This is a genomic window from Luteimonas huabeiensis HB2 (assembly GCF_000559025.1).
In the GTDB taxonomy this organism is placed as follows: domain Bacteria; phylum Pseudomonadota; class Gammaproteobacteria; order Xanthomonadales; family Xanthomonadaceae; genus Luteimonas; species Luteimonas huabeiensis.
Genome location: NZ_JAAN01000030.1, coordinates 55,658 through 113,328, shown reverse-complemented (window position 1 = coordinate 113,328; position 57,671 = coordinate 55,658). Strand labels below are relative to the sequence as shown.

Below are 57,671 nucleotides of genomic sequence, written 5' to 3'. Positions count from 1 at the left end.
CCACCGTCAGCGCCTTGCCGGCGGTCAGGTGCAGGTGGTCGTCGACGATCTGCGGCAGCAGGCGCTCCAGCGCGATCGGCTGCCCGGCCTGGGCCAGTCGGGAAGGATCCTTGGCCAGCGCCAGCAGCAGCGCGATCAGCTGTTCCATGTCGCGCGCGGTGCGCTGGATGCGCCGCAACTGGTGTTCGGTGGCCGCGGGAATGCCCGGGGCTTGCAGCGCCAGCTCGGCCGCGCCCTCCAGCACCGCGACCGGCGTGCGCAGCTCGTGGCTGGCGGTGCGCACGAAGGTGCGCTCGCGCTCGACGAAACGCTCGTTGCGTTGCAGGTAGTCGTTCAGCGCGCCGGCGATGACGATCAGCTCGGAGCTGGCGCGCGCGCCGGGCACGATCCGCTGGCCGCTGCGGTCGGGCGCCAGCGCCTGGATCGCCGCCGCCATGTCGGCCAGCGGCCGCAGCGCGCGGCCGAGGCCGAACGCCATCGCCAGGCCGGTCAGGGTCACCAGCAGCACCGCGGAGCCGAGGATGAACAGCGCGAGCCGGTCCTCTTCCCGTTCCATTTCGGTGATGTCCAGCGCCATGGCGTGGCGCACGCCGTCCACGTGCCGCAGCAGCGCCAGCACTTCGCGGCCGTCGGCCAGGGTCAGGTCGTCGTGGATGCCGTCCGGCAGGCGCTCGAACGCGGCCGGCAACGGCGAGGCGCCGCCGTCGACGTACAGGCGCAGGCTCTGCGAGTCGGCCCAGCGGTAGCCGGGATCGGACGCCCGGCGCTCCAGGTGGCGATCGAATTCGTTCTGGATCAGCGTGTCCCACAGCAGCCGTTCCGCGTACTCGTTGATCAGCAGGCCGTGCAGGGAAATGCCGGCGGCCAGCAGCAGCGCGTAGCCGGCCAGCCAGTAGAGGACGCGGGTGCGCAGGCTGGGGCGCGGCTTCAAGGCGCGTCCGCCGGGTCGCGGGGCGCGGCGAGCCGGTAGCCCACCCGCGGCAGGGTGCGCAGCAGCTTGACCTCGAACGGCGCGTCGACGCTGCGCCGGAGCTCGTAGATGTGGGAACGCAGCATGTCGCCATCGGGCGGGTCGTCGCCCCACAGGACGTGCTCCAGTTGCCGCCGGGTCACCGCCGCGGGGCTGGCCTGCATCAACGCCTGCAGCAGGCGGCGTCCGGCCGGGTAGAGGTGCAGCGTCCGCCCGCCGCGGGTCGCCTCCAGCGTGTCCAGGTCCAGCCGCAGGTCGTGGACCTGCAGGCTGCGCGGCTTGCGCCGGCCGCGGCTGCGCGCCAGCAGCGCCTCCAGGCGCACTTCCAGCTCGGGCAGGGCGAACGGCTTGGTCAGGTAGTCGTCGGCGCCGGCGCGGAAGCCCGAGATCTTGTCGGGCAACTCGTCGCGCGCGGTGAGCATGATCACCGGGGTGTCGATGTCGTGCTCGCGCAGCCGCTGCAGCAGGGCCGGTCCGTCCAGGCGCGGCAGCATCCAGTCGAGGACGATCGCGTCGTAGCTCTGGGTCGCGGCCAGGTGCAGGCCGACGATGCCGTCCGGCGCGGCGTCCATCTCGTGGCCGCGCGGCTCGAAGTACTCGAACAGGTTGCCGACCAGGTTGCGGTTGTCCTCCACCACCAGCAGCCGCATCGCCTCGCCTCCGGTCCACGGGCTTCGCTGCGCGCATGATACGGCGCCGCGGCGCGGGCGCTCCGACATTCTTCCGACGTCGCTCGGATCGGTTCCCGACATCGCCGCACGCACCCTCGGCGCGCCGCCGCTGGGTGCGGCGCCGGAGTGCGGATGCGGGTGGTGCGAGGAATTTCCGGGGCGCTGGCGCGCCTGCGGCCGGTGATCGGGATGTGCGCGCTGGGGCTGCTGGCGCTCGGCGCCTCGCGGCTGGGCCTGGCCCTGTGGCGGCGCGCGGAGGTGGCGGAGGTCGATGGCTGGATCCCGGTCTTGCTCCAGGGCCTGCGGGTGGACGCGGCGAGCCTGTGCCTGCTGTACGCGCCGGCCGCGGCGCTGCTGCTGCTGCTGCCCGCGCGCGTGTACGCACTGCGCTGGACGAAGGCGGCGGCGTCGATCTGGCTGGCCGCGGCGGCCTGCCTGCTGATCTGGCTGGAGCTGGCGACGCCCGGCTTCATGCAGGAGTACGGGCTGCGCCCGAACCGGCTCTTCGTCGAGTACCTGGTCTACCCCCGGGAGGTGCTGGCCACGCTGGCGAAGGGGTGGCCGCTGCAGTGCGCGCTGGTGCTGCTGTCCGGCGCGGCGGCCGCCTGGTTCGCCTGGCGCCTGGCGCTGCGCGGGTGGTCGCCGCGGCGGCCGCACGAGGGCGGGCCGCTGCTGCGCGCGGTGCTGGCGCTCGCGGTGCTGGCGCTGGGGACGCTGGGCGTGCGTTCGACGCTGGGGCACCGGCCGATGAACCCGGCGATGGTGGCCTTCAGCGCCAATCCCACCGTCAACGCGCTGCCGCTCAATTCCTTCTATGCGCTGGCCCACGCGATGCGCGACTGGCTGCGCCACGAGGACAGCGCCCACGACCTGTACGGGGCGATGCCCGACGACGCAGTGGTCGCGGCGATGCGCCGCGACAGCGGGTTGCCGGCGGCCGCCTTCGTCGATCCGGCGATCCCGACCCTGGCCCGGCGCGCGCCGGTCTGGCGCGGGCGGCCGCGCAACCTGGTGATCGTGCTGGAGGAGAGCCTGGGCGCGCAGTTCATCGGCAGCCTCGGCGGTCTGCCGCTGTCGCCGCACTACGACCGCCTGAGCGCGCAGGGCTGGGCGTTCACCCGGCTCTACGCGACCGGCACCCGTTCGGTCCGCGGCATCGAGGCGGTGGTGGCCGGTTTCTCGCCGACGCCGGCGCAGGCGGTGGTCAAGCGGCCGCGCGCGCAGCAGGGCTTCTTCACCCTGGCCGAGCTGCTCCGGCGGCGCGGCTACGACACCGCGTTCTACTACGGCGGCGAAAGCCATTTCGACAACATGCGCGGCTTCCTCCTCGGCAACGGTTTCGGCCGCGTCGTCGAGCAGCGCGACTACGCCGATCCGGCCTTCGTCGGCGCCTGGGGCGTGTCCGACGAGGACCTGTTCGCGCGCGCAGACGCGGAGTTCCGCCGCCTGCACGCGGCCGGCAGGCCGTTCTTCGGGTTGGTGTTCACCTCCAGCAACCACGATCCGTTCGAGTTCCCGGACGGCCGGATCGCGCTGTACGAGCAGCCGAAGCAGACGCGCCGCAACGCCGCCAAGTACGCCGACCACGCGCTGGGCGGCTTCTTCGCGCGGGCGATGGCGGCCGACTACTGGCGCGATACCGTGTTCCTGGTGGTCGCCGACCACGATTCGCGGGTCTTCGGGCGCGACCTGGTCCCGGTGGGCAACTTCCACATCCCGGGCCTGATCCTGGGCGGCGGCATCGCGCCGCGCCGCGACGAACGCATCGCCAGCCAGATCGATCTGGCCCCGACGCTGCTGTCGCTGATCGGCATCGGCGATCCGACGCCGATGCCCGGGCGCGACCTCGCCGACCCGGCGCTGTCGCTGCCCGGGCGCGCGATCATGCAGTACGACCGCAACTTCGCCTATCTGCAGGGCGACGACGTGGTGGTGCTGCAGCCCGAGCGCCCCGCCGGCCAGTACCGCTACGACCGCGCGCGCGGCCGGCTGCTGCCCGTGCCGCTGTCGCCGGCGCTGGCGCGCGAGGCGCACGCGCAGGCGCTGTGGGGCTCGCTGGCCTACGCGCGCGGCTGGTACCGGCTGCCGCCGGAGTGAGCGCCGCCGCCGGCCTCAGCGCGCCCAGTCCAGCGTGCCGTCCACCACGAACGCGACCTGGCCGCCGGACCAGATCTCGCCCTCGTCGTCGATCTCGAGCTGCAGGCGCGCGTCGTAGCCGACCTCGCGGCCCTGGCTGACGGTGTAGCGGCGCTTGCCGCCGGGCAGGGCATCGCGCGAGGCGAGCCAGGCGGCGAGGGTGGCGTTGGCGGCGCCGGAGGCGGCGTCCTCGAAGCGCGCCGGCGCGCCGACCCAGGCCCGCACCACCAGGTCGTAGGGCTGGCCGGCATCGGCGCGGGCGAAGGCGCACAGCCCCATGCTGGCGGTGGCCTCGGCGAGCACGCCGATCGCGTCCCAGTCGGGCCGCGCCTGGCGCAGCGTGGCCTCGTCGGCCAGTTCGGCCAGCCACCAGCGGCGGCCGCCGTCGACCAGCGCGGGCGGCAGCGCGCCGGGCAGCAGGCCGTCGAGCGCGTGGCGCAGGCGCGGGTCGCCGCGCGCGGCGGTTTCCACCACGCGCGCGCGCGGCGTGCGCACGGCGACGGTGCGCGCGCGGCCCTCGCCGCGCACCTGCAGCGGCAACCGGCCGGCCAGGCCGTCCTGCAGCAGGCGGCCGTCGGCATCCGGCGCGATGCGCCCGGCGGCCAGCAGCGCCTGCGCGGTGCCCACGCTCGGATGGCCCGCGAACGGCACCTCGCGGCGCGGGCTGAACATGCGGATGCGGTAGTCGGCGCCATCGCCGCCGGCGAACACGAAGGTGGTTTCGGGCAGGCGCGTCCAGCGCGCGATGGCCTGCATCGTCGCCTCGTCGAGGCCTTCGGCATCGAGCACCACCGCGAGGGGATTGCCGGCGCCGGGGCGGTCGGCGAAGACGTCGAGCTGGACGAAGCGGCGTGCGGTCATGGCGGCGCGGGGGCGAGGGGGGCGCGCAGCTTACCAACCGCGCGGCCCGCGATCGCCGCGGCCGGCAGCGCCCGCCGGCACGGGCGCGTGCTGCGCATGCGCGACAGGCCCTAGAATGTCGGGCTTCCCGCGCCGCGTCCGCGGCGGCTTCAGGCGCCCGTCTTCCGATGCCATCGACCTCTGCTTCTCCCTGGATCGTGCTGAAGTTCGGCGGCACGAGCGTTTCCCAGCGCCCGCGCTGGGACACCATCGGCCGGCTGGCCCGCGAGCGGCGCGAGGCCGAGGACGCGCGCGTGCTGGTGGTGGTGTCGGCGCTGGCCGGCGTCACCAATGCCCTGCAGGCCATCGCCGAGGGCGCCGACGATCCGGTCGGGCGCATGGAGGCGCTGGTCGAGCGCCATCGCGCCTTCGCGCAGGAGCTGGGCCTGGACCCGGACGCGGCGCTCGCCGAGCGCTCGGCGGCGCTGCGCGCGCTGGCCGTCGACCCGCGCGCGGCCGCGTGCGCCTACGACTGGCAGGCCGAGGTGCTGGGGCAGGGCGAGCTGCTGTCCTCCACGCTCGGCGCGGCCTACCTGCGCAGCCAGGGCCTGGACTTCGGCTGGACCGACGCGCGCGACTGGCTCGACGCGATCGAGCTGCCGAACCAGAGCGCGTGGGCGCGGCGGCTGTCGGTCAACTGCCGGCGCGAGGCCGACGACGCCTGGCGCGCGCGCTTCGAGGCGCACAGCGCGGCGCCGATGTTGCTGACCCAGGGCTTCATCGCCCGCCACGGCGACGGCGGCACCGCCATCCTCGGCCGCGGCGGCTCGGACACCTCCGCCGCGCTGTTCGGCGCGCTGCTGCGCGCGCGGCGGGTGGAGATCTGGACCGACGTGCCGGGCATGTTCAGCGCCAACCCGCGCGAGGTGCCCGATGCGCGGCTGCTCACCCGGCTCGACTACGCCGAGGCGCAGGAGATCGCCACCACCGGCGCCAAGGTGCTGCACCCGCGCGCGCTCGGCCCCTGCCGCACCGCCGGCGTGCCGCTGGCGATCCTCGACACCGGGCGGCCGGAGCTGCCGGGCACGCGGATCGAGGCCAGCGTGGCGCCGGTGCCCGGGGTCAAGGCGATCAGCCGCCGCAACGGCATCGTGCTGGTGTCGATGGAGACGGTGGGCATGTGGCAGCAGGTCGGCTTCCTGGCCGACATCTTCGACCGCTTCCGCGACCACGGGCTGTCGGTGGACCTGATCGGCTCCTCGGAGACCAACGTTACCGTCTCGCTCGATCCCAGCGACAACCTGGTCAGCACCGACGTGCTGGCGCGCCTGTCGGAGGACCTGTCGCGCTTCTGCCGGGTCAAGGTGATCGCGCCCTGCGCGGCGATCACCCTGGTCGGGCGCGGCATGCGCTCGCTGCTGCACAAGCTTTCCGACGTCTGGGCCACCTTCGGCCGCGAGCGCGTGCACCTGATCTCGCAGTCCTCCAACGACCTCAACCTGACCTTCGTCATCGACGAGGCCGACGCCGACGGCCTGCTGCCGGAGCTGCATGCCGAGCTGATCGCCAGCGGCGCGATGCCGGTGCGCGAGCCGGAGGTGTTCGGCCCGCGCTGGCGCGAGATCGCCGGCGGCCTGCGGCGGCGCCCGGCGCCGTGGTGGCGGGCGCGCCGCGAGGCGCTGCTGGCGCTGGCCGCGCAGGGCACGCCGCGCTACGTCTACGACCTGGCCACGGTGCGCGCGCGCGCCCGCGCGCTGGCGGCGGTGACGCCGGTGGATCGCCGCTACTACGCGATCAAGGCCAACCCGCACCCCGAGATCCTGCGCCTGCTGGTGGCCGAAGGCTTCGGCCTGGAATGCGTGTCGCTGGGCGAGCTGGAGCACGTCTTCTCGGTGCTGCCCGACCTCGCGCCCGAGCGCGTGCTGTTCACCCCCAGCTTCGCGCCGGTCGCCGAGTACGCCGCGGCGCTGGCGCGCGGGGTGGTGGTGACCCTGGACAACGTGGAGGCCCTGCAGCGCTGGCCGGAGACCTTCCGCGGCCGCGCGCTGTGGCTGCGCGTGGACCTGGGCCGCGGCGAGGGCCACCACGAGAAGGTGCGCACCGGCGGCCTGGCTTCCAAGTTCGGGCTGGCGGTGGACCGCATCGACGCCTTCCTGGACGCGGCGCGCCCGCTGGGCGTGCGGGTGACCGGCCTGCACGCGCACCTGGGCAGCGGCGTGGACACGCCCGAGCACTGGCGCTCGGTCTGCGACGAGCTGGGCGGCATCGCCGAGCGCATCGGCAGCATCGTCACCATCGACATCGGCGGCGGCCTGCCGATCCCCTACCGCGACGAGGACGAGCCGTTCGACCTCGACGCCTGGAGCGCGGGGCTGGCGGAAGTGAAGGCGGCCTATCCGGGCTACCGGCTGGCGATCGAGCCCGGCCGCTACCTGGTGGCCGAGGCCGGCGTGCTGCTGCTGGCCGCGACCCAGGTGGTGGAGAAGAGCGGCGTGCGCCGCGTCGGCGCCGACGCCGGCATGAACGCGCTGCTGCGCCCGGCGCTCTACGACGCCTGGCACGACATCCACAACCTCTCGCGCGACGGCGCCGACGCCGCCGCGACGTTCGACGTGGTCGGCCCGATCTGCGAATCCGGCGACGTGCTCGGCCGGCAGCGGCGGCTGCCCGCCGACACCGCCCCGGGCGACGTGCTGCTGGTCGCCGACGCCGGCGCCTACGGCTTCGCCATGGCCAATACCTACAACCTGCGCGCGCTGCCCGCAGAGGACGTGCTGGATGCCGCCGAGGCTTGAGTTCGCGCTGTCGGCCGGCGTCCTGGCCGCCGCCCTGGCCGCGTTCGCCATAGGGCCGACGGTCGCCGGCGACTTCGCCTGGCCGATCGTGCCGGCCGCCGGACTGGCCGCCGCTGCGGCCGCGGCCTGGACCAGCGGCTGGCGCCTGGTCGAGTGCCGCGCACGCGCGGGCTGGCGCTGCTTCGGCCTGGCGTTCTTCACCGTGCTGATCGCGCAGGTGTGCTTCATCGTCCTGGTCGCCGCCTTCTTTCTGCTGATGGAGCCGGGCTGGGACGTGCTGCGCGCCATCGAGTCGGCGGCTCTGTTCGGCCTGCTCGCGCTCGCGATGGGCGGTGTGCCCGCGCTGCTGTTGACCGTGCCGCTGGCGCTGCGCCACCTGCGCCGGCGCGATCGGGCGGCGGCGGCATGAGTCCGCGCCCGCCCGCGGCCGCCCGCCTGGCGCACGATGCGCCGCGCGGACGGTCCCCGGCCCATCCTCTCCGTGGCCGGCCCGCTGCGCCGCGCCCCCCGATCCGACTGGAGCCCCGTGCGCATGTTTGACCGCGATGCCATCGCCGCCTTCCGCTTCGTCGATTGCGGCTTCGACCCCGCCACCGGCGTGGCCCGGCTGGTCTACGCCTTCGACGACGGCCCGGAACTGGTGGAGACGGTGACCGTGCCCGGGGCCCCGTTCGCGCTGGACGCGGCGCGCGAAGCCGCCGCGGTGCAGGCGCTGCGCCTGCTGCACCTGATCGCCGGGGTCAGCTACTACAAGGCCGCGGTGCCGGAGGAGATCCGCATCGAGGGCTATGCCATCGACGGCGACACCGCCGCGCTGCTGGAGGACGTCTACCTCCACGGCCTGGGCGAGTTCGCCTACCGCAACGGCCTCGACCTGCACGGGCGCATCCGCTTCCCGGCGCATGACCTGCCCCTCCTCCCGCGTGCGGGAGAGGGCTGGGGTGAGGGCGAGCCGGCGGCTGGCGCTTCGCCCTCATCCGCCCTTCGGGCACCTGGAGTCGCGCCGTCCCTGGCGCTCCCCCTGCGGACGGCTTCGCCGTCCGAATCGGCAGTCCCGGCCGATTCGTCTCCCGCAGGCGGGAGAAGGGAATCCGAGGCGGCCGCCGCTGGCGACCGGGCATATCTGGGCCTGCGCGAACACGCGCTGGTGGCGATCGGCGGCGGCAAGGACTCGCTGGTCTCGATCGAGGCGCTGCGCACCGCCGGCGTGGCGCAGACGGTGGCCTGGGTCGGCGGTTCGCAACTCATCCGCGCCTGCGCCGAGCGCACCGGCCTGCCCACGCTCAACATCCAGCGCCAGCTCGCGCCGGAACTGTTCGAGTACAACCGCCAGGGCGCCTGGAACGGCCACATCCCGGTGACCGCGATCAATTCGGCGATCCTGGCCTTCGCCGCGGTGCTGCTGGGCATGGACCAGGTGGTGTTCTCCAACGAGCGCTCGGCCAGCTACGGCAGCCTGATCGAGGGCACCGGCGAGGTGAACCACCAGTGGTCCAAGGGCTGGGCCTTCGAGCGCGCCTTCGGCGAGCACCTGCAGCGCCGCGTCGCCGCGGACCTGCGCTACTACTCGCTGCTGCGGCCGCTGTCGGAGCTGGCGGTGGCGCGGCAGTTCGCCAGGAGCGACCGCTACGACGCCCACTTCTCCAGCTGCAACCGCAACTTCCACCTGCTCGGCGAGCGCCCGGCCAACCGCTGGTGCGGGGTCTGCCCGAAGTGCCATTTCGTGTTCCTGGCGCTGGCGCCGTTCATGCCCAAGCCGCGGCTGGTGACGATCTTCGGCCGCAACCTGCTCGACGACCCGGCGCAGGTGCCCGGCTACGACGCGCTGCTGGAGTACCGCGACCACAAGCCGTTCGAATGCGTTGGCGAGGGCCGCGAATCGCGCGCGGCGATGGCGGCGCTGGCCGCGCGGCCGGAGTGGCGCGAGGACGCGGTGGTGCAGCGCTTCGCCCGCGAGATCGCCCCGCAGCTCGATGCCGGCGAGCTGGCGCTGGAACCGCTGCTGGTGCCCGATGCGGCGCACCGGGTGCCGCCGGCGCTGTGGGAACGGCTGCGTGCGCATTTCGCAGCTTGACGGCCGCGCGGTCGGGCTCTGGGGCTGGGGCCGCGAGGGCCGCGCGGCGTGGCGGGCGATCCGCGCGCGGCTGCCCTCGCTGCCGCTGACCCTGTTCTGCTCGGAAGGCGAGGCCGCCGACGCCGCGGCGCTGGGCGATGCGCTGCTGCGCCCGCGCACCGGCGCCGACGCCGAGGCGCTCGCGGCGCTGGACGTGGTGGTGAAGTCGCCCGGGATCAGCCCGTACCGGCCCGAGGCGCTCGCCGCCGCGGCCCACGGCACGGTGTTCGTCGGCGGCACCGCGCAGTGGTTCGCCGAGCGCCCGGACGCGCGCACGCTGTGCGTGACCGGCACCAAGGGCAAGAGCACCACCACCGCGCTGCTGGCGCACCTGCTGCGCGCGGCCGGCGTGCGCACCGCGCTGGCGGGCAACATCGGCCTGCCGCTGCTGGAACTGCTGGACGCCGAGGCCGAAGCCTGGGCGATCGAGCTGTCGAGCTACCAGACCGGCGACGTCGCCGCCTCCGGTACGCGGCCCGGGATCGCGGTGGTCACCAACGTGTTCCCCGAGCATCTGGACTGGCACGGCAGCGAGGCCCGCTACGTCGCCGACAAGCTGGCCCTGCTGACCGCCGGGCGGCCGCGCATCGCGGTGCTGAACGCCGAGGACCCGCGACTGGCCGCGCTGGACCTGCCCGACAGCGAGGTCCGCTGGTACGGCCGCGGCGACGGCTGGCACCTGCGCGGCGACGCGCTGTACCGGGGCGACGAGGCGGTGCTCGACACCGCCGGCCTGCCGCTGCCCGGCCGGCACAACCGCGGCAACCTGTGCGCGGCGCTGACCGCGCTGGATGCCTTCGGCCTGGACGCCGCCGCGCTGGCGCCGCACGCGCGCGGGTTCCTGCCGCTGCCGCACCGCCTGCAGGCGCTGGGCGAGCGCGACGGCCTGCGCTGGGTCAACGATTCCATCAGCACCACCCCGCATGCCGGCATCGCCGCGCTGCAGCTCTATCCCGGCCCGCGCACCGCGATCCTGGTCGGCGGCCACGATCGCGGCCTGGACTGGGGCGTTTTCGCCGACTACGTGCGGCGGCACCCGCCGGGCGTGGTGGCGACCATGGGCCAGAACGGCCCGCGCATCTTCGAGGCGCTGCGCGAGGCCGCGGCCGAGGGCGGCTTCGCGCTGCGCCAGGCCGCCGACCTCGAGGCCGCCGTGGCCGCGGCGCGCGCGGCGCTGGGCCCGGGCGGCGGGGTGCTGCTGCTCTCGCCGGGCGCGCCCAGCTTCGGCCCTTACCGCGACTATGCCGAGCGCGGTCGCCACTTCGCCCGCCTGGGCGGCTTCGACCCCGACGCCATCGCCGCGATCCCGGGCCTCGGCATCGCCTGAGCGGCGGGCGGCGCTCGACACGCCCGGCGGGGCGCTGCGCCGAATCCGATGCCTCTCGACCGCTGGGCGGTGCCCTGCGCGGCGCCGGCGACAGCGGGCGCGTGGCCCTGGCGCCGCTCAGCGCGCCGAGCGCCGGTCGCGCGCGGCGCGGATCGCGCCCTCGATGGCCGCGCGGGCCTGCGGGCTGTTGCGCCAGCAGGTCGACCCGAGCAGCGCCGCGGCCTGCCGCACGATGTCGTCGGCATCGGCGCGGGCCAATGCCGCGAGACGGTCGAAACCGAGCTGCTCCAGGCGCGCGACCACCGTCGGGCCGACGCCGCGGACCGCCAGCAGGCGCGCGCGCTCGTCGGCGGGGAAGGCCATCAGTGGCTGCGTTCGACCGCGTAGCGCGCCAGCCCGCGCAGCGCGTCCAGGGCCGGGTTGGCGGGCAGGCCGTCGAGCGCGCGCTGCGCCGCCTCGGCATGCGCGCGCGCGCGCTCGCGGCTGTATTCCAGGCCGCCGGTGGCGCGGATCGCGGCCAGCACCTCGGGCATGGCGGCGGCGTCGCCGCGCTCGACGATGCCGCGCAGGCGCTCGCGGGTGGCCGCGTCGGCGTGGCGGATGGCGTGGATCAGCGGCAGCGTGGCCTTGCCCTCGGCGAGGTCGTCGCCGAGGTTCTTGCCCAGGTCCGCCGCGTCGGCGGCGTAGTCCAGCACGTCGTCGGCGATCTGGAAGGCGTAGCCCAGCTCCATGCCGAAGTCGTACAGCCGCTGCTGGACCTCGGCATCGGCGCCGGCGGCCAGCGCGCCCAGGCGGGTGCCGGCGGCGAACAGCACCGCGGTCTTGCGCTCGATCACGCGCAGGTAGGCGGCCTCGTCGGTGTCGGGGTTGTGCACGTGCAGCAGTTGCAGCACCTCGCCCTCGGCGATGCGGTTGGTGGTGTCGGCCAGCAGCCGCATCACCTCCATCGAGTCCAGCTCGACCATCAACTGGAAGCTGCGCGAGTAGAGGAAATCGCCCACCAGCACGCTGGCGGCGTTGCCCCAGATCGCGTTGGCGGTGCTGCGCCCGCGGCGCAGGTCGGACTCGTCCACCACGTCGTCGTGCAGCAGGGTGGAGGTGTGGATGAACTCGACGATCGCCGCGAGCTGATGGTGTACCGGGCCGCCGGCCCCGCAGGCGCGGCCGGCCAGCACCACCAGCATCGGCCGCAGGCGCTTGCCGCCGGCGGAGACGATGTGCTCGGCCACCTGGTTGATCAGCACGACCTCGGAGGCCAGGCGGCGGCGGATCAGCGCATCGACCGCGGCCATGTCCTCGGCGGCCAGGGCCTGGATCGCGGCGAGGTCGGTGGGGGGCATGCGGTCGGCGTCGGCCATCGGGAACGCTTGTGTGAGGATCGGAGATTATAGGCGCCGGCCGGCGAGGCCCGATATCGCGACGCGGGCTTTTCCCACGCCCCGGCGGGCGCCGGCGGCGGCCGGGGCGAGGGGGCTTGCCGGTATACTGCCCGCCCACAGGCAGCAGCTTCATTCAGCGAGGACGGTCCCATGGCCCGCGGCATCAACAAGGTGATCCTGGTCGGCAATCTCGGCAACGATCCCGAAACCAAGTACACCCAGAGCGGCATGGCGGTGACCAAGATCAGCCTCGCCACCACCAGCGTGCGCAAGGATCGCGACGGCAACACCCAGGAACGCACCGAGTGGCACCGGGTGACCTTCTTCGGCAAGCTCGGCGAGATCGCCGGCGAGTACCTGCGCAAGGGCTCGCAGGTCTACGTCGAGGGCTCGATCCGCTACGACAAGTACACCGGCCAGGACGGCCAGGAACGCTACTTCACCGACATTATCGCCGACGAGATGCAAATGCTCGGCGGCCGCGGCGATGGCGGTGGCGGCGGTGGCGGCTACGAGCGCGGCGAGCGGTCCTCGCGCCCGCCGCGGCAGGAATCGGCCGCGCCGCGCCGGCAGGCGCCCGCGCAGCCGCCGCAGCCGGCGATGGACGATTTCTCGGACGACGACATCCCGTTCTGAGACGGCCGCCCCCGGGCGGCGCGCCGCGCGCGGGGCGTTGCCTCGTCGCCGGGACGGCGCCGCCGCCCGAGCGGCCGTGGCTTGCGGCCGGGGGCGCGGAGTGAGATAGATACCGCCCTTTCCCAGCGGAAGCAGGCAGCATGAGGCAGCACAAGACTTCGAACCGCATCGCCCTGGGCGCCGCCATCGCCCTGCTGGCGGGCGGCGCCTTCGCGCAGCAGCCGGCGCCGCAGGCGCAGCCCGCGCCGGCGCAGGCGCCCGCGCAGCAGCAGATCACTCCCGAGCAGCGCGAGCAACTGGCCCGCCAGGACGCCGAGATCACCCGCGCCGCGCAGCAGGTGCTGCAGCTGATCGACAGCAACCGCGCCGGCGAGGTGTGGGACATGGCGAGCGAACGGGTCAAGCGCCTGATCCCGCGCGACGCCTTCGTGCAGGAGATCGACCGCGACCGCAACCGCCTGGGCGCGCCCGGCGAACGCGGGGCAGCGGTGGTCACGCGCTCGCAGTTCGAGGCCGGCGGCCAGGTCCCCGAGGGGCTCTACCTCAACGTGGCGTTTCCGACCCGCTTCGCCAACAGCGCCGAGCCGGTGCGCGAGCTGGTCTCGTTCCGGCTGGACGAAGACCGCGTCTGGCGGGTCTCGGGCTACAGCCTGCGCTGAGCCTGGCCGTTGGCCGGATGCACGGGGCGCCTGCGGGCGCCCCGTCGCGTTCCGGCGCGTTCGCCACGATGCGCCGGCGCAGGCTTCCGGTCGCCGCCGGGCGCGTCCCGTGCGCTGTTTCGCTGCCGTCCGGGGGCCCGGTCTCGTCCAGCGCGGCCGGCACATCCAGGGCGGCGGATCAATCCCGCCGGCGCGGTTCGATCAGGTCGCGCGCCTCGCCCGTGGCGAGGTTCTCCGCGTGCAGTTGCGCCGGCGCCGCGCGGCGGCGCGACAGCAGCGGGTGCGCCAGCACCGCGGCCATGATGATCGCCACGCCGGCGTAGAAGGCGGGGGTCAGTTCGCGCTGCTCGCCCAGCAGCAGGATCGCCAGGGCGATCGCGTACACCGGTTCCAGGTTGACCGCCAGCTGCGCCGAGAACGCGCTCATGTGCCGCAGCGCCGCCAGCGACAGCGCGAACGGCAGCAGCGTGCAGCCGAAGGCCAGCAACAGCAGGTAGCCGGCGTCGCGCGCGCCGGGCAGGGCGAAGCCGCCGGCCAGCGACGGGACCAGCACGGCGACCAGCGGCCACAGCAGGGTCAGCGCGCCGGCGCCGGCGCCCAGTTCGATGGCGGTCACCGTCAGCGGGTCGGCGCGCTCGACCAGACGCTTGTTGAGCGCGCCGAACAGGGCCACGAACAGCGCCGACAGCGCGCCGACCGCGATCCCGATGCGCATCTGCGCCGGCACCCCGCCCACCACCAGCGCCACGCCCGGCAGCACCGCCACGCCGAGCGCCAGTTCGCGCCAGGAGATGCGGCGGCGAGACAGCCGCGGCTCGATCAGGGCCACGAACACCGTGGCCAGCGCCATGCAGGTGGCCGCGACCGAGGCGTTGGCCAGCTTGACCGCGCCGTAGAAGGTCAGCCAGTGCAGCGCGACCAGCACGCCGATGCCGGCGTACGCGCCCAGCAGCCGGGGCGGCAGCGCGCGCAGGCCGCGCCGGATCCGCGGCAGCAGCAGGAGGGTGGCGGCCACCAGCAGCATCCGCCACCACACCAGCGGCAGCGCCGGCAGGGCGATCAGCTTGCCGAGGATCGCGGTGAAGCCCCACAGCAGCACGCAGGCGTGGATCTGCCAATGGGCCTTGGCGGTGGGGGTCATGTCGGGGGCACGGCGCGGGGGCGCGCATTATCCACGAGGCGGCGGTCGCCGGCGTGTCGGTAGTGCGACCGTCCCTCGCGGCCATCGCCGCGCGCAGGCGCACGCGGTGCGACGGGGCCACCGGCGAGCGGATGCCGGCGGTCGCCGCGAGCGCTACGCCGCCGGCTGCGGCGGCCGGGCGGCGGACTCCGATGCCCCGGCGCGGCCGTGGGCGCGCGCCAGCGCGCCGCCGGTGGCCGTCCAGCCCAGCGCGAGGGCGGCGCCGACCAGCATCGCCAGGGTCGGCTGCTGGGCGATCGCGTCGATGCCGGCCTTGACCCAGCCGCTGACCGCGTCGGCGCCGCGGTAGACCACGGTGTCGTTGAAGTTCTTGGCCTTGTACTTGGCCGCCGGGGCGACCACCGAATACAGCATCTCGCGGCCGGGCCGCACGAAGGCGTACTCGCCGGCGCGGCGCACCACCATCACCACCGCCAGCACGGCGAAGGTCGGGGCGAAGGCCAGCCACAGGAAGCCCGCGGCGGCGACCAGCGGCACCAGCACCAGCAGCACGCCCACGCCGAGGCGGCCGGCGACGCGGCCGGTGACGAAGAGCTGGGTCAGGATCGCCAGCGTCTGCACGACGGTATCGATGATGCCGAACACCCGGGTCTGGTCGGCGCGGTCGGGATAGGCCGCCTCCACCAGCCGCGCCTGCTCGAAGTAGAGGAAGGTGCTGACGCTGGCCAGCAGCAGCACGAACAGCGCGATCCCCAGCAGGTAAGGCGAGCGCAGCACCTCGGTGGCGCCGGCGAAGGGATGGCCGCCGAGCGGCTGCCTGCGTTGCCGCGCCTCGTCCGGCGCCAGCGGGTGGCGCTCGCGCCAGCGCTGGATGGTCCAGGCCATCGCCGCCGATCCCAGCAGCAGCGCGGCCGAGAGCAGGACCAGCCCGGCATGGCCGATCGGCCCGACCAGGAAGATGCCCGCCAGCGGCCCGACCAGGCCGCCCAGGCTCGCGCCGGCGGCCATCAGCGCGAACAGGCGCTTGCCTTGCGCGGCGGAGAACACGTCGACCAGCACGCTCCACGCCACCGAGATCGCGATCAGGTTGAATACCGACAGCCAGATATAGAACGTGCGCGCGATCCACACGTCGTCCGGCCGCAGCAGGAAGCAGGCGCCGAAGACCAGCAGGTTGCCGGCGAAGAAGCCGTAGACCCAGTACAGGATCCGCCGCCGCTGCACGCGGCCGGCGATCCAGCCGAACAGCGGCATCGCCGCCAGCGTGGCGAGGAAGGTGCCGGTGAACAGCCACTGCAGGTTGTCCACGCCGCCGGCGATGCCCATCGTCTCGCGCACCGGCCGCAGCATGAAGTAGCCGGCGAACAGCAGGAAGAACATCGCGAAGCCGGCGGCGACCGCGCCGGCCTCCTCGCGCTCGACGTCGAAGGCGGCGGCGATGCGGTCGAGCGGGCTGCGGGCCATCGGCGCTCTCCGCTCAGGCGAACAGGGCGATCAGTTCGTCCTGCTGCGCCCGGCTCAGCAACTCGCCGGTGCCGGCCTTGAGGTTGTCGGCCTGGCGGTCGGGCTTGCCGGTGGCCGGGATCACCGCGGTCACCGCCGGGTGGCTGATCGCGAACTTCAGGAACATCTGCGCCCAGGACCCGATGCCCAGTTCCGCCGCCCAGCCCGGCAGCGCCTTGTCGCGCGCCTGCGCGAACAGCTTGCCGTCGTCGAAGGCGCGGTTGATCAGCACCGCCACGCCCAGGTCCTGCGCCGCCGGCAGCAGCGAGCGCGCCGCCTGCGGGGCGTTGACCGAATAGTTGACCTGGATGAAGTCCGGCTTCTCCGCGCGCATCAGCCGCTCCAGTTCGGCATGCCCGCTCTCGACGTAGTGGGTCAGGCCGATGTACTTCGTCGCGCCCTGTTCCTTCAGCTCGCGCGCGTAGGGCAGCGCGATCCGCCAGGCGCGCAGGTTGTGGACCTGCAGCAGCTCCACGCGCTCGGTGCGCAGGCGGCGCTGGCTTTCGGCCCACTGCGCTTCCATCGCCGCGCGATCGTCGGCGGCGATCTTGGTGGCCAGGAAGCAGCGCTCGCGCCAGCCGCCTTCGTCCAGCAGCGCGCCGAGCACCTCGTCGGCGTTGGAATAGTTGGGCGAGGTGTCGAACAGGCTGCCGCCGCCCTCGAAGAACACGCGGATGGTCTCCTTGAGGGTCTGGTATTCGGCCGAGCCCAGCGCGGTCTCGTAGCTGCCGGAGGTGCCGGCGCCGATCACCGGGATCCGCTCGCCGGTGGCGGGGATGGCGCGGGCGATCAGGGGGCCGGCGGCGGGCGCCGCCGGCGCGGGAGCGGGGCCTGCCGGCGCGGGCCCCGGGACGGCGGTCTCCTGGCTGCAGGCGGCCAGCGGGGCCAGCGCGAGGCCGGCGGCGGCGAGGGAGGCGGTCGCGAGGAAGTCGCGGCGCGTACGCATAGGAGCTGCTCCGGATCGGGATCGACGGCCGATGATAGGCCGGCCGCGGCGACGATTGCTTCCTCGCCGGCGCGATCGCGCTGCGTACGGGCGCGGGCGGCCGGGAAGAGGGCGAGGCCGCGTGGCGGCCAGGCGCGGGCGGAGCAGCGCGCGCCGGGACCCTGGCGGGTCCAGGGCGTCGAACGAGCGCCGGCGGGACGGGCGTCCTGCCGGCGGGGACGGGTTCCGAAACAGGGCCCCGGGGGGCTCCCCGGGGCCGGTGCCGCGGGTCAGCGGGCCTTGGGCGCGATCCGGCGGATGTGGTCGCCGGCCGGGTCGTCCGCGCCGCGCGACTTGTTCACCGCGAACACGTGGCCGCGGCCGTCGGCGGTCACGTGGTTGGGGAACGTGCCGCCGTCCAGGTTGGCCACGATCCGCCCGTCGCCGTCGACCGCGGTGATCGTGCCGGCGCCGCGGCTGGGCACGAAGGCCAGCCCGGAGACCGGGTCGAAGGCGACGTTGAGCGCGCCGGCGCCGACGTAGACGTCGTGCAGCACGTCGCCGCTGTCGGCATCGACGATCAGCAGGTTGTCGCTGCCCTGGGAGGCCACGTACAGGCGCTTGCCGCGCGGGTCGTAGGCGATGCCGGAGGCGCCGGCGGCGTTGGGCAGGGCGAACACGCGCTCGACCCGGCCGGAGGCGCCGTCGATGATCGCGGCCTCGCCGGTGGACATGCTGACGGTGTAGACCTTGCCGGTGGCCGGATCCAGGTCGAGGCTCATCGGCCCGAACTTTTCGCCGCGCACGGTGGACTCGATCGTCACCGGCTCCAGCACCTCGAGGGTGCGGGCGTCGAACACGGTCAGGGTGTTCTCGCCGGTCGCCGAGGCGTAGACGCGCCCGTCGCGGGTGTCGACCAGCACGTCGCGCGCGTGCGGCACCGTGCCCGGCTCGAACTGGCGCACCAGCGACAGGTCGGACTGGCGGTAGACCGCGGCGGTGTTGTCGCGGGTGTTGGTGACCCAGACGTTGCCGTTGACGTCGTCCACGCCCACGCCGTAGACGGCGAACACGCGGCCGTCGTCGTGGCCCGGCACCTGGGCCGGGGTCACGCGGGCGACGATCTCCAGCGTCTCCGGGTCGACCTTCAGCAGCTCGGAGCGGGTGACCGGCGGGCGGCCGACCGCGGCGGTGACGAACAGCGCGTCGCTCGCGGCGCTGTAGGCGGACTGGTACAGGCCCTGGACCAGCTTGTGGCTGGCCACGTCGAAGCGGTCCTGGCCCGACAGCGGCACCTCCTTGGAGATCTTCAGGTCGAACACGGCGGCGGCATCCGGGTTGGCGACGCGCACGACGACCGGGTGACGGCCGGCGACCGCATCGGCGGGGATCCGCAGCTTGGCGGAGAAACGCCCGTCCGCGTCGGCCACGTAGGGCTCGGCGTTGAGCGCGGTCTCGCCGCGCAGCAGGGTGATCGCCTGGCCGGGCTTGAAGCCGGTGCCGCCGATCTCGATCTCGCTGCCCGGCAGCACCACCGGGGTGGCGGCGCGCACGCTGCCCTTGAAATCGGTGTCGGCGGGGCCGAACACCTGCGCGCCGGCGAAGCCGGCGGCCAGCGACAGGGCCAGGCCGAGCGCGCCGATGCGCAGCCGGGTGGGGATGGAACGCGACCTCTTCATTGCGGACTCCTTGCGAAGTGAACACCGGAGCCGGAATGGCCCGGAAGGGAATGCCGGCGAAGGCGTGGCCGCCGCCGGGAAAGCGTGGGGGCCGCGCGCGGCGCATCGGCGATGCGGGCGCCGCGGATGGGCGGCACCGATGCCGGCGCCGGGTGCCGTCGCGGCAGGCTCATCGCGCCGGGCCCAGGTCGCCGGCGGGGCTGGGCGTGCCGCTGCGATCGGCGACGCCGGCGATCGCGTGCAGCGCCCACATCAGCGAGGCGCGGAACATCGGGCCGTGGGTCAGGCCGGGGAACTCGCGGTACTCGACCTCGACGCCCTCGACCCGCGACAGCCGTTCGGCCAGCCGCTCGGCGGAATCCGGCGGCGCCGCCTCGATCCGGCGCAGGTGCACCCGCACCCGCGGGTCGGACAGGTCGCGGTGATCGACGCTGCGCGCGCGCTCGCCGCCGCCCAGGCTCAGCAGCACGCGCACGCGGCGCCCGGCATTGTGGGCCGCGAAGCGCCGCTCGGGCGCGTCCAGCAGCGCGCCGTCGCCCCACCACAGGGACGGGCTGCCCGCGGCGTAGGCGGCGAACGCGCCGGGGCGCGTGTACAGCGTGTGCAGCGCGAACAGGCCGGCCAGCGAGTGGCCCCACAGCGCCTGCCGCGCCGGATCGATGGCCACGCGCTCGCGCAGCTCGGGGCGGATCTGGCGTTCGATCGTCTCCAGCAGCGCGTCGGCGCCGCCGCCGCCCACGAGGGTGGTGCCGTCGCGCATCGGCCGCTCGCCCTCGACCGGCGTGTAGTCGCGGGTGCGCGCGGCCGAGTCGATGCGCAGGTCGTTGTCGTAGCCGACGAACACCAGCACGTGCGGCTCCGGCTGCGCGGCCAGCTCGGCCAGCAGCGCGTCGTCGAACTCGATCAGCGCGGCGTTGCCGTCGAGCATCCAGAACGCCGGGAAGCCGCCCGGCGGCGGCGCCGATTTCGGCACCGCGAGCTGGACCCGCCAGGTGCGGCTGCGATCGGCGCTGGACACGGTGAAGCGCTCGAACGCGTAGTGCGCCGAGGCGCGATCGGCCACGGTCTCGCCGATGGTCTGCTGCGGGTTGCGCTGCTGCGCGGCCGCCGGCATGGGCACGGCCAGGCAGCCGGCGGTCAGCAGTCCCGTGGCCACGGCCACGGCGACGGCCCGGGGGGCGAGGGGCTGGGTCATTGCGGTTTCGCGGACATGCAGGTCAGAAACCGATATTGACACCAACGAACCAGGCGCGTCCCGGCTCGTTGTAGGTGTAGGCGCCGGCGCCCTGGATCTCGTTGGGGGTGCCGATGTTCACGCCGGAGGCGTTGCCGCGGCGGAAGATCCGCTTGTCGAGCAGGTTGTCGACGCCGGTCACCACGTTGACCGTGTCGGTGATGCGGTAGCGCAGGCTCAGGCCCAGCAGCGCGTAGGCCGGCATGCGGTCGGCGGCGCTGCCGGTCGCCGGCAGGCCCTGGTAGTCGAACTTCTGCGGCTTCTGCTCGCCGTAGAAGGTGCCCTTGGCCAGCACCGAGAGGCGCTCGCTCGCCTGCCAGTCGAGCAGGGTGTTGATGGTGTAGCGCGGGATCGTGGACAGGTACTCGCCCGTGGTCTTGTTCTCGGACTCGAGCATGTAGGTGAAGTTGGTGCTCCAGGCGATGCCGTCGGCCAGCGGCAGCCTGAGGTTGCCCTCGATGCCCTCGACCACCGCCTTCGGCACGTTTTCCCAGCGGAAGACGTCGACGACGGCGCCGTTGACCGGATTGGTCACCGTTGCGACGACGGCGTGCCCGGCCTCGACCTTGTCGCGGTAGTCGTTGCGGAACCAGGTCAGGGTCGCCTGCACGTCGCGGCGGGCGTATTCGATGCCCAGCTCCTGGTTGACGCTGGTTTCGGCGTCCAGGTCCGGGTTGCCGACCAGGAAGCACGGGCCGCCGCCGCCCCAGCAGCCGATGCCGGCGCTGAACAGCGCGTAGCCCGCGTTGCCCTGATACAGGTTGGGCGCCTTGTAGGCGCGCGCGATGCCGGCCTTGAGCGTCCAGTCCGGGGCGAGCTGGAACGAGGCGTTGAGGGCCGGGCTCCAGTTGTTGCCGTAGCGGTCGTGGTGGTCGAAGCGCAGGCCGGGGGTCAGCGTCCAGCGCTCGCCCAGGTAGATGTTGTCCTCGGCGAAGGCCGACAGGATGCGCGCCTTCGCGGTGCCTTCCCAGGCCACGGGCGGCGGCGGGACGTTGGGCTGCGGGTTGCGATCCTTGAGCGCGGAGGCGTTGTCCTCGATGCGGCTGTCCACGCCTTCGACCCCGAACGTCAGCACGTGGTCGGCACGGTCGCCGGCGACGGTGCGGCTGACCTCGCCGTGCACGGTCAGGTTGCGCAGGTCGATGTCGCCGAATCCGCCGTCGACGATGAAGATGCCCTCGGTGCCGCCGGCCAGGCCCTCCAGCAGGCGGACGTTGCGGGTGCGCTCCAGCGCCACGTAGCTCAGCGACGTGGTGTCGTCGCCGTAGCGGCCGCGATGGGCGATGTCGTAGGTCTGGCGGTAGAGGCGGTTGGTCTCGGTGCCGATCCGTTCCAGCACCTCGGGATTGCGGTTGGTGTTCTGGGTGTCGCCGGCGTAGATGTTGCCCTGGCGCGAGAAGCCGGCGCCCAGGTCGATGCGGTGGTCGGGGGTGAGTTCCCAGTACAGCGTGCCGTCGAGGTTGCGGTTGCGCACGCCTTCGCGGCCGGCCGGGAAGGTGCCGGCGTTGGTGCCGCTGCGGCGCGAGGCGTGGTCCTTGTTGATGTCGAAGTCGTCGGAATCGGCCTTGGACAGGTTGGCGGCGAGGCGGAACGACAGCCGCTCGCCCAGCGGCCCGCTCATCTGCACGCCGGCGCGCTGGCTGCCGCCGTCGACGCGGTGCTGCGGCACCTGTCCGTAGAGGTTCAGCGAGCCGCTGAAGGTCTCGGTCGGCAGCCGGGTGACGATGTTGACCACGCCGCCGGCGGCGCCGTTGCCGTAGCGCGCCGCCGCCGGGCCGCGCAGCACCTCGATGCGCTCGATCTGCTCGGCCGGCACCCAGTTGGTGTCGCCGCGGCTGTCGCGCTCGCCGCGCCAGCCGTAGCGCACCGAGTTGCGGCTGGACACCGGCTTGCCGTCGATCAGGATCAGGGTGTTCTCGGGCCCCATGCCGCGGATGTCGATCTGGCGGTTGTTGCCGCGCTGGCCGCTGGTCGAGTTGCCGGTCAGGTTGACGCCCGGCAGCGTGCGCAGCAGTTCGGAGATGTCGTTGCGCGGCGGCTGCCGCTCGATGTCCTCGGCGAGCACCACCGAGGATCCCAGCGCCTGGCGGGCGATCTGTTCGGCGGTGACGCGGACGGCGTCGAACTCGACCGGATCCTGCCCGTCCTCGCCGGCGGTCTGCGCCGCGGCCGGCCATGCGAGCGTCAGCGCGACGGCGGTGGACAGGATGCAAACGCGGGGGCGGGAACGGGGCATGGGGATGTCCAGGCGTGTGCCGGGCGCGTCCGGCAACGGCTCGGACGGGCGCAGGAAGCGGGAGGGGCGGGGCCGGGCGGCCCGCCGAATGATAGGTTTGCTGCGAATGGTTATCAATAACTTCCGGGCCGGCTGGTCGGACGGGCGGGTGCGCCGCCGCGTCCGGCCCGGGCGGCGTCAGTAGCGCGCGGTCAGGCCCACGAAATAGGTGCGCGCGCCGCCGTCGTAGTTGTTGCCTTCCTCCAGGGTCGACTCGTCGGTCAGGTTGCGCACGCCGGCGCGCAGGGTCAGGTGGCGGTTGACGTCGAAGCCGGTCGCCAGGTCCCAGGTGGTGTAGGCCTTGGCGAAGGTCGGCCCGGAACGGCTGCCGGCCTCCGTGGCGACCAGTTGCTCGCCGATGTGCTGCGCGCTCAGGTTCAGCGACCAGGCGTCGCTGACGCGCCAGTCCAGCGAGGCGTTGGCGGTGATCTTCGGCACCACCAGCAGGTTGGCGCCGGTGCTGCGGTTCTTCGATTCCAGCATCCGGGTGGCATTGACCGTCCAGGTCAGGCGCTCGTGCAGCGGCACGACCAGGCTGGCCTCGATGCCGCGGGTGCGCGCTTGCTCGATGTTCTGCGCCACCGTCCACCAGTAGCCGTTGACGAAGCTGGAATCGAAGCCGGGCAGGTCGCGCAGCGGCGCCTGCTCGATCTTGTCGTCGAAATCGGTGTGGAAGTAGGTGGCGGCCACCGACCAGCCGTTGCGGTCGAAGCCGGCACCGATCTCGTAGTTGGTGCTGGTCTCCGGCTCCAGGTCCGGATTGCCGGCCATGTAGCAGCCGGTCGAGCCGTCGGCGTTCACCGACCGGTTGGTCCAGCCTTCCACGACCAGGCTGCTGCAACCGTTGCCGCGCGACTGGGTGGCGGCGCCGGCGGTGCCCTGCTTGAGGTTGGGCGCGCGGAAGCCGCGCGACACGCCGCCGCGCACGGTCCAGTCGGCGCTCGGGTGCCAGACGCCGTAGACGCGCGGGCTCAGGTTGTCGTCGTAGTTCTCGGTGTTGTCCCAGCGCAGGCCCAGGGTCAGGGTGAAGGCGTCGTGCAGCGAGAGGTGATCCTCGGCGAACAGCGCCCAGGCATCGGCCTCGTTCTCCGGGGCGATGCGGCCGCTGCCGGCCCAGGTCACCGGGACCGTGCCGATCGTGGACGGGTTGCGCAGCTGCTCGCGCTTCCATTGTCCGCCGACGTTGAGCGCGTGCGCGACGCCCCAGTCGAAGCCGGTGTTGAACACCGCGTCCAGGACCGTTTCCTTGGACCAGGTGCCCACGTCGCTGCCTTCGTCCTCGTACTCGTTCTGCGCCAGCGTGGTCTTGGAGGTGGCGGCGTCGCCGTAGCGGCCGTCGTGGGTGGCGACGTAGCCGCGGTGCACCAGCTTGGACAGGCCCCAGGCCGCGACCTCGCCCGCGCCGCTGGCGCGCTGGACGCCGCGCGAGGCTTCCAGGCCGAGCGTGTGGTCGTCGCCGATCCGCCAGTGGAGCAGCGCATTGAGGTTCTCGGCCTGGTTGCCGGGCGTCTTGCCGGCGCCGGTGTCGGAGGCGCGGTCGGTCAGGCTGGCGCCCACGCGCAGCCCGAGCGCGTCGGTCAGCGGGCCGCTGAACTGCGCGCCGATCTGGAAGGTGTCGCCACGGTCGGAGGCGTCCGGGCGGCTGTAGTTGTAGGTCGCCGAGCCGCGCCATTCGGGGGCGATCTTGCGGGTGATGATGTTGATCACGCCGCCCATCGCGTCGGAGCCGTACAGCGACGACATCGGGCCGCGGACCACCTCGATGCGCTCGATCATGTCGGCAGACAACCAGTTCAGATCCTGCGGGCCGAGGTCGTCGCGGTAGTTCACGCCGGAGGAATTGCCCTGGCGGCGCCCGTCGATCAGGATCAGCGTGTACTGCTCGGGCAGGCCGCGCAGGCGGATCTTGGACTGCGCGCCCGACAGCGCGTAGCCGCCGGTCACGCCGGGGACGGTGCTCAGCAACTGGCCGATGCTGCTGACCGGCTTGCGCTCGATCTCCTCGCGGGTGATGACGCTGATGCTCGCCGGCGCGTCCTTGATCCACTGCTGGACGCCGGTCGCGGTGACGACGACGGTTTCCAGCTCCCGGGCATCGGGCTCGACGGCGTCGTCGGCCAGCGCGCTGCAGCACAGGGCCAGGCCGATCGCGCCCGCGAGCGGGGCCAGGCGGCGGGAGGAGCGGCGGGGCGAGGGGGTGGGGATCGACGGCATGGGGTGTGTCCGGAGAGGTTCGCGGCCGGCGCCGGACCGGCGAAAGAGAACGTGGCGTCTGGAGGGCGGTCCCGGCGGAACCGTCTCTTAACGATAATTTTAATGCGAATAATTATCAATACGGATTGGCCTGGGCGGACCCTCGTCCGGCGGCGCGGCCGCCTGCCGGCCGGTCCTCAGTCGCGGAAGCGCAATACGAAGCGGGTGCCCCGGCCGCCGGCCACCGGCGACTCCACGTCCAGCGACCAGGACTGGATCGCGCAGACGCGCTTGGCGATCGCCAGCCCCAGCCCCGGCCGGTGCAGGCCGGCGTCCCGGGCTTCGGGGGGCAGGTCCCGGCGGCGGCCGCTGAAGTAGCGGTCGAAGACGTGCGGCAGCTGCGCCTGCGCGATGCCCGGCCCGGTATCGGTGAAGCGCAAGCCGCCGGGGATGGAGGCGACGGTCAGCGTCGCCGGAGCGGCGTGCATCGCCGCGTTGCGGATGACGTTGCGGACCACGGTCAGCAGGGCCGGCCGGCTGAGCGTTTCCTCCTGCGCCGGATCCACGTCGTCGGCCCTGGCGTGGGCGAGGCTGTAGGTGCTTTCGAGCGACTGGCCGATCTCGCCCACCGCGGCGACGATGCGGCGCAGCCGGGACGCGGCGTCCTCCGGCGTCATCGCGCGGTGCCTGGCCATCACCTCCGCGTCGCTCCGGATGATCGCCAGCGGGGTCCTGATCTCGTGGTGCAGGTTGGCCGAGAACTCCTTCTGGTCGGCGATGGCCGAGTCCACCTGGTCCTGGACGCGGTTGAACACTTCCAGCAGGCGAGCGGCCTCGTCCGCGTCGTCGATGTCGTCCACGCCGCCGCCGGGCGCCCAGCGCGCCAGGCGGTCGGTCATCGCGTTGATCGGGGTCACCAGCCAGCGCGCCACCCTGCCGCTGACCAGCAACGCCAGCAGCGAGAACGCGGCCACGATGGCCGCCAGCGCGATGGCGAACCTCCACTGCTGGCGATCCAGCAGCGTGGTGTCGTAGAGCACGTAGGTGCGCCCGTCCCGGGCGGCCGAAACGAGGACGTGCCAGTCCCCGCCGGGACGCTCGATCGCGTGCATGCCCAGGGACAGTTCGCGCAGCTGCGCGGGCATGTTCGGCGCCCGCACGCGGTCGGATTCGCCCCAGACGAACAGCGCCGGGCCGTACTCGCGCTCGAACGGCTGTTCCCAGCGGTCGCCGACGTCGGCCAGCCTGGCGTTGAGGCGCTCGGCCTCGCCGCGCACCAGGTCGCCGACCATGGCGGTTTCCATCCGGTGGTAGGTGTAGAAGGCCAGCAGTCCCGCCAGCAGCAGCGCCACGCTGGTCAGCGAGGTCAGCGCGAAGCGGATGCGCCAGGCGATCGACCTGCCGCGCTTCATCCGGAGCGCGCCGCGATCAGTCGCCAGCCCACGCCGTGGACGGTGTCGATGCCGTCGAAGCCATGGGCGTGCAGCGTCTTGCGCAGCAGGTGCACCTGGCCGCGCAGCGCCTCCGGCGACGGCGGCTCGCCGTGCCACAGGTACTCTTCCAGCTTCTGCCGGGGCACCACCCGCCCGGAGTAGCGCATCAGCATCTCCAGGATCAGCATGCTCTTGCGCGGCAGCTTCACTTCCTGCCCGGCGACGGTCGCGCGCTGGTCGGCGGGCACGTAGCGCAGGGGGCCGAATTCCAGCGCGTGCGCGGTATCGGCCAGTTGCTTCGACCTGCGGATCAGGGCCTTGGCCCGCATCAGCAGCTCGTCCATCGCGAACGGCTTGGTGAGGTAGTCGTCCGCACCGCCGGAGAAGCCCTGCCGCTTGTCCTCCAGGGCGGCGCGCGCGGTGAGCATCAGCACCGGCGTGGCCAGCTGCAGATCGTTGCGCATCCGCTCGAGCAGGCGCAGCCCGTCCATGCCGGGCAGGCCGATGTCGAGCACGACCAGGTCGTAGGCGTCCTCCTCCAGCCGCCGCAGCGCGGTCCGGCCGTCGCCGGCGATGTCCGGCGTGAGCCCCTCGCTCTCCAGCACGAGCGCCACGTTGTCGGCGATGGTCGGTTCGTCCTCGACGATCAATACCGTGTAGGGAAGCGGTGGGTCGCGGCGCATGGGGTCCTGTCCGTTCGGGAGCCGGGCCGGCGACGGTGCGTGCGGCGGCGGACAGCCTTCCACAGCCGCGACGCTGGATCAATGAGCATCGTTCCCATTCTTATCAGAATTCTCAGTTCGATGAAAATTCGACGGGCCGCTCGCTAGTCTCCTCCGCACATCGCATTCCGGCCCGGCCGTTCCGGGCCCTCCGCCACGGCGCGAACGTCCGGTCGCGCCCAGCCGCATGCGTCCGTCAATCACCCTGAGGATCGAGTCCCGATGACGCACCGTCATGTCGAGGCGGATGGCGCTCTGCAGCCCGCCGCCCTGCTGCCGCCCGAAACCTTCCGTTCCGCGTTCCGCAGGACCGCGCTCGCCGGCGCCGCCATCGGCGGCGCGCTGGGCCTGGCGCCCGTCCATGCGCAGGAGGCGGAGCGCGCGGTCGATCTCGATACGGTCGAGGTCGTGGGCCACTGGATCGGCGAGAACCCCAAGTTCACCGCGCCCCCGGTGAACACCCCGCGCACCGTCACCACTCTCGACGAGGGCCTGATGCGCGAACGCGGCGCGATGTCGCTGCAGGACGTGCTGCGCACCACGCCCGGCATCACCCTGGGCGCCGGCGAGGGCGGCACGCCGGTGGGCGATCGCCCGTTCGTGCGCGGCTACGAGGCCAGCACCGACATCTTCATCGACGGCGTGCGCGACTACGCGCGCGGCTCCCACGACATCTTCAACCTCGAATCGATCGAGATCATCAAGGGCGCCAGTTCGGCGTTCACCGGCCGCGGCGGCACCGGCGGCAGCATCAACCTGCAGACCAAGCGTCCGCGCCTGGACACGTTCGCGGACGTGTCCGCCGGCTACGGCAGCGACGGCCAGTGGCGGGCGACCGCGGACGGCAACCTGCCCGTCTCGCGCAACGGCGCGCTGCGGCTGAACCTGATGAAGATGGGCGGCGAAGTGCCCGGGCGCGACGGCGTCACCGTGGACCGCTGGGGCGTCGCGCCGTCGCTCGCCTTCGGGCTGGAGACCGCCACCCGCCTGGTGCTGCAGTACTCGCACGTGCAAAACGACGACATGCCCGATCTGGGCATTCCCTTCAGCAACGCCGCCCGCCCCGAGCGCACGACGCCGCCGAAGCTGGACCGGAACAAGTTCTACGGCCGGCTCAACGCCGATTTCCGCGAGAACGAACTCAAGACCTCGACGATCCTGTTCGAGCACGATTTCTCCGACAGCCTCTCCCTGCGCAACGTCTGGCGCCACGTCGATACGCTCAACCACTACCTGATGTCGCGCCCGACCTTCGACAACTGCACGGCCGGCTCGGGGCCGCCGTGCTCGGACGAAGGGCCGGACGCGCAGTTCTCGCGCGCGAGCCGGCCGCGCTGGCGCGCGACCGATTCGCTGATCAACCAGACCGACCTCTACGGCCGCTTCGCGACCGGCAGCGTGGAGCACAGCTACAGCGTCGGCCTGGAGGTCGGCCGGGAGCGCATCTACAACCGCAGCATGAGCGGCGCGCCCGCCACCGACATCGACTCGCTCTACGACCCCGACCCCCACCGCGCGTACGACCACCGGATCGTCTACGGCGACCGCACGGCCGCCGGACAGGTCAGGACGCGCTCGCTGTACTTCATCGAGACCGCGCAGATCAGCGAACGCTTCCTGGTCAACGCGGGCGCGCGGCGCGACATCTTCGAAGTGGAGGACACGTCCGACTACCGGAAGGACGCCTTCTGGAACTGGCAGGCCGGCCTGATCTACAAGCCGGCGTCGAACGGCAGCCTCTACCTGTCGTACTCCACCTCGTCCAACCCCGCCGGCGAGAACCTGGGGCAGGGCGGCGGCGCCGACGGCGTCGGCGGCGGCGCGCAGATCCGCGACGTCGATCCGGAGAAGAGCCGCAGCTGGGAACTGGGGACCAAGTGGGACCTGCTCGGCAACAGGCTGTCGCTGACCGGCGCGCTGTTCCAGACCGAGAAGACCGACGCGCGTTCGACGGACCCGCTGACCGGCGACGTCACCCTCGACGGCAACAACCGCGTGCGCGGCGTGGAGCTGGGCGCGGCCGGCGCGATCACCGACCGCTGGAACCTCTGGGCCGGCTACACCTGGATGGACCCCGAGGTCATCGCCTACCGCAGCGGCAACAACGTGTTCGACGGGCTGCAGATGAAGTTCATCGCCCGCCAGAGCGGCAGCGTGTGGACGACCTACCAGCTCCTGCCGGCGCTGACCGTCGGCGGCGGCGCGACCTGGCAGGGTGACCGCTACGCCAACGACGCCAACACCCTGGTGCTGCCCGGCTGGGTCCGTTACGACGCGATGGCGCGCTACGACGTCACCCGGGACTTCTCGCTGCAACTCAACGTCAACAACATCTCCGACGAGGAAATGTACGACGCCTCGCACGTCGGGTTGTTCGCGGTGGTCTCGCCGGGCCGTTCCTGGATGCTGACGGCCACCTATCGCTTCGACTGACCCGGTTCCCGTTGCCGCGCGCGGCAGGAGACGTCCATGCTGCTGGTCATTCCCGACGTGTTGGATCCGCAGGCCCTGTCCGAGGCGCGCGAGCGCCTCGGACGGGCGGACTGGCGCGACGGCCGCGAGACCGCCGGGTACGCGGCCGCGGGCAGGAAGACCAACGAGCAACTGCGCGCCGACGACGCGGTCGCGGCCGCGCTGGGGCAGCGCATCCTCGACGCCCTGTCGCGAGATGCGCGCTTCGTCTCGTTCGTCCTGCCGCAAAAGATCCTCTCGCCGATGTTCAACCGCTACCGGGGCGGCGGCGAGTACGGGTTCCACATCGACAACGCGATCCGCGTCGACCCGCTGACCGGCCAGCGCATCCGCGCCGACGTCTCCACGACCGTGTTCCTCAACGGGCCGGACGAGTACGAGGGCGGCGAACTGCTCATCGAGGGCACCTACGGCGCCGAGGCGCTGAAGCTGCCCGCCGGGCACGCGGTGGCGTATCCGGGCAGCAGCCTGCACCGGGTCGCGCCGGTGACGCGCGGCGAGCGCCTGGCCTCGTTCTTCTGGACCCAGAGCATGGTGGGCGACGATGCGCAGCGCGCGCTGCTGTACGAACTCGACACCGCCATCCAGGCGTTGGCGCGCCGGCCGGAGAACGCCGACGAGGTGGTACGGCTGACCGGCGTCTACCACAACCTGGTCCGGCGCTGGGCGCAGACATGACCCGGGCGCGCGAACCCGCCGCGTCCACCCCGGGCGATGCGACCCGGCTGGCGGACATGACCTGCCTGCAGGACTACGAGGCGATGGCCGAACGGTGCCTGGACCCGGGCGTCTGGGCCTACCTGAACGCCGGTGCCGCCGACGGCATCGTGCATCGGCGCAACCGCGAGGCGTTCGCGCGGGTCGAGCTGCTGCCGCGGGCGATGCGCAGGGTCGCCGGCGGCAGCGCGGCCGTCGAGCTGTTCGGCGCCCGCCATCCCCATCCGTTCCTGATCGCGCCGACCGCCTACCACGCGCTGGCGCATCCCGACGGCGAGCGCGCCACCGCGCTGGCCGCGGCCGCCCTGCAGGCGCCGTTCGTCGTCAGCACCCAGGCCAGCGCTTCGCTGGAGGACATCGCGCGCTGGGCCGAGCCGGCGCCGCTGTGGTTCCAGCTCTACCTGCAGGAAACGCGCGAGGTCTCGCTGGACCTGGTGCGCCGCGCCGAGGCGGCCGGCTACCGGGCCATCGTGGCGACCGTGGACGCGCCGATCCAGGGCCTGCGCAACGAGGACCGGCGGCGCGGCTTCGCGTTGCCGCCCGGGGTCCAGCCGGTGAACCTGGCGCGCTACGGCGGCGCGCGCATGGGAACCGTCGCGGTGGACGCCGGTGCGTCGATCTTCGGCCATCCGCGCGTCGCGGCGATGCCCGACTGGTCGGACCTGGGCTGGATCGCCGCGCGCACCGAGCTGCCGGTGCTGGTCAAGGGCCTGCTGCATCCGCTCGATGTCGAGCCGGCGCTCGGCGCCGGCGCGGCCGGCGTGATCGTCTCCAATCACGGCGGGCGGGTGCTGGATGCGCTGCCGGCCACGCTGGATGCGCTGCCGGGCGTCGTGGCGGCGGTCGCGGGCCGGGTGCCGGTGCTCATGGATGGCGGCATCCGGCGCGGGACCGACGCGATCAAGGCGCTCGCCCTGGGCGCCTCCGCGGTGCTGGTCGGCCGGCCGATCCTGCACGGGCTGGCCGTGGGCGGCGCCGCGGGCGCGGCCCACGTGCTGAACCTGCTGCGCGCGGAGCTGGAGATGGCCATGGTGCTGTGCGGACTCGAATCGCTGGCGGATGCCGGCCCGGCGCTGCTGTTCCGCAGAGGAGGACGAGGATGCTGATCGATGCCGGAAGGAGCGGGGCGGTCGCCGAGCCGCCGGAAGGCGAGGGGGCGCCGGCGCCCGGCGCGCAGCGCGACGCCGACGCCGCGGCCTCGTGCGCCGGCCGGCTGCGCGCGAGCGGGCTGCGGGTGACCTCATCCAGGCTGCACGTCCTGCAGATCCTGGCGGCCAGCGGCGGTCGCTGGACGAGCCCGGACGAGATCTACCGGGCGTTGCTGGCGCGCGGCGTCGCCACCACTGTCGCCTCGGTGTACTCGGCGCTGCGGACGATGGAGGCCCGGGGCCTGGTCCTGCGCGAGTTCCACAGCGGCGTCAACGGCGCCAAGGCGGTGTATCTCGCCGCGCCGGGCACGTCCGGCGACGGCCTGGAGCCGGCGGTGTTCATCGTCTGCCGGCAGTGCAACGCCGACCGGCAGGTACGCGATCGGCTGCTGCGGCGCCAGCTGGAATCGGCCGCGCGGCGGCAGGGCCTGGCGGCCGCCGGCCAGCGCCTGACGCTCTACATCACCTGCGAACGCTGCGCCGAAGGCGGCGCTCGCGGCTGAGGGCCGGGCGCGTTCCGCGCGGCAGGATGTCCTATCGGGATTTAACGACAATGAGACCTGTTATCATTCCTTGCGAGGACCCATCGCAGCGTCCCTCGCGTCTCCCGGGGCGCAGTCCTCCGGGTCGGCGCCCCCCACTTTCCGCCCACGTGCCGTCTTCCATGTCCACAGACTCCCAGCCCGCCGTCCCCGGCCTGCCCGCGCTGGTCTTCGCCGCGCTCGCCGGCACCATGGCGATGATGGCGTTCGTCGCCGTCGTCGGGCCGGTGGTGCGGCTGCTGGGGCTGGCGGAGTGGCATGCCGGGCTCTCGGTCACCGCCGCCGGCGTGCTGTGGATGCTGTCCGCGCGCCGCTGGGGCGGCCTGAGCGACCGCATCGGCCGCCGCCGGGTGCTGCTGATCGCGCTGGCCGCGTATGCGGTGGTCTACGTCGCGATGGCCCTGTTCGTGGACCTCGCTCTGCGCAGCCCGCCGCCGATCTGGGTCTCGGTGGCGGTGCTGGTGGCCACGCGCGCGCTGGTCGGGCTGTTCTACGCCGGGGTGCCGCCGACCGCGGCGGCGGTGGTGGCCGATGGCGCGCCGCAGGGGCGGCGCGCCGGCATCATGGCGCGCCTGGGCGCGGCCAATGCGCTGGGCATGGTGGTCGGGCCGGCGGCCGCCGGCTGGATCGCCTTCCACGATCTGGCGCTGGCCCTCTACGTCGCCGCCGCGCTGCCGCTGCTGTCGCTGGGCATGGTGTGGTGGCGGCTGCCGGCCGCCGCGGCGCAGGCCGCCCGGCCGCCCGGGCCGCGGGCGGGCGTGGCCTGGATGGACCGCCGCCTGCGCCTGCCGGTCTACGCGGTGTTCGCGGCGATGGTGTCGGTGACCATCGCCCAGGTGGTGGTGGGGTTCTTCGCCATCGACCGGCTGCGGCTGTCGCCGACCGACGGCGCGCGCGTGGCCGGCCTGGCGCTGACCGCGGTGGGCGTGGGCCTGATGGCCTCGCAGGTGCTGGTGATGCGCCTGAAGGCGGTGCCGCCGGCCCGCTGGATCGCGATCGGCGCGGCGATCGCCGCGCTCGGCTTCGCGTCCTCGGCGCTGGTCCACGCGCACTGGCAGCTGTTCCTCGCCTACGGCGTGGCGGCGTTCGGGATGGGCTTCGTGTTCCCGTCGTTCCAGGCGCTGGCCTCGGATTCGGTGGACGCGCACGAGCAGGGCGCCGCGCAGGGCACGGTCGCCTCGGTGCAGGGGCTGGGCATGGTGGTCGGCCCGATGCTGGGCACGCTGCTGTACCGCTGGTCGCCGAGCGCGCCGTACCTGCTGGTGGGCGCGGTGCTGCTGGTGCTGGCGCTGGCGGCCGCCCTGCATCGTCAGGAGGCGGCGGCATGAGCGAGCAACTGGGCCGGTCGAGCGCCGCCGAGCCGGTGGCGGCGCCGCCGCGCAATGCGGCGGAAGAACGCTTCCTGCTGGCCGCGCCGTCGCGGCGGCTGGAGGCCGCCGGCTGCCTGGCGCGCCTGCCGGCCGGCCGCGCGGACACCCTGGGCGCGCGGGTGGCGCGGTTCTTCGCCGCGTCCGCGGGCGGCCCGGGGCTGCTGGTCGGCGCCTTGCCGTTCGACCCCGAGCGCGACGACGCGCTGTACCAGCCTGCGCGCGTGGGCGCGTGGACCGCGCCCGCCCCGGGCCGTGCGACGCCGGTGCCCGGCACCGCGATCCCGGAGCCGGACGCGAGCGCCTATGCCGACGCGGTGGCGCGCTGCGTGGCGCGGATCGGCGCCGGCGACGACGGCCTGCGCAAGGCGGTGCTGGCGCGCAGCCTGCGGGTGGAAGCGGCCGCCGCGGTGGATCCGTACCGGCTGGCCGCGCGGCTGGGCGAGGACCCCAGCGTGACCACCTACGTCGTGCCGCTGCCGGTCGCCGCCGGCGAGGCGCCGGCCTGGCTGGTGGGCGCCTCGCCCGAACTGCTGGTGTCGCGCCGCGGCGACGCGGTGGTCTCGCATCCGCTGGCCGGCTCCGCGCGCCGCAGCCGGGATGCCGGCGAGGACGCCCGCGCGGCCGAGGCGCTGCTGGCCTCGGCCAAGGACCACGACGAACACCGCTACGTGGTCGAGGCGATCCTCGATGCGCTGGCGCCGCTGTGCCGGCAGCTGCAGGCGCCGGCCCGGCCCTCGCTGCATGCCACCGCCACCATGTGGCACCTGGGCACCTACATCGCCGGCACCCTGAAGGACCGCGAGGTCTCCGCCGCGCAGCTCGCCGGCCTGCTGCATCCCACGCCCGCGGTCTGCGGCACGCCGCGGCCGGCGGCGCTGGCGGCGATCCGCGCGCTCGAACCGGTCGATCGCGGCTTCTACGCCGGCGCGGTCGGCTGGGCCGACGCCGCCGGCGACGGCGACTGGTACGTCTCGATCCGCTGCGCGCGCGTGCAGGGCCGGGCGATGCGTCTGTTCGCCGGGGCGGGTATCGTGGCCGGCTCGCAGCCCGATGCCGAGGTCGACGAGACCGCCGCGAAGTTCATGGCGCTGCTGAACGCGCTCGGCCTGGACGGCGTGCGCACCGCTTGAACCGATCGAGGAGTGCAATGAGCCAATCCGCCGACACGCGCCTGCCGCTGCGCCAGGTCTGGCCCGACGCGTTCGTGGCGCGCTACCGCGCCGCCGGCTACTGGCGCGGCGAGACCTTTCCCGGCTTCCTGCGCGATCGCGCCCGGCGCTTCGCCGGCGACGTCGCCGTGGTCGGCGGCGAGGCGCGCTGGACCTACGCGCAACTGTGGGACCGCGCCGAGCGCATCGCCGCCGGCCTGCTGGCGCACGGGCTCGCTCCGGGCGACCGGGTGGTCGTGCAACTGGGCAACATCCCCGAGTTCGTCGCCGTGGTCTGCGGCCTGTTCCGCGCGCAATTGATCCCCGTCTACGCCCTGCCGGCGCACCGCCTGACCGAGGTCGCGCACTTCGCGCGCCGCGCCGAGGCCAGCGCCTACGTCGGCGCGGAGAAGTACGAAGGCTTCGACTACCGCACGCTGGCGCGCGAGCTGCAGCGCGAGGTGCCGGCGGTACGCCACGTGTTCGTGGTCGGCGAGGCGCAGGAATTCGTCGCCGTCGATGCGCTCGACGGCGACCGCGCGGCGCTGCCGGACGATCCCGACCCGCAATCGGTGGCGTTCCTGCAGATCTCCGGCGGCAGCACCGGGCTGTCGAAGCTGATCCCGCGCACCCACGACGACTACATCTACAGCTTCCGCGCCAGCAACGAGATCTGCGGGATCGGCCGCGACAGCGTGTACCTGGTCGCGCTGCCGGCCGCGCACAACTTCCCGATGAGCTCGCCCGGCTTCTTCGGCGCGCTCTACGCCGGCGCGCGCGTGGTGCTGAGCCCGGGGCCGGGGCCGGACGCGGCGTTTGCGCTGATCGCGCGCGAGCGCGTGACCTGCGTCGGCCTGGTGCCGCCGCTGGCGCTGCTGTGGGCCGACGCGGCGGCGAAGACCGCGCACGACCTGTCCAGCCTGCGGGTGGTGCAGGTCGGCGGCGCCAAGCTGGTGCCCGAGGCCGCGCGCCGCGTGATCGCCGGGCTGGGCTGCACGCTGCAGCAGGTGTTCGGCATGGCCGAAGGTCTGGTCAACTACACCCGGCTCGACGATCCCGAGGACATCGTCATCCACACCCAGGGCCGGCCGATCAGCCCGGACGACGAGGTGCTGGTAGTGGACGATCGCGGCGAGCCGGTGCCCGACGGCACCACCGGCCACCTGCTCGCGCGCGGGCCGTACACCATCCGCGCCTACCACAACGACCCGGCGGCCAACGCGCGCGCGTTCACCGACGACGGCTACTACCGCACCGGCGACATGGTCCAGCGCACCGCCGGCGGCTACCTGATCGTGCAGGGGCGCGCCACCGACCACATCAACCGCGCCGGCGAGAAGATCTCGGCCGAGGAGATCGAGGACCACCTGCTCGCGCACCCGCAGGTGTTCGACGCCGCGGTGGTGTCGATCCCGGACGAATTCCTCGGCGAGCGCAGTTGCGCGTTCGTGATTCCCGGCGGGGCCAGGCCGCGTCCGGCCGAGCTCAAGGCCTGGGTGCGTGGGCGCGGGCTGGCGGCGTTCAAGGTGCCGGACCAGATCGTGTTCGTGGAGGCGTTCGGCACCACCGCCGTGGGCAAGGTCAGCCGCAGGGAACTGCGCGCGCAGCTGCGCGAGCGCTTCCTGGCGCAGGAGGCCTCCTGATGGGCCTGCCCAGGATCGCCCCGTACCCGCTGCCGGTGGCCGCCGAGCTGCCGGCGCCGCGCGCGGCGTGGGTGCCGCAGACCGGCCGCGTCGCGCTGCTGGTGCACGACATGCAGCGCTACTTCCTGGCCGCCTACGAGGCCGAAGCCGGGCCGATCGCGCCGGCCATCGCCCACCTCGCGCGGCTGCTGGCGCACGCGCGCGAACGCGCCATCCCGGTGTTCTACACCGCCCAGCGCGGCGACCAGGACCGGCGCGACCGCGGCCTGCAGGCCGACCTGTGGGGGCCGGGCATGCGCGCGGTGCCCGAGCACGAGGCCATCGTCGATGCGCTGGCGCCGGCCGCCGGCGACCACGTGCTGGTCAAGCACCGCTACAGCGCGTTCCAGCGCAGCAACCTGGACACGCTGATGCGCGCGCGCGGCCGCGACCAGTTGCTGATCGCCGGCGTCTACGCCCACATCGGCGTGCTCTCGACCGCGACCGAGGCGTTCCAGCGCGACATCGAGCCGTTCGTCGTCGCCGACGCCGTCGCCGATTTCTCCCGCGCCGACCACGACATGGCGCTGCGCTGGATCGCCCGCACCTGCGGCGTCCCGCTGACCACCGACCGGATCCTGGAACTGCTGACATGAGCGAGCCCCTGACCCTCGAACGCATGCGCCACGACATCGCCGCCCAGCTCGGCGAGGCGCCCGAGGACGTCGGCGACGACGACAACCTGATGGACCTGGGCCTGGACTCGATGCGCGTGCTCGGGCTGGTGATGAAGTGGGGCGAGAGCGGGCTGCCGCTGGAGTTCTCGCACCTGGCCGAGCACACCACCCTGGCCGGCTGGTGGCGGGTGGTGCAGGACCTGCAGCGGAAGGGCGGCTGATGTCCGAGGCCGCGCGCGCGCGGATCGCCCCGGCGCCGGCCGCGGCCGGGGACTGGCCGCTGACCGAGGCGCAGTCCGGGCTGTGGTACGCGCAGCGGCTGGCGCCGGACAACCCGGCGTTCAACACCGCGCACGCGCTGTGGATCGACGGCGCGCTCGACGTGCCGGCGTTCGTGCGCGCCGCCGAACGCGCCGCCGCCGAGGCGCCGGCGCTGGCGCTACGCATGCGCGATGGCGAAGACGGCCCGCGCCAGCGCGTCGATCCCGAGCACCTGCCGCGGCTTGCGGTGATCGACCTCTCGCACGAGGCCGACCCGGAGGCCGCAGCGCGCGCGGCGATGGCGCGCGACCGCGACACCCCGGTCGATCCGGTCCGCGACCGCCTCGCGCTGCAGCGGCTGTACGCGCTGGGCGGCGAGCGCTACGTCTGGTACCTGCGCGTGCATCACCTCGCCACCGACGGCTACGGCATGGCGCTCTTGACCGAGCGCGCGCTGGCGCTGTACGCCGCCGCGCAGGGCGCCGGCGAGGCCGGCGCGCCGTTCGCGCCGCTCGAGGGCGTGATCGCCGAGGACGCCGCCTACCTCGGCTCGGACAAGCGCGCCCGGGACGCGGCGTACTGGCGCGAGACGCTGGCCGGCATGCCGGCGGCCTCCGGCCTGGGCTCAGGCTTCGCGCCGGCCGCGCACGGCTGCCATCGGCTGAGCGTCGCGCTCGCGGCGGACCTGCGCGGCGAGCTGCTCGCGCTGGCGCAGCGGCTCGGCCAGCCCTGGCCGGACGTATTGACCGCGCTGGCCGCGGAGTACTGCCGGCGCATGGCCGGGCAGGCGGAAGCGGTGCTCGGCGTACCCTACATGGGGCGGCTGGGCAGCGCCTCGGCACGGGTGCCGGCGATGGTGATGAACGTGCTGCCGCTGCGGGTGCCGGCGATGCCCGGCGCCTCGCTGGCCGAGTTCGTGCAGGCGATCGCCCGCGCGCTGGTGCGCGGGCGCCGCCACGGCCGCTATCGCGGCGAGCAGCTGCGCCGCGACCTGGGCCTGATCGGCGGCCAGCGCCGCCTGCACGGCCCGCTGGTCAACGTGCAGCCCTTCTACCGGCCGCCGCGGCTGCACGGCGCGCGGGTGCGGCTGGAGATCCTCGGCACCGGGCCGGTCGACGACGCGACGATCGGCTTCCGCGGCGACGGCGCCAACGCGCTCGAGCTGGAGATCGAGGCCAACCCGGACCTGTACGCCACCGGCGAGATCGCCGCGCACGCGCAGCGCCTGCAGGCGTTCCTCGCCGCGGCCTGCACCGCCGAGGGCATCGACGACATCCCCCTGGCCACGCCGGAGGAGGCGCGGCGCGCGCTGGTGGAGTTCAACGCCACCGAGCACCCGCTGCCCGACACCACGCTGGCCGCGTCGATCGAGGCGGCGATGGCGGCGACGCCGGACGCGCCGGCGCTGGCCTTCGGCGACACGACGCTGACCTACGCCGAGCTCGACCGCCGCACCCGCGCGCTGGCGCGCGCGCTGCAGGCCCGCGGGCTCGGGCGCGACGGCGTGGTCGCGGTCGCGCTGCCGCGCTCGCTGGAACTCGTCGTCGCCCTGGTCGCGGTGCTGCGCGCCGGCGGCGCCTACCTGCCGCTCGATCTCGCGCACCCGGCCGAGCGGCTGGCGCGGATCCTGCGCTCGGCGCGGCCGGTGTGCGTGCTGGCATCGCGCGACACCGCGCACCTGTGGCCGGGCGACGTGACGCTGCTGGCGCCCGGCGACTGGCCGGGCGGAGACGACGCCCCGTTCGCATCCGCCGCGCAGCCGGGCGATGCGGCCTACGTGATCTACACCTCCGGCTCGACCGGCGAGCCGAAGGGCGTCGTGGTCGAGCACCGCGCGATCGTCAACCGCCTGGAGTGGATGCGCGCGCACTACCGCATCGACGCCTCCGACCGCATCCTGCAGAAGACGCCGGCGACCTTCGACGTCTCGGTGTGGGAGTTCTTCCTGCCGCTGATCGCCGGCGCCGTGCTCGACGTCGCCCCGCCCGACGCGCACCGCGACCCGGTCGCGCTGGCGCGCCTCATCCGCGAGCGCGGCATCACCACGCTGCACTTCGTGCCCTCGATGCTCGCCGCGTTCCTGGCCGCGCCGCAGGCCGAAGGGCTGGCGGTGCGGCGGGTGTTCGTCAGCGGCGAGGCGCTCGACGCCGACCTGCGCGACCGCTTCCACCGCAGCGTGCGCGCGGAGCTGCACAATCTCTACGGTCCCACCGAGGCCGCGGTGGACGTGAGCTGGTGGCCGGCCTCGGCCGACGACACCTCGCGCCCGGTGCCGATCGGCTTCCCGGTCTGGAACACCCGCCTGTACGTGCTCGACGCGCGCATGCGCCCGTTGCCGCCGGGCGTGGCCGGGGATCTCTACCTGGGCGGGGTGCAGCTCGCGCGCGGCTACCTCGGCCGCGACGATCTCACCGCCGAGCGCTTCGTCGCCGATCCGCACCGGCCGGGCGAGCGCCTCTACCGCACCGGCGACCTGGCGCGCTGGCGCGCCGACGGCGCGGTCGAGTTCCTCGGCCGCAGCGACCACCAGGTCAAGCTGCGCGGGCTGCGCATCGAGCTGGGCGAGATCGAGGCGGCGATCATGGCCAGCGGGCAGGCCGCGCAGGCGGCGGCGATGCTGCGCGAGGATCGCGCAGGCGACCGCCGGCTGGTCGGCTACCTGCAGCCGGCCGACGTGGGCGCCTTCGACGCCGACGCGCTGCGCGCCTTCGTCGCCACGCAGGTGCCCGACTACATGGTGCCGGCGGCGTTCGTCGCCCTGGAGACCTGGCCGGTCACCGCCAACGGCAAGCTCGACCGCGCCGCGCTGCCGGCGCCCGCGTTCGAGGCCGGCGCGTTCGTGGCCCCGCGCACGCCGACCGAGGCCGCGGTCGCCGAACTGTTCGCGCAGGCGCTGGGCCTGGAGCGCGTTGGCGGCGACGGCGACTTCTTCGCCCTGGGCGGCGACTCGCTGTCGGCGGTGCACCTGCTGCTGGCGATCCAGCGCCACTTCGGCCGCGACCCCGGCCTGGGCGCGCTGTTCGCCGCGCCGACCGTGGCCGGCATCGCCGCGCTGCTCGATGCCGACGATGCGGCGCCCGACCACGGCCTCGGCCCGACGATCGCGCTGGCGCGCGGCGAGGCCGCGCGGGCGCCCCTTTTCGTCGTGCATCCGGCCGGCGGCATCGCCTGGTGCTACCGGGAGCTGGCGCGCGCCCTGCGTCCGCGGCGCGACGTGCATGGTCTGCAATCGCCGGCGCTGGACCTGGCGCAGCCGCTGCCCGGCAGCATCGACGCCCTGGCCGACGACTACGCCCGCCGCGTCGCCGCGCTGCGGCCCGACGGCCCGCTGCACCTGCTCGGCTGGTCGGTCGGCGGCATCATCGCCCAGGCGATGGCGGTGCGGCTGCGCGCGCAGGGCCGCGAGGTCGGCCTGCTCGCGCTGCTCGACGCCTATCCGGCCGAATGCTGGCGCGCCGAGCCCGAGCCGGACGCGGTGGATGCGCTGCGCGCGCTGCTGGCGATCGCCGGCTACGACCCCGAGCGCTACCCGGACCTGCGCAGCCGCGAGGCCATCGTCGAGTTCCTGCGCCGCGGCGACAGCGCGCTGGGCAACCTGCCGGGCCGCGTGCTCGACGGCGTGGTGCGCGCGGTCACCGACACCAACCGCCTCGTGCGCCGCCACCACCACGCGCGCTACGACGGCACGCTGCTGCACGTGCGCGCCGGCCACGACCACGCCGACCGGCCGCAGTTGCAGTCCGCGCTGTGGCGCGCGCACGCGGCCGCGGTCGAGGCGGTCGAGCTGCCGTTCCGGCACGGCGAGCTGACCGGCCGCGACGCGACCGCCGCGATCGCGCCGCTGCTCGACGCGCGGCTGGCGGCCTTCGACGCGCCCCCATAGCCGCCCGCTCGCGGCGCCCCGACGACGACGCGGCGCGGGCGCCGCGCGCATTCCGGAGATCGAGATGCAACTGACAGGTTTCGAAGGCAGGATCGCGCTGGTCACCGGCGCTGCCGGCGGCATCGGCGCCGCCGTCGTGGAGCGGCTGCGCGCCAGCGGCGCGACGGTGATCGCCACCGACCTGCGCGCGCCGGAGATCGCCGATGCGCCCGGCGCCGCGCCGGCCCACGCCTTCGCGCTCGACGTGACCGACGCGACCGCGGTGGATGCGCTGGTCGCGTGCGTGGAGGCGGAGTTCGGCCCGATCGACCTCGCCGCGCACGTCGCCGGCGTGCTGTCCACGACCACCGTGCGCGAGACCAGCGACGCCGAATGGCGGCGCACCTTCGCGGTCAACGCCGACGGCGTGTTCCACGTCGGCCGCGCGCTGGCGCGGGTCATGGCGCCGCGCCGCCGCGGCGCGCTGGTGGTGGTCGGCTCCAACGCCGCCGGCATCCCGCGCCACGCGATGTCGGCCTACGCCGCGTCCAAGGCCGCGGCGACGATGTTCGTGCGCTGCCTGGGGCTGGAGCTCGCGCCGCTGGGCATCCGCTGCAACGTCGTCGCCCCGGGCTCGACCCGCACGCCGATGCAGACCGGCATGTGGGCCGACGCCAGCGGCGAGGCCAGGGTCATCGCCGGCAGCCTGGAGACCTTCAAGAGCGGCATCCCGCTCGGCAAGCTGGCCGAGCCCGAGGACGTCGCGCACGCGGCGATGTTTCTGCTCTCCGAGCAGGCCGGCCACATCGCGATGCAGGACCTCTACGTCGATGGCGGGGCGACGCTGCGCGCCTGAGCGGCGCGGCCCCCGGGCGCCCGCTGGCCGTGCGCGCCCGGCCGGCGCGTGCCAGGATGGCGGCATGGCCGGCGACGACGCTCCACCCGAGGCGCGCACGCGGCGACGGCGCGCCCGCACGCTCGCCGCCGCGGTCCTGGCGACGGCGATGCCGCTGTGCGCGGCCGGGAGCGTCTGCTACGGCACCCGGCGAACGGGCGGCTGGAGGGCGGCGTGCGGCTGCCGGCGAAGGGCGACAACTTCGCGCCCTACAGCGAGCTCGGCGTGCGGCTCGGGCGGACCTACGTCCACGAGCGGGTGGCGCGCACGGTGACGGCGGCCTATGCCGCGCTCGCGGCCTTGCGGCCGGAGACGGTCTACGTCTACGGCGAAACCGGTCTCGCGCAGGGCGGGCGCTTCGAACCGCATCGCACGCACCGCAACGGGCTGTCGGTGGATTTCATGGTGCCGGTGCTCGACGCGCAGGGGCGTTCGGTGCCGTTGCCGACCGCGGCCGGCAACCGCTTCGGCTACGACCTCGAGTTCGACGCGCAGGCGCGCGCAGGCGAACTGCGCATCGACTTCGACGCCATCGCCGCGCATCTGCTAGCGCTGCACGCCGCCGCCGCAGAGGAGGGCATCCGGATCGGCCGGGTGATCTTCGATCCGGCCTACCTGCCGCGCCTGTTCGCGGCGGAGCGCGGCGAGGCCGTCCGGCGCCGGATCGCCTTCATGCAGCGCCCGGCCTGGGTCCGGCACGACGAGCACTACCACGTCGATTTCGAGCTGGCGTGCCGCCCGCCATGAGGACGGCGCCGCAGCTTCGGCGGCGGTCCGGCTGAATCCGGCGTGCGCGGGCGTCCGCCCCGCGCCGGCGAGGCGGCGGTCACGAATCGGATGTCCACCGATAGACATGCGTTTTCCGGCGTGCCCATACTCGGCCCGCCTCTCCCCCGCGGCGGTCTCCGGTTCTCCGGGGCTCGGCCCCGTCTTGCCAGGAAGGAGAGGGACATGAAGCACGCAACGAACGGCTGGCTGTTGGCGGCCGCGCTGGGCCTGGCCGCCGCCGGCGGCGCGCAGGCGCAGAGCGGCCCGAACCTGAGCCTGGGCGCGGGCGCCGACGGGTCCAGCAAGGGCTCGGGCACGAGCTACGGCAACGTGACCGACGGCGATCTCGGCACCTGGTGGTCGCCCAACGGCGCCACCGGCCGCATTTCGGTGAAATGGAGCGCGCCGCGCACCGTGGGGAGCGTGGTGATCCGCGAACCGGCCGGCATGCAGGGGCGGATCGGCGCGTGGCGGCTGGTCAACCACGGCAACGGACAGGTCCTGGCCACCGGCTCGGGCGCCGGGACGATCGCGTTCGCGCCGGTGTCGGCGAGCAAGCTCAACTTCGAGATCCTCGCTGCCAGCGGCACGCCGGCGGTGGCGGAGTTCGAGACCTACGCCGACGGCGGGCCATCGACCCCGCCGATGACACCGCTTACCGTATCGCTCTCGGCGTCGGCGGCCGGCAGCGACGCGCGGCTGTCCTGGTCGGTCGCCGGCGGCACCGCCGCCCGTCAGCAGGTCTATCGCGACCGCGACCCCGATCCGGCCGGCCGGACCCTGGTCGCCGACCACGTGCCCGGCGGCGCCTACACCGACCCGGGCCTGGCCGCCGGCACCTACTACTACTGGGTGCGCGCGTTCGACGGCGACGGCCACGGCTACGAGTCGGCGGCGGTGCCGGTGACCATCGCCGCGAGCGGCGGCGGCGGCGGCGAGCCGGGCCCCGGCATTTCCGCGGCCTGCCGCGAGCTGATCGAGAACCCGGCGATGAACTGGCGCGAATCGCCGGTGCTGACCGGCGATCAGGCGATCGTGGGCTGCCTGGCCCAATCGCTCGGTACTCCGGTCGGCTTCGGCCACCGCGCCACCGGCGGCTACGACCCCGCCGGCGGCAGCACCCTGGTGGTGGTGACCCAGGGCGGCGCGGTGCCGCCGGAGCAGCAGATCCTCGATGCGATCGGCACCGACGACCCGACCTGGATCGTGTTCGACAAGGACGACTTCGCCGCGCCGACCGACATCGCGATGTACCGCAACGGCTGCACCAACCCGGCGGTGCTCGCGGCGCTGGGCGGCGCGACCGTGGCCGAGTGCCGCGACCACCGGCTGTGGTGCGCCAACCGCGGCGTCTCCAGCGCCTCGTGCGAGGACACGTTCTTCAACGACCGCCTCAACGATTCCAGCCTGGACGCGCTGAAGCTGCCGCTGGTGCACTCCAACACCACCATCGACGGCCGCGGCGCGAATGCGAGCTTCATCTTCAGCGGCTTCAAGATCGGTTCCGACAGCGGCGGCAGCCCGACCCACACCAGCCGCAACGTCATCGTCACCCACAACCGCTTCGCCGGCGTCGGCCATGTCGAGGACCACGATCTCGACCCGGACATGGTGCGCTCCACCGGAGCCTCGCACGACATCTGGATCCACCAGAACACGTTCGTGAACACCGGCGACTCGGCCTACGACGTCAAGGTGGGCGCCTACGACATCACCGTGTCGTTCAACCGCCTGCACAACGTCAAGCGCGCCGCGCTGCACGGCTCCAGCGACAGCCGCACGATCAACGCGCAGATCGCCACGACCGTCCACAACAACCTGTACGTGACCACCGACGACGTCTACGGCGACAGCGCCTACGACGGCCTGCGCCGCGTGCCGCTGCTGCGGCGCGGGCAGTCGCACCTGTTCAACAACGTCTTCTACGGCTACCGCAAGGACGTGCTGAGCGTGCGGGTGGGCGGGCGCATCGCGTTCGAGGACAACCTGTTGCTCAACAACATCGACAACAGCAAGGGCGACGACCTCGACGACTGGGTCGCCAACCTGCTGCGCGACGTGCGCGACACCTCGGGGCTGCGCGTGGAGGGCAGCGTGGTCCGCTATGCCGACGCCAACTGCCAGGCGCAGGGCGCGCCGGGCGACCTCACCCGCACGGTCGGCTCGGTGCCGGACATGCTGGCGGCCTACGATGCCCGCTCGCTGGCGCTGATCGAGGACAACTGGCTGCCCGCGGACATGGACCTGGCGCGCTACGTGTTCGCCACCGCCGGCAAGGGCGGCCTGGCGCCCTACGTCTCGCCGGCGACGCCGGGGATCGCGGCGATCATCGCCGCCGCGCCGGCGGGTTGCCAGTAGGCGGTCCCGCATCGTCCCTTCTCCCGCAAGCGGGCGCATGTTGTCCCTTCTCCCGCTAGCGGGATCACATCGTCCCTTCTCCCGCAAGCGGGGCCATGTCGTTCCTTCTCCCGCCGCCGGATGAGGGCCGCTTTGCACTCCTGCGGCCTGCCCCCATCCGCCTTCGGCACCTTCCCCCCGCTTGCGGGGGAAGGGAAAAACAAGATGCGCCCCGCTTGCGGGGGAGGAATCGCCTTTGCGCGCCGGATGTCGATACGCCCTACGGCGGCGGTTCGCGCACCAGGCGCCGGCCGGCGTCGGTCAGCACGGCCAGCGTGCGCGGGCCGTCCTCGAAGGTGCGCACCAGCCCCGCGCCGGCGACGCCGGCGATGCGGTCCTCGCCCAGGTAGGCCAGCATGCGCATCAGCACGCTCATGCGCACGCCGAGCCGCTTGCACAGCCTCGGCAGCGAGATGCCGTCGGGCGCGCCGGCCAGTTCGGCCAGCAGCGCCCGCAGCAGGGCCTCGTCAGCGGACAACGGCGGCGGGGATGTCGCGCTGGCGCGGCGCCTGCGCGCCGGCCTCCGGCGCGTGCGGGGCGAGCACCACCGGCACCGACTTCGAGGTCGGCGTGCGCGATTCGTCGGCGAAGCTCGACAGCGGCACCAGCGGGTTGGTCTCCGGGTAGTAGGCGGCCAGGCAGCCGCGCGGGATGTCGTAGGCGACCAGCATGAAGCGCTTGGCCTGGCGGCGCACGCCGTCCTCGCACAGGCTCTCCAGGTCCACCCAGTCGCCCGGCTTCATGCCCAGCGCGTCGATGTCCTCGGGGTTGATGAACAGCACGCGGCGCTCGCCGAACACGCCGCGGTAGCGGTCGTCCAGGCCGTAGACGGTGGTGTTGTACTGGTCGTGCGAGCGCGTGGTGGCGAGGGTGAACACCGGCTGCGTGCCGTGCATGCGCCGCGCGCGGTGGATCGGGTTGTCGGTGGGTACGGCCGCGGCGATGAAGTTGGCCTTGCCGGTCGGGGTGACCCACTTGCGATCGCGCGCGGTGTTCGACAGCCGGAAGCCGCCGGGCACGCGCACGCGCGCGTTGAAGTCGTGGAAGTCGTCGAAGGTCTTGGCGATCAGGTCGCGGATGCGGTCGTAGTCTTCCACCAGCCACAGCCAGGGCACGCGGCTGCGCGCGCCGAGCGTGGCGTGGGCGAGGCGGGCGACGATGGCCGGTTCCGAGAGCAGCAGGTCGGAAGCGGGCGGATTGATGCCCGCGGAGATGTGCACCATGCTCATCGAATCCTCGACCGTGACCCCCTGCGGGCCGGCGGCCTGGACGTCGATCTCGGTGCGGCCCAGGCACGGCAGGATCAGCGCGTCGCGGCCGTGGGTCAGGTGGCTGCGGTTGAGCTTGGTGGTCACGTTGACGGTCAGCGCGCAGTTGCGCAGCCCGCGCGCGGTGGCCTCGGTGTCGGGGGTGGCGATGGCGAAGTTGCCGCCCATGCCGAAGAACACCTTGGCGCGGCCGTCGATCATCGCCTCGATCGCGCCGACGGTGTCGTAGCCTTCCTTGCGCGGCGGCTCGAAGCCGAACACGTCGCGCAGCCGGTCCAGGAACGCGGCCGGCGGCTTCTCGTAGATCATCATCGTGCGGTCGCCCTGCACGTTGCTGTGGCCGCGCACCGGGCAGGCGCCGGCGCCGGGGCGGCCGAGGTTGCCGCGCAGCAGCAGCAGGTTGACGATCATGTTGATGGTGGCGACCGAGTGCTTGTGCTGGGTGATGCCCATGCCCCAGCAGGCGATCACGCGCTCGGACTGCAGGTACAGCTCGCCGGCGCGGCGGATCTGCGCCTCGTCGAGGCCGGATTCCTCGAGGATGACCTCCCACGGCTCGGCCAGCACGTCGGCGGCGAAGGCGTCGAAGCCGGCGGTGTGCTCGGCGATGAAGGCGCGATCGAGCAGCGACGCGCCGCCGTTGGCGGTGACCTCCAGGTCGCGCTCGAGCACGTGCTTGATCATGCCCTTGACCGCGGCCAGGTCGCCGCCGATCTTGAGCTGGAAGTAGTCCGAGGAGATCCGGGTCGAGCCGTAGGTGGCCATCTCCAGCTTGTCCTGCGGATCGGCGAAGCGCTCCAGGCCGCGCTCGCGCAGCGGGTTGAAGGAGACGATCCGGCAGCCGCGCTTGGCCGCCTCGCGCAGCTCGCCGAGCATGCGCGGATGGTTGGTGCCCGGGTTCTGGCCGAAGATGAAGATCGCGTCGGCCTGCTCGAAGTCGTGCAGCGAGACGGTGCCCTTGCCGACGCCGATCTGCTTCTTCAGCGCGGTGCCCGAGGATTCGTGGCACATGTTCGAGCAGTCAGGGAAGTTGTTGGTGCCGTACTCGCGCACGAACAGCTGGTACAGGAACGCGGCCTCGTTGGAGGTGCGCCCGGAGGTGTAGAAGATCGCCTCGTCGGGCGAGGCCAGCGCGTTGAGGTGGGCGGCGATCAGCGCGAAGGCGTCGTCCCAGCTGGTCGGCACGTAGTGGTCGGTGGCTGCGTCGTAGCGCATCGGCGTGGTCAGCCGGCCCTGGCCTTCCAGCCAGTGGTCGCTGTACTCGCGCAGCTGGGCGACGCTGTAGCGCGCGAACAGCTCCGGCCCGGCGCGGAACTTGGTGGCCTCGGCGGCGACGGCCTTGGCGCCGTTCTCGCAGAACTCGAAGGTCGAGGTGTGGTCGCGGTCGGGCCAGGCGCAGCCGGGGCAGTCGAAGCCGTCGGGCTGGTTGGCGCGCAGCAGGGTCTTCGCGCCCTTGATCTCGATGTCCTGCTCGATCAGCGTCCGGGCGACGCTCTTCAGCGCGCCCCAGCCGCCGGCGGGACCGTCGTACTTGCGGATGGTCTGCTTGCTCATGGTCTGGCTCCGGCCTGCGCGCGCGGCCCGGCCGGCGAAGGCCGCAGCCGCTGCGCATGGGTGTAGACGGCATGCCCGTCGTCGCGGGCGAAGCCGATCAGGGTGAGGTTGGCGCGTTCGGCCAGCGAGATCGCCAGCGCGGTCGGCGCCGAGATCGCCGCCATCAGCGCGATGCCGGCGCTGGCGGCCTTCATCGCCATTTCGTAGCTGGCGCGGCTGGTCACCACCAGGAAACCGTCGGCCGCGTCCAGGCCGGCGGCGTGCATCGCGCCGATCAGCTTGTCGAGCGCGTTGTGGCGGCCGACGTCCTCGCGCACCAGCCGCAGGCCGCCGTCGAGCGCGGCCCAGCCGGCGGCATGGGTGGCGCCGGTGAGCGCGGCGATGGCCTGGGATCGGCGCAGTTCGTGCAGCGCGCGGCGCAGCGCCGCGACCTCGACGCGCACGTCGGCGGTCACCGGCGGCGGCTGCCGCAGCGCGGCCTCCAGCAGTTCGCTGCCGCACACGCCGCAGCCGCTGCGCCCGCTCAGGCTGCGCCGGCGCCGCTCCAGCGCCTCTGCGCGCGCCGGCGGAATGCGCAGCCGGATCTCGATGCCTTCCAGCAGCTGCTCGACGCCCTCGATGCGCGCGTCCTGCGCGCGCTCGACGATGCCCTCGCTGAGCGCGAAGCCCAGCGCGAAGTCTTCCAGGTCGGCGGGGGTGGCCATCATCACCGCGAACGGCGCGTCGTTGTAGACGAAGGCCACCGGCACCTCCTCGGCGACGTGGTCGTCGAGGCGGCGGCCCTCGCCGGCGCGCCAGCGCTCGACCGGCCGCAGCACGCTGCCGGCCGGCGGCGGGGCGGGGGAGGGATCGGGCTGGGCGCGGGGACGGGTCATGGCGGGAGGGTGCCGCGACCGCCGTGGGCGGGCGGTCGCGGCGCTGCGGTCAGGTGAACAGGATCAGGGCCTTTTCCAGCGTGACCCACATGCCCCAGGCCAGCGGCAGGCCCACCGCGGCCCAGGCCAGGGCGATCAGCAGCGGGTTGCCGCCGCTGCCGATGCGGTCCATCTCCTCCTGGGAGACCAGGGATTGGCCGCTGTCGTCGACCTTCTCGTTGGCCAGCTGCTTCTCGCGCGCCAGCTCTTCCGGGCTCATGAAGTGCTTGGGATCGACCGGGCGCACCAGCAGGTTGCAGATCAGGCCCAGCACCAGCATGCCGGCCAGGATGTACATCGTGGTGTTGTAGACCTGCGACGGCGGCATGCCCAGGCTCAGCTGGTACTCGCGCATGTAGCCGACCACGACCGGGCCGAGGATGCCGGCGGTGGCCCACGCGGTCAGCAGGCGGCCGTGGATCGCGCCGACGTGCTGGGTCCCGAACAGGTCGGCCAGATAGGCCGGCACGGTGGCGAAGCCGCCGCCGTACATCGACACGATCACGCAGAACGCGGCGACGAACAGGGCGACGCTGCCGGCGGTGCCGAGCGAGGGCGCGGCCGCGTACAGCGCGAAGCCGAGCACGAAGAAGATCATGTAGGTGGTCTTGCGGCCGAGCTTGTCGGACATCGAGGCCCAGAAGAAGCGGCCGCCGATGTTGAACAGGCTCAGCAGGCCGGTGAAGCCGGCGGCGATCGCGGCGATCGCGCCCAGCTGCGCGGCGTCGAGCTGGCCGAAGCCGGCGTCCACGCCGATCAGGCGGCCGCCGAACATCTCCTGCAGCATCGGCGAGGCCATGCCGATCACGCCGATGCCCGCGGACACGTTCAGGCACAGCACGCCCCACACCAGCCAGAACTGCGGGATGCCCCAGACCTTGCTCACGTGGACGTGGCCGCGGGTGATCATCGCGTTCTCCTTGGCCGGCGGCGGGGTCCAACCCTTCGGCTTCCAGCCGGTGGGCGGCACCCGGTAGCCGAACGCGCCGGCCATCATGAAGGCGAAGTAGACCAGCGCCATGACCACGAAGGTCTCCTTGACGCCGACCGAGGTCGGGGTGGCGAAGTGCCGCATCAGCATGTCCGCCAGCGGGCTGCCGATCAGCGCGCCGCCGCCGAAGCCCATGATCGCCATGCCGGTGGCCATGCCGCGGCGGTCGGGGAACCACTTGATCAGCGTGGAGACCGGCGAGATGTAGCCCAGCCCCAGGCCGATGCCGCCGATCACGCCCGAGCCCAGCCAGAGCATCCAGATCTGGTGCAGGTGCACGCCGAGCGCCGAGATCAGCAGGCCGCCGCACCAGCACAGCGCCGAGACGACGCCCGCCTTGCGCGGCCCGGCGCGTTCCAGCCAGCCGCCCCAGATCGCCGCCGAGCAGCCCAGCAGCACGAAGAACAAGGTGTACATCCAGCCCAGCTCGGAGACCCGCCAGTCGCAGCTGGACGAGACGATGCGCTGGAAGAAGCCCATGTCGGCGGCGCAGGCGACCGGCTCGGTGATGCCCACCGCCATCGACAGCGGCAGCCAGAACACGCTGAAGCCGTAGGCCATGCCGATGCACAGGTGGATGGCCAGGGCCGCCGGCGGGACCAGCCAGCGGTTGAAGCCGGGTTTGGCGACGATCCTTGCCTTGGAGAGCAGTCCGTTGTCGTGGATCGCGGTGGCGGGCAGCGCACCGGCATTGCTGTTGGCCATGAGGCCTCCCCGTGGTTCTCGGTTGCGAGGACGACACCCGATATGTTCTGAAGAACATATTGAGTGGGACAAAGTGCCGCAATTCTAGAACAAATCGTCCACACGTCCCCGCCTGCGATGGTCTAACATTCGGCTAAAACAAGCCGATTAAATCGGCTCTGGCGCATGTTGCGCCGCAGCGTCGATGTCGAGAGGGAAGCGATGTACAAGGTGCGCATCCAGCCGCGCTGGGAGCTCGAGAACGCCGACGGCGCGCGCCTGTCGCCGCACCTGGTGGACCTGCTGGTCGCGGTGCGCGCGCACGGCTCGCTGGCCGCCGGCGCGCGCCGGGTCGGGTTGTCCTACCGCTACGCCTGGGGCCTGCTGGAGCAGGGGCGCGAGGTCTTCGGCCAGCCGCTGCTGCGCGGAACGCGCGGACGCGGCGCGCAGCTGACCGCGCTCGGCGAGCGCCTGGTCTGGGCCGACAGCCGCATCCGCGCGCGGCTGTCGCCCACGCTCGACAGCCTGGCGACCGAGGTGGAGGCCGAACTGGAACGGGTGGTCAGCCACGGTGCCGCGCCGCTGCGCATGCACGCCTCGCACGGCTTCGGCGTCGAGGCGCTGCGGCGCGCGCTGTCCGAGGCCGGACTGCCGCTCGATCTCAAGTACCGCAGCCCGGACGACGCGCTCTCGGCGCTGCGCAGCGGCAGTTGCGAACTGGCCGGCATGCACCTGCCGATCGGCGACCTGGAGCGCGAGGTGGCGGCGCACTACGCCGACCGGCTCGACATCGAGGGCGACCGCATCGTGCACCTGGCCATGCGCCGCCAGGGCCTGGTGCTGGCGCCGGGCAATCCGCTCGGCCTGCAGCGCCTGGCCGACCTCGCGCGCCCGGGGCTGCGCTTCATCCACCGCCAGCCCGGCTCCGGCTCGCGGTTGCTGTTCGAGCGCCTGCTGGCGCGCGATGGGGTGGATTTCGATGCGATCGGCGCCTGCGAGGTCGAGGAACTGACCCACGCGGCGGTGGCCGCCTACGTGGCCAGCGGGCTCGCCGACGCCGGTTTCGCGCTGGAGCCGCCGGCGCGCCGCTATGGCCTGGAGTTCGTGCCGCTGGCGACCGAGCACTACTTCTTCGTCTGCCGCGCTGCCGCCCTGGAGAGCGACCGGCTCGACGGCCTGGTCGCGCTCCTGCGCAGCCCCGGGTTCCGCAACGAACTGGGCCGGCTGCCCGGCTACGACCCGGGCTATTGCGGGGTGGTGCAGTCGCTGCCCGAGGCCTTCGCCGCGTTCCGGCGCCCGGGCTTCTAGGCTGTATCGACATTCAGCGCGCGAAAGGCCCTCTCTTGGAGGCACGCTGTCTTTGGCCTGCTCCCGCAAGCGGGGAGCACCCTGTTTCCCTTCCCCTGCTAGCGGGGAGCATCTTGTTTTTCCCTTCCCCCGCAAGCGGGGGAAGGTGCCGAAGGCGGATGGGGGGGCACGCCGCAGGCGTGCAAAGCCGCCCTCATCCGGCGCTGCCTTGCGGGAGAAGGAACAACGTGGCCCCGCTTGCGGGAGAAGGAGCAAGATGAGCCCGCTTGCGGGAGAAGGGACGATGTGGGCCCGCTTGCGGGAGAAGGGAGGGCATGCACCCCGCTCGCGGAAGAGGCGGCGGTTTCGAGGCTGCAGGTCGAATGTCGATCAACCTGGCCGACGGCGCCGCTGGGAACTGCGCCGTGCCGCGCGCATGATGTGGCATTGTCGAGCCAGGGAGTGCTGGGATGGAATGGGACAAGCCGATCATCGATGCGCGGCGCATCGCGCGACTCGTCGCAGGCGTCGGCATGCTCGCGGCGCTGGCCGCAGGCGAAGCGACCGGGCGAGAGCCGCCGGCCTCGGGCTGCCTCGATCTCAGGACCGTCGACGGCGCCTGGCTGGCCGCGCCGCGCGAGGCGCTGCTGCGTACCGAGGTCGGCGCCCACGCGCGCCTCCGGCTGAGCGAGGACTGCCCGGCGCCCCCCGCCGGCGAATCGCTCGGCTCGCTAGCGCCCGAAGGCTGGCTATGCCCGGGCGGGCAGGCGTGGCTCCGGTCCGGCGAGCGCGTGTGCGCGGTGGCGTCGCTGGAGCCGCTCGATGCGGCCGCGCTGGCCGATGCGCTGCGCGCGGCCGACGCCGCGACCGGGGTGCCGACGCTGGATCCGGTCGAGGTGCGCGGGCGCGCAGGCCGCGCGCGCGGCTTCGCCGGCACCACCGAGTACTGCCTGGACAGCCGCTACCTGCGCGGCTGGCATACTGATCGCGATGGTCTGGTGGTCGAGGTGTCGCCGAGACGCCACGCGGGCAACCGCTACTACCGGATCGAGACCGCGAACGCCTGTCCGCAGGCCGATGCCGCCGATCAACTGCGGCTGGTGTCCGGCATCGGGCTGACCGCGATCTGCGGACATGCCGGCGATCGTGTGGAACTGGTCCGCGACCGTCCGGCGCACGTGGAAATCGACGTCCCGACGATGTTCCGCTCCCGCCTCACGACGCGCGGCTGCGAGATCCGCCGGGTCTATCCGCTGCCCGGGAGCCAGACCGCGAGCGCGGCGCCGCCGACCTGACGGCCGGGGGCGCCGGGGGCGCGCTCAGCCGATCGGCTCGTCCAGGATCAGCTGGCGCACGAAGCGCACCGGCGGCGCGCCCTTCGACAGCACCTCGTCGTGGTAGGCCTTGAGGTCGAAGGCGTCGCCGCGCGCGGCTTCCACCGCTCGGCGCATGTCGAAGTGCTCCTGCGCGCCGACGAAGTAGGTCGGCAACTGCGCCGAGCTGACCTGCGCGCGTACCCACTTGCCGGCCGCCTCGCGCTCCTGCTGGAAGGTGGTGCGCACCATCAGCTCCATCGCCTGTTCGCGGTCCCAGCCGTCGACGTGCACGCCGATGTCGAGGATCGCGTTGGCCACCGCGCGCAGGTAGAACTTCAGCTGCACCAGGCGGAACAGCGGGTCGTGGTCGAGGTAGCCGGCCTCGGCCATCATGTTCTCGGTGTACACCGCCCAGCCTTCCGCGAACGGGCCCGAGCGCAGCACCGCGCGCAGGGTGGAGGGGTGGTCCACCGAGTGGGCGCCTTCCAGGTAGTGGCCTGGCACGCCCTCGTGGATCGACAGCAGGTGGATCATGCGGTCGTTGTACTCGCGCAGGAACGAGGTGGCCTGCTCGTCGCTCCAGTCCTCGGGGATCGGCGAGATCGCGTAGTAGGTCTCCAGGCCCTTGTCGAGCGGGCCGGGCGAGTCGCAGTAGGCCACGGCCACGCCGCGCTGGAATTCCGGCATCTCGATGATGCGCACCGGCGCGTCGGGCATGGTGACCAGGTCGTGCTCGCGGGTGAAGGCGGTGGCGACGTCGAGCGTGTGGCGGGCGAAGTCGAACACCTCGTCGCGCGCCGGGCGCTCGGCATAGGCCAGTTCCAGCGCGGCCTCGATGGCGGCCTGGCGCTGGTCGTCGTCGGGCTCGGCCGGCAGCTGCGGCGCGTCGTCGCGATCGGCCAGCACGGTCTGCGCGATGGCGTACATGTCGTCGCGCACGCGGGCGATCTCGGCCTCGGCGCGCTGGCGGATGTCCTCCCGGCTCAGCGAGGCGTTGAGCGAGTAGCGCAGCTTCTGGTCGTACAGCTCGGCGCCGAGGCGGAAATCGCCGGCGGCGGCCGGGACCAGGGTGCCGTCGATCCAGGCCTGGTGCTCGGCCACCGCCTCGCGCAGCCCGCGCACCGCGGCGTCCAGGCGCGCGCGCGCCTCGCCGTCGAGGGCGTCGGCGTGCGGTTGGATGAACTCGTCCACCAGCGACAGCAGGCCCGGGTTCTGCCGCGACACCGTCTCGGCGTGCACCTTGGGCACCCGCGCCGGGTCCAGGTTCTCGCGCATCTGCGCGAACAGCGTGGGGATCTTTTCCATGCGCGCGGTCGCCGCGGCCAGCCGCTCGGGCAGCGGCGCGAACTCGCGCGCCATCAGGCCGTAGATCGCGCCGCCGGCCAGGCCGTTGTAGAGCAGCGGGTCCCAGGCCCAGGACTGCAGCGTCTCGACGTTCCAGACGTTGGCCTCCAGGCGGTTGCGCAGCAGCAGCGCGTCCACCTGGTTCTCGCGCGAGAGCTGCGCGGCGTCGATCGCGTCCAGCTCGGCCAGCAGCGCGCGGTTGGCCTCGACCGCGCGGCGGCGCCCGTCGGCGCTGAGATCGTCGAGGGCGTGGTCGTGGGCATGCTCGCCGGTGCGCGTGGCCGAGACCGGCGACTGCTCGAACCAGGTCGCCAGCGCGCGCTCGGCCAGCGCGGCGAACGCGGCATCGGCCTCGCTGCGCGCTTCGGCCGTGGCGGGGGACGATCCGCCGTCGGCGGACGCGGCGCCGGGCGATTGCGGCTGGCAGCCGGCGAGGACGGCGAGCAGGGACAGGGCGATCAGGCTGCGGCGCATGGGCACTCTCGTTGCGGAAGACAGCCCGCGAGCATAGCGCGCCGGCGCAGCGGCCGGATGCCGTTCGGCGCCGCCGCGCCACCTTGCGAGCGCCCATGACCATCGGCCTTTGACCGCTCCGCCCGGGGCCGCAGAGAATCGGGCGGGGCCGGTGCTGCCGGCGATTCGACCGCACCGCCTGCGCGGTGCCTGCCGGAGGAACGCTCTTGAAACGACGCGACGTGCTCGCCCTCGGTGGCCTCGGCGCCGGCGGCCTGCTGCTGCCCGCCTGGTTCGGCCGCGCGGTCGCGGCCGAGGTGCTGGCCCTGCCGCTCGATGCCGCGCTGAAGAAGCCGCTCGCCGACGCCGCGCTGGAGGCCGCGCGCGCGGCCGGGGCGAGCTATTGCGACGTGCGTATCGGCCGCTACCTGCGCCAGTACGTGATGACCCGCGAGGACAAGATCGAGAACGTGGTCAACGGCGAATCGGCCGGCGCCGGCGTGCGGGTGATCGTGGACGGGGCGTGGGGCTTCGCCGCCACCAATACGCTCACCACCGACGGCGTGGCCGGCGCCGCGCGGCAGGCCGCGGCCATCGCGCGCGCCAACGCCCGCCTGCAGGAGGCCCCGGTGCGGCTGGCGCCGGCGCCCGCGCTGGGCGAGGTCGCCTGGCGCACGCCGATCCGCCGCAACGGCATGGAAGTGCCGGTGGAGGAGAAGGTCGCGCTGCTGCTGGATGTCAACGCCGCGGCGATGGCGGCGGGCGCCGACTTCGTCGATTCGCGCCTGTTCGTGGTCAACGAGCAGAAGTACTTCGCCAGCACCGACGGCGCCTACGTCGACCAGGACATCCACCGCATCTGGGCGCCGTTCACCGTGACCGCGGTGGACAAGGCCAGCGGCCGGTTCCGTACCCGCGACGGGCTCTCCGCGCCGATGGGCCTGGGCTACGAATACCTCGAACCCGATGCCGCCCAGCGCTTCGCGCTGCCGGGTGGGGTGGTGGCCTACGGCAATCGCTACGACATGCGCGAGGACGCGGTGGCCGCGGCCCGGCAGGCGCGCGAGAAGCTGAGCGCGCCATCGGTGAAGCCGGGCCGCTACGACCTGGTGACCGATCCCTCCAACCTGTTCCTGACCATCCACGAGAACGTCGGCCATCCGCTGGAACTCGACCGCGTGCTGGGCTTCGAAGCCAATTACGCCGGCACCAGCTTCGCCACCCTGGACAAGCGCGGGGAGTTCCGCTGGGGCAGCGATCGCGTCCACTTCTTCGCCGACCGCATCCAGCCCGGCAGCCTGGGCGCGGTGGGCTACGACGACGAGGGCGTGCCGGCCAAGCGCTGGGACCTGGTGCGCGACGGCATCCTGGTCGACTACCAGGCCACCCGCGACCAGGCGCACATCCTCGGCAAGCACGAGTCCGACGGCTGCAGCTACGCCGACTCCTGGTCCAGCGTGCAGTTCCAGCGCATGCCCAACGTTTCGCTCGCGCCGGGGCGCGCGCCGCTGACGGTGGCGGAGCTGATCGCCGGCGTCGATCGCGGCCTGTACGTGCACGGGCGCGGTTCCTACTCGATCGACCAGCAGCGCTACAACGCCCAGTTCGGCGGGCAGCTGTTCTACGAGATCAAGAACGGCGAGATCGTCGGCCAGGTCGAGAACGCCGCCTACCAGATCCGCACGCCGGAGTTCTGGAACGCCTGCAGCGCGATCTGCGACGCGCGCGACTTCCGCCTGGGCGGCTCGTTCTTCGACGGCAAGGGCCAGCCCAGCCAGGTCTCCGCGGTCTCGCACGGCTCGGCGACCGCCCGCTTCGACGGCATCAACATCATCAACACCGCGCGCAGCCTTTGAGGCGGGGGCCAGGGGCCAGAGGTCAGGGACCAGGGATAAGCCACAGCGAAAGCGCTTTTCCCCGACCCCTGGCCTCCGCCCCCCGACCCCTGTCTATGCCAAAAGTCATTTGACCCGCCGTTCGCGCGGCGGCAAGAATCGGGACGGTCGCAGGCAGGGACGCCGGAACGAGACACCAGCGCTGTTCCAGCCCGCCGCGGCAGCCGCCGCGGTCGCATTCACGGGGAGAGATTGCCTTGCAACGACGCGACTTCCTGGCCCTCGGCGGCCTCGGTCTGGGCGGCCTGATGGTGCCGTCCCTGTTCGGGCGGGCGATCGCCGCCGAAGAACTGCTCACCACCCTCGACGTCGCGGTGAAGAAGCGGCTGGCCGATGCCGCGCTCGGCGCCGCCACCGGCGCCGGCGCCAGCTACTGCGACGTGCGCATCGGCCGCTACCTGCGGCAGTTCGTGATGACGCGCGAGGACAAGGTGCAGAACGTGGTCAACGCCGAATCCACCGGCGTGGGCGTGCGGGTGATCGCCGACGGCGCCTGGGGCTTCGCCGCCACCAACACCCTGACCGAGGACGGCGTGGCGCAGGCCGCGCGGCAGGCCGCGGCCATCGCCAAGGCGAACGCGAAGATCCAGACCGAGCCGGTGCGGCTGGCGCCGGTGCGCGGCGTGGGCGAAGTCTCCTGGCGCACGCCGATCCGCAAGAACGCCATGGAAGTCCCGCTCAAGGACAAGGTCGATCTGCTGCTGGGCGTCAACGCCGCGGCGCTGCAGGCCGGCGCCGACTTCGTCAATTCCACGCTGTTCCTGGTCAACGAGCAGAAGTACTTCGCCAGCACCGACGGCTCCTACATCGACCAGGACGTGCACCGCATCTGGGCGCCGATGACGGTCACCGCCATCGACAAGGCCAGCGGCAAGTTCCGCACCCGCGAGGGCCTGTCGGCGCCGATGGGCATGGGCTACGAGTACCTCGACGGCGACCCGGCGCAGAAGTTCGTCTCGCCCAACGGGGTGGTCAACTACGGCCTGTCCTACGACATGCGCGAGGACGCGGTGGCCGCGGCCCGGCAGGCGCGCGAGAAGCTCGCCGCGCCCTCGGTCGAGCCCGGCCGCTACGACCTCGTGCTCGATCCCTCGCACACCTGGCTGACCATCCACGAATCGGTCGGCCACCCGCTGGAACTGGACCGCGTGCTGGGTTACGAGGCCAACTACGCCGGCACCAGCTTCGCCACGCTGGACAAGCGCGAAGAGCGCTTCCAGTACGGCAGCGAGCTGGTCAACATCTTCGCCGACAAGACCCAGCCCGGCAGCCTGGGCGCGGTGGGCTACGACGACGAGGGCGTGGCCACCAAGCGCTGGGACCTGATCAGCAACGGCCGCCTGGTGGACTACCAGACCATCCGCGACCAGGCCCACATCCTGGGCAAGAGCGAATCCGACGGCTGCTGCTACGCCGACTCCTGGTCGAGCGTGCAGTTCCAGCGCATGCCCAACG

Annotated in this window: 43 protein-coding genes and 1 pseudogene (2 of these 44 running past the window's edge); 25 read left to right on the top strand and 19 right to left on the bottom strand. The window is 73.3% G+C overall.

What is annotated here, in order from left to right:
• Nucleotides 1–931 carry the 5' portion of a sensor histidine kinase gene (locus tag Z164_RS0112160; protein ID WP_024890959.1) on the bottom strand. 386 nt of this gene lie to the left of the window's left edge, so only the first 931 of its 1,317 coding nucleotides appear in the window; it begins with the start codon at nucleotides 929–931; the stop codon falls past the left edge of the window.
• Nucleotides 928–1,620, bottom strand: a complete 693-nt coding sequence (locus Z164_RS0112155; protein WP_024890958.1) for a response regulator transcription factor — start codon at nucleotides 1,618–1,620, stop codon at nucleotides 928–930. The genes Z164_RS0112160 and Z164_RS0112155 overlap by 4 nt, the downstream gene beginning before the upstream one ends.
• A 162-nt stretch (nucleotides 1,621–1,782) precedes the next feature.
• Here Z164_RS0112155 and Z164_RS0112150 point away from each other — a divergent pair, with 162 nt between their 5' ends.
• The gene (locus tag Z164_RS0112150) at nucleotides 1,783–3,738 is read left to right on the top strand and encodes an LTA synthase family protein (RefSeq protein ID WP_236621796.1); all 1,956 of its coding nucleotides are present in this window, start codon (nucleotides 1,783–1,785) and stop codon (nucleotides 3,736–3,738) included.
• 15 nt (nucleotides 3,739–3,753) lie between these two features.
• Here the strand turns inward: Z164_RS0112150 and Z164_RS0112145 are convergent, their stop codons facing one another.
• Nucleotides 3,754–4,638, bottom strand: a complete 885-nt coding sequence (locus tag Z164_RS0112145) for a PhzF family phenazine biosynthesis protein (RefSeq protein ID WP_024890956.1) — start codon at nucleotides 4,636–4,638, stop codon at nucleotides 3,754–3,756.
• Between the two features lie 167 nt (nucleotides 4,639–4,805).
• Here Z164_RS0112145 and Z164_RS0112140 point away from each other — a divergent pair, with 167 nt between their 5' ends.
• The 5 genes and pseudogenes from Z164_RS0112140 (at nucleotide 4,806) to murD (ending at nucleotide 10,852) form a co-directional block, all read left to right on the top strand.
• Nucleotides 4,806–7,412 (top strand): bifunctional aspartate kinase/diaminopimelate decarboxylase, encoded by a 2,607-nt coding sequence (locus Z164_RS0112140; protein ID WP_024890955.1) that lies wholly within the window; start codon nucleotides 4,806–4,808, stop codon nucleotides 7,410–7,412.
• Entirely contained in the window at nucleotides 7,396–7,821 is a 426-nt protein-coding gene (locus Z164_RS0112135) for a hypothetical protein (protein ID WP_024890954.1), read from the top strand. Before Z164_RS0112140 ends, Z164_RS0112135 begins: the two co-directional genes overlap by 17 nt.
• Nucleotides 7,822–7,944: 123 nt before the next feature.
• Nucleotides 7,945–8,310: pseudogene (locus Z164_RS23770) on the top strand (MurL-like N-terminal domain-containing); the annotation flags it as partial.
• On the top strand, nucleotides 8,287–9,486 hold the full coding sequence (locus Z164_RS23625; protein WP_484496892.1) for a MurL-like N-terminal domain-containing: 1,200 nt from the start codon (nucleotides 8,287–8,289) through the stop codon (nucleotides 9,484–9,486). The pseudogene Z164_RS23770 and the gene Z164_RS23625, both read left to right, overlap by 24 nt.
• On the top strand, nucleotides 9,467–10,852 hold the full coding sequence (gene murD / locus Z164_RS0112125; protein WP_024890952.1) for a UDP-N-acetylmuramoyl-L-alanine--D-glutamate ligase: 1,386 nt from the start codon (nucleotides 9,467–9,469) through the stop codon (nucleotides 10,850–10,852). The genes Z164_RS23625 and murD overlap by 20 nt, the downstream gene beginning before the upstream one ends.
• 117 nt (nucleotides 10,853–10,969) lie before the next feature.
• On the opposite strand, the gene Z164_RS0112120 is transcribed toward murD, so the two are convergent.
• Together Z164_RS0112120 and Z164_RS0112115 are read right to left on the bottom strand one after the other, a co-directional pair.
• Nucleotides 10,970–11,215 (bottom strand): hypothetical protein, encoded by a 246-nt coding sequence (locus Z164_RS0112120; RefSeq protein WP_024890951.1) that lies wholly within the window; start codon nucleotides 11,213–11,215, stop codon nucleotides 10,970–10,972.
• Nucleotides 11,215–12,210 (bottom strand): polyprenyl synthetase family protein, encoded by a 996-nt coding sequence (locus Z164_RS0112115; RefSeq protein WP_024890950.1) that lies wholly within the window; start codon nucleotides 12,208–12,210, stop codon nucleotides 11,215–11,217. Before Z164_RS0112115 ends, Z164_RS0112120 begins: the two co-directional genes overlap by 1 nt.
• A gap of 171 nt (nucleotides 12,211–12,381) precedes the next feature.
• Here Z164_RS0112115 and ssb point away from each other — a divergent pair, with 171 nt between their 5' ends.
• Entirely contained in the window at nucleotides 12,382–12,867 is a 486-nt protein-coding gene (ssb, locus tag Z164_RS0112110; protein WP_024890949.1) for a single-stranded DNA-binding protein, read from the top strand.
• 140 nt (nucleotides 12,868–13,007) lie between these two features.
• Complete coding sequence (locus Z164_RS20525; RefSeq protein WP_052338430.1) at nucleotides 13,008–13,526, top strand: DUF4019 domain-containing protein; 519 nt, start codon at nucleotides 13,008–13,010, stop codon at nucleotides 13,524–13,526.
• 178 nt (nucleotides 13,527–13,704) lie between these two features.
• On the opposite strand, the gene Z164_RS0112100 is transcribed toward Z164_RS20525, so the two are convergent.
• The 9 genes from Z164_RS0112100 to Z164_RS0112060 all read right to left on the bottom strand — a co-directional run bounded on the left by Z164_RS0112100 (nucleotide 13,705) and on the right by Z164_RS0112060 (nucleotide 26,592).
• Nucleotides 13,705–14,667 carry a DMT family transporter gene (locus Z164_RS0112100; protein ID WP_024890948.1) on the bottom strand — a complete coding sequence of 321 codons (963 nt, stop codon included), beginning with the start codon at nucleotides 14,665–14,667 and terminating at the stop codon, nucleotides 13,705–13,707.
• A gap of 153 nt (nucleotides 14,668–14,820) precedes the next feature.
• Nucleotides 14,821–16,131: an NTP/NDP exchange transporter gene (locus tag Z164_RS0112095; protein ID WP_024890947.1), complete on the bottom strand. Its 1,311-nt coding sequence runs from the start codon at nucleotides 16,129–16,131 to the stop codon at nucleotides 14,821–14,823.
• Between the two features lie 13 nt (nucleotides 16,132–16,144).
• Nucleotides 16,145–17,116, bottom strand: coding sequence for an aldo/keto reductase (locus Z164_RS0112090; protein ID WP_024890946.1), 972 nt, complete (start codon nucleotides 17,114–17,116; stop codon nucleotides 16,145–16,147).
• A gap of 269 nt (nucleotides 17,117–17,385) precedes the next feature.
• Nucleotides 17,386–18,774 (bottom strand): YncE family protein, encoded by a 1,389-nt coding sequence (locus tag Z164_RS0112085; protein WP_024890945.1) that lies wholly within the window; start codon nucleotides 18,772–18,774, stop codon nucleotides 17,386–17,388.
• A 169-nt stretch (nucleotides 18,775–18,943) separates the two neighbouring features.
• Nucleotides 18,944–19,969, bottom strand: a complete 1,026-nt coding sequence (locus Z164_RS0112080) for an alpha/beta hydrolase (RefSeq protein ID WP_024890944.1) — start codon at nucleotides 19,967–19,969, stop codon at nucleotides 18,944–18,946.
• Nucleotides 19,970–19,991: 22 nt separating this feature from the next.
• Complete coding sequence (locus Z164_RS0112075; protein ID WP_024890943.1) at nucleotides 19,992–22,244, bottom strand: TonB-dependent siderophore receptor; 2,253 nt, start codon at nucleotides 22,242–22,244, stop codon at nucleotides 19,992–19,994.
• Nucleotides 22,245–22,421: 177 nt separating this feature from the next.
• Nucleotides 22,422–24,497 (bottom strand): TonB-dependent receptor domain-containing protein, encoded by a 2,076-nt coding sequence (locus Z164_RS0112070; protein WP_024890942.1) that lies wholly within the window; start codon nucleotides 24,495–24,497, stop codon nucleotides 22,422–22,424.
• A 176-nt stretch (nucleotides 24,498–24,673) separates the two neighbouring features.
• A complete protein-coding gene (locus tag Z164_RS0112065; protein ID WP_024890941.1) occupies nucleotides 24,674–25,888 on the bottom strand; it encodes a sensor histidine kinase in 1,215 nt (404 codons plus the stop codon).
• A complete protein-coding gene (locus Z164_RS0112060) occupies nucleotides 25,885–26,592 on the bottom strand; it encodes a response regulator transcription factor (RefSeq protein WP_024890940.1) in 708 nt (235 codons plus the stop codon). The genes Z164_RS0112065 and Z164_RS0112060 overlap by 4 nt, the downstream gene beginning before the upstream one ends.
• Before the next feature lie 261 nt (nucleotides 26,593–26,853).
• Between Z164_RS0112060 and Z164_RS0112055 the strand changes: the two genes are divergently transcribed.
• The 13 genes from Z164_RS0112055 (at nucleotide 26,854) to Z164_RS23115 (ending at nucleotide 44,471) form a co-directional block, all read left to right on the top strand.
• Nucleotides 26,854–29,064 (top strand): TonB-dependent receptor, encoded by a 2,211-nt coding sequence (locus tag Z164_RS0112055; protein ID WP_024890939.1) that lies wholly within the window; start codon nucleotides 26,854–26,856, stop codon nucleotides 29,062–29,064.
• A gap of 36 nt (nucleotides 29,065–29,100) precedes the next feature.
• Nucleotides 29,101–29,781, top strand: coding sequence for a Fe2+-dependent dioxygenase (locus Z164_RS0112050; RefSeq protein ID WP_024890938.1), 681 nt, complete (start codon nucleotides 29,101–29,103; stop codon nucleotides 29,779–29,781).
• The gene (locus Z164_RS0112045; RefSeq protein WP_024890937.1) at nucleotides 29,778–30,926 is read left to right on the top strand and encodes an alpha-hydroxy acid oxidase; all 1,149 of its coding nucleotides are present in this window, start codon (nucleotides 29,778–29,780) and stop codon (nucleotides 30,924–30,926) included. Before Z164_RS0112050 ends, Z164_RS0112045 begins: the two co-directional genes overlap by 4 nt.
• The gene (locus Z164_RS21405) at nucleotides 30,920–31,471 is read left to right on the top strand and encodes a Fur family transcriptional regulator (protein ID WP_024890936.1); all 552 of its coding nucleotides are present in this window, start codon (nucleotides 30,920–30,922) and stop codon (nucleotides 31,469–31,471) included. The genes Z164_RS0112045 and Z164_RS21405 overlap by 7 nt, the downstream gene beginning before the upstream one ends.
• A gap of 161 nt (nucleotides 31,472–31,632) precedes the next feature.
• Nucleotides 31,633–32,838, top strand: a complete 1,206-nt coding sequence (locus Z164_RS0112035) for an MFS transporter (protein ID WP_024890935.1) — start codon at nucleotides 31,633–31,635, stop codon at nucleotides 32,836–32,838.
• Nucleotides 32,835–34,010, top strand: a complete 1,176-nt coding sequence (locus tag Z164_RS0112030; protein ID WP_024890934.1) for an isochorismate synthase — start codon at nucleotides 32,835–32,837, stop codon at nucleotides 34,008–34,010. Before Z164_RS0112035 ends, Z164_RS0112030 begins: the two co-directional genes overlap by 4 nt.
• 17 nt (nucleotides 34,011–34,027) lie before the next feature.
• Complete coding sequence (locus Z164_RS0112025; protein WP_024890933.1) at nucleotides 34,028–35,671, top strand: (2,3-dihydroxybenzoyl)adenylate synthase; 1,644 nt, start codon at nucleotides 34,028–34,030, stop codon at nucleotides 35,669–35,671.
• Nucleotides 35,671–36,306 carry an isochorismatase family protein gene (locus tag Z164_RS0112020; RefSeq protein WP_024890932.1) on the top strand — a complete coding sequence of 212 codons (636 nt, stop codon included), beginning with the start codon at nucleotides 35,671–35,673 and terminating at the stop codon, nucleotides 36,304–36,306. The genes Z164_RS0112025 and Z164_RS0112020 overlap by 1 nt, the downstream gene beginning before the upstream one ends.
• A complete protein-coding gene (locus Z164_RS0112015) occupies nucleotides 36,303–36,548 on the top strand; it encodes a phosphopantetheine-binding protein (protein ID WP_024890931.1) in 246 nt (81 codons plus the stop codon). The genes Z164_RS0112020 and Z164_RS0112015 overlap by 4 nt, the downstream gene beginning before the upstream one ends.
• Nucleotides 36,548–40,471, top strand: a complete 3,924-nt coding sequence (locus Z164_RS0112010) for a non-ribosomal peptide synthetase (protein ID WP_024890930.1) — start codon at nucleotides 36,548–36,550, stop codon at nucleotides 40,469–40,471. Before Z164_RS0112015 ends, Z164_RS0112010 begins: the two co-directional genes overlap by 1 nt.
• A gap of 64 nt (nucleotides 40,472–40,535) precedes the next feature.
• Entirely contained in the window at nucleotides 40,536–41,306 is a 771-nt protein-coding gene (locus tag Z164_RS0112005; protein ID WP_024890929.1) for a 2,3-dihydro-2,3-dihydroxybenzoate dehydrogenase, read from the top strand.
• Between the two features lie 48 nt (nucleotides 41,307–41,354).
• Nucleotides 41,355–42,092, top strand: coding sequence for a penicillin-insensitive murein endopeptidase (locus Z164_RS20515; protein WP_321166286.1), 738 nt, complete (start codon nucleotides 41,355–41,357; stop codon nucleotides 42,090–42,092).
• 204 nt (nucleotides 42,093–42,296) lie between these two features.
• The gene (locus Z164_RS23115) at nucleotides 42,297–44,471 is read left to right on the top strand and encodes a pectate lyase family protein (protein ID WP_024890928.1); all 2,175 of its coding nucleotides are present in this window, start codon (nucleotides 42,297–42,299) and stop codon (nucleotides 44,469–44,471) included.
• Nucleotides 44,472–44,730: 259 nt separating this feature from the next.
• On the opposite strand, the gene Z164_RS0111990 is transcribed toward Z164_RS23115, so the two are convergent.
• From Z164_RS0111990 to Z164_RS0111975, 4 genes are read right to left on the bottom strand one after another with little or no spacing between them, the layout of a single operon-like run.
• A complete protein-coding gene (locus Z164_RS0111990; protein WP_024890927.1) occupies nucleotides 44,731–44,988 on the bottom strand; it encodes a hypothetical protein in 258 nt (85 codons plus the stop codon).
• Nucleotides 44,978–47,332, bottom strand: a complete 2,355-nt coding sequence (locus Z164_RS0111985; RefSeq protein ID WP_024890926.1) for an FdhF/YdeP family oxidoreductase — start codon at nucleotides 47,330–47,332, stop codon at nucleotides 44,978–44,980. Before Z164_RS0111985 ends, Z164_RS0111990 begins: the two co-directional genes overlap by 11 nt.
• Nucleotides 47,329–48,207 carry a formate dehydrogenase accessory sulfurtransferase FdhD gene (gene fdhD, locus Z164_RS0111980; RefSeq protein WP_052338429.1) on the bottom strand — a complete coding sequence of 293 codons (879 nt, stop codon included), beginning with the start codon at nucleotides 48,205–48,207 and terminating at the stop codon, nucleotides 47,329–47,331. Before fdhD ends, Z164_RS0111985 begins: the two co-directional genes overlap by 4 nt.
• A 49-nt stretch (nucleotides 48,208–48,256) precedes the next feature.
• The gene (locus Z164_RS0111975) at nucleotides 48,257–49,942 is read right to left on the bottom strand and encodes an OFA family MFS transporter (protein WP_024890924.1); all 1,686 of its coding nucleotides are present in this window, start codon (nucleotides 49,940–49,942) and stop codon (nucleotides 48,257–48,259) included.
• A 165-nt stretch (nucleotides 49,943–50,107) separates the two neighbouring features.
• Between Z164_RS0111975 and Z164_RS0111970 the strand changes: the two genes are divergently transcribed.
• On the top strand, nucleotides 50,108–51,229 hold the full coding sequence (locus tag Z164_RS0111970; RefSeq protein ID WP_201769597.1) for a substrate-binding domain-containing protein: 1,122 nt from the start codon (nucleotides 50,108–50,110) through the stop codon (nucleotides 51,227–51,229).
• A 449-nt stretch (nucleotides 51,230–51,678) separates the two neighbouring features.
• Entirely contained in the window at nucleotides 51,679–52,503 is an 825-nt protein-coding gene (locus Z164_RS20510; protein WP_043689973.1) for a hypothetical protein, read from the top strand.
• A 24-nt stretch (nucleotides 52,504–52,527) separates the two neighbouring features.
• On the opposite strand, the gene Z164_RS0111960 is transcribed toward Z164_RS20510, so the two are convergent.
• Complete coding sequence (locus Z164_RS0111960) at nucleotides 52,528–54,342, bottom strand: DUF885 domain-containing protein (RefSeq protein WP_024890921.1); 1,815 nt, start codon at nucleotides 54,340–54,342, stop codon at nucleotides 52,528–52,530.
• A gap of 206 nt (nucleotides 54,343–54,548) precedes the next feature.
• On the opposite strand from Z164_RS0111960, the gene Z164_RS0111955 reads away from it, so the two are divergent.
• Complete coding sequence (locus Z164_RS0111955; protein WP_024890920.1) at nucleotides 54,549–56,177, top strand: TldD/PmbA family protein; 1,629 nt, start codon at nucleotides 54,549–54,551, stop codon at nucleotides 56,175–56,177.
• A 236-nt stretch (nucleotides 56,178–56,413) separates the two neighbouring features.
• Nucleotides 56,414–57,671, top strand: the 5' portion of a protein-coding gene (locus tag Z164_RS0111950; protein WP_024890919.1) for a TldD/PmbA family protein. Its footprint extends 377 nt past the window's final position; only the first 1,258 of its 1,635 coding nucleotides appear in the window; its start codon is at nucleotides 56,414–56,416; its stop codon lies beyond the right edge, outside the window.

Bases quoted from the DNA above. Each gene is read 5' to 3' on its own strand.
- Z164_RS0112155 (WP_024890958.1), bottom strand. From the start codon at position 1,620: ATGCGGCTGCTGGTGGTGGAGGACAACCGCAACCTGGTCGGCAACCTG.
- Z164_RS0112145 (WP_024890956.1), bottom strand. From the start codon at position 4,638: ATGACCGCACGCCGCTTCGTCCAGCTCGACGTCTTCGCCGACCGCCCC.
- Z164_RS0112140 (WP_024890955.1), top strand. From the start codon at position 4,806: ATGCCATCGACCTCTGCTTCTCCCTGGATCGTGCTGAAGTTCGGCGGC.
- Z164_RS0112135 (WP_024890954.1), top strand. From the start codon at position 7,396: ATGCCGCCGAGGCTTGAGTTCGCGCTGTCGGCCGGCGTCCTGGCCGCC.
- Z164_RS0112120 (WP_024890951.1), bottom strand. From the start codon at position 11,215: ATGGCCTTCCCCGCCGACGAGCGCGCGCGCCTGCTGGCGGTCCGCGGC.
- Z164_RS0112115 (WP_024890950.1), bottom strand. From the start codon at position 12,210: ATGGCCGACGCCGACCGCATGCCCCCCACCGACCTCGCCGCGATCCAG.
- ssb (WP_024890949.1), top strand. From the start codon at position 12,382: ATGGCCCGCGGCATCAACAAGGTGATCCTGGTCGGCAATCTCGGCAAC.
- Z164_RS20525 (WP_052338430.1), top strand. From the start codon at position 13,008: ATGAGGCAGCACAAGACTTCGAACCGCATCGCCCTGGGCGCCGCCATC.
- Z164_RS0112100 (WP_024890948.1), bottom strand. From the start codon at position 14,667: ATGACCCCCACCGCCAAGGCCCATTGGCAGATCCACGCCTGCGTGCTG.
- Z164_RS0112095 (WP_024890947.1), bottom strand. From the start codon at position 16,131: ATGGCCCGCAGCCCGCTCGACCGCATCGCCGCCGCCTTCGACGTCGAG.
- Z164_RS0112090 (WP_024890946.1), bottom strand. From the start codon at position 17,116: ATGCGTACGCGCCGCGACTTCCTCGCGACCGCCTCCCTCGCCGCCGCC.
- Z164_RS0112085 (WP_024890945.1), bottom strand. From the start codon at position 18,774: ATGAAGAGGTCGCGTTCCATCCCCACCCGGCTGCGCATCGGCGCGCTC.
- Z164_RS0112080 (WP_024890944.1), bottom strand. From the start codon at position 19,969: ATGACCCAGCCCCTCGCCCCCCGGGCCGTCGCCGTGGCCGTGGCCACG.
- Z164_RS0112075 (WP_024890943.1), bottom strand. From the start codon at position 22,244: ATGCCCCGTTCCCGCCCCCGCGTTTGCATCCTGTCCACCGCCGTCGCG.
- Z164_RS0112070 (WP_024890942.1), bottom strand. From the start codon at position 24,497: ATGCCGTCGATCCCCACCCCCTCGCCCCGCCGCTCCTCCCGCCGCCTG.
- Z164_RS0112065 (WP_024890941.1), bottom strand. From the start codon at position 25,888: ATGAAGCGCGGCAGGTCGATCGCCTGGCGCATCCGCTTCGCGCTGACC.
- Z164_RS0112060 (WP_024890940.1), bottom strand. From the start codon at position 26,592: ATGCGCCGCGACCCACCGCTTCCCTACACGGTATTGATCGTCGAGGAC.
- Z164_RS0112055 (WP_024890939.1), top strand. From the start codon at position 26,854: ATGACGCACCGTCATGTCGAGGCGGATGGCGCTCTGCAGCCCGCCGCC.
- Z164_RS0112050 (WP_024890938.1), top strand. From the start codon at position 29,101: ATGCTGCTGGTCATTCCCGACGTGTTGGATCCGCAGGCCCTGTCCGAG.
- Z164_RS0112045 (WP_024890937.1), top strand. From the start codon at position 29,778: ATGACCCGGGCGCGCGAACCCGCCGCGTCCACCCCGGGCGATGCGACC.
- Z164_RS21405 (WP_024890936.1), top strand. From the start codon at position 30,920: ATGCTGATCGATGCCGGAAGGAGCGGGGCGGTCGCCGAGCCGCCGGAA.
- Z164_RS0112035 (WP_024890935.1), top strand. From the start codon at position 31,633: ATGTCCACAGACTCCCAGCCCGCCGTCCCCGGCCTGCCCGCGCTGGTC.
- Z164_RS0112030 (WP_024890934.1), top strand. From the start codon at position 32,835: ATGAGCGAGCAACTGGGCCGGTCGAGCGCCGCCGAGCCGGTGGCGGCG.
- Z164_RS0112025 (WP_024890933.1), top strand. From the start codon at position 34,028: ATGAGCCAATCCGCCGACACGCGCCTGCCGCTGCGCCAGGTCTGGCCC.
- Z164_RS0112020 (WP_024890932.1), top strand. From the start codon at position 35,671: ATGGGCCTGCCCAGGATCGCCCCGTACCCGCTGCCGGTGGCCGCCGAG.
- Z164_RS0112015 (WP_024890931.1), top strand. From the start codon at position 36,303: ATGAGCGAGCCCCTGACCCTCGAACGCATGCGCCACGACATCGCCGCC.
- Z164_RS0112010 (WP_024890930.1), top strand. From the start codon at position 36,548: ATGTCCGAGGCCGCGCGCGCGCGGATCGCCCCGGCGCCGGCCGCGGCC.
- Z164_RS0112005 (WP_024890929.1), top strand. From the start codon at position 40,536: ATGCAACTGACAGGTTTCGAAGGCAGGATCGCGCTGGTCACCGGCGCT.
- Z164_RS23115 (WP_024890928.1), top strand. From the start codon at position 42,297: ATGAAGCACGCAACGAACGGCTGGCTGTTGGCGGCCGCGCTGGGCCTG.
- Z164_RS0111985 (WP_024890926.1), bottom strand. From the start codon at position 47,332: ATGAGCAAGCAGACCATCCGCAAGTACGACGGTCCCGCCGGCGGCTGG.
- fdhD (WP_052338429.1), bottom strand. From the start codon at position 48,207: ATGACCCGTCCCCGCGCCCAGCCCGATCCCTCCCCCGCCCCGCCGCCG.
- Z164_RS0111975 (WP_024890924.1), bottom strand. From the start codon at position 49,942: ATGGCCAACAGCAATGCCGGTGCGCTGCCCGCCACCGCGATCCACGAC.
- Z164_RS0111970 (WP_201769597.1), top strand. From the start codon at position 50,108: ATGTTGCGCCGCAGCGTCGATGTCGAGAGGGAAGCGATGTACAAGGTG.
- Z164_RS20510 (WP_043689973.1), top strand. From the start codon at position 51,679: ATGGAATGGGACAAGCCGATCATCGATGCGCGGCGCATCGCGCGACTC.
- Z164_RS0111960 (WP_024890921.1), bottom strand. From the start codon at position 54,342: ATGCGCCGCAGCCTGATCGCCCTGTCCCTGCTCGCCGTCCTCGCCGGC.